The sequence below is a fragment of the Terrisporobacter petrolearius genome (assembly GCF_020748185.1).
Lineage (GTDB): Bacteria > Bacillota > Clostridia > Peptostreptococcales > Peptostreptococcaceae > Terrisporobacter > Terrisporobacter petrolearius.
This window is the reverse complement of sequence record NZ_JAHZMO010000001.1, coordinates 115,343-173,013: the sequence shown is the minus strand read 5'-3', so window position 1 is coordinate 173,013 and position 57,671 is coordinate 115,343. Positions and strand designations below refer to the sequence as shown.

Annotated in this window: 58 protein-coding genes and 1 riboswitch (2 of these 59 running past the window's edge); of the genes, 2 read left to right on the top strand and 56 right to left on the bottom strand. The window is 28.5% G+C overall.

Features of this window, described 5'->3' with window-relative positions; translation table 11 throughout:
• From fliQ to K0040_RS00625, 44 genes are all read right to left on the bottom strand, one after another.
• Positions 1-234, bottom strand: partial view of a flagellar biosynthesis protein FliQ gene (fliQ, locus tag K0040_RS00840; protein WP_018589231.1) — the 5' portion only. Its footprint begins 36 nt before the window's first position; the window shows 234 of its 270 coding nt (coding positions 1-234); the start codon lies at positions 232-234; its stop codon lies beyond the left edge, outside the window.
• 16 nt (positions 235-250) lie between these two features.
• A complete protein-coding gene (gene fliP, locus K0040_RS00835) occupies positions 251-919 on the bottom strand; it encodes a flagellar type III secretion system pore protein FliP (RefSeq protein ID WP_228107084.1) in 669 nt (222 codons plus the stop codon).
• Positions 888-1,280, bottom strand: coding sequence for a flagellar biosynthetic protein FliO (locus tag K0040_RS00830; protein WP_228107083.1), 393 nt, complete (start codon positions 1,278-1,280; stop codon positions 888-890). The genes fliP and K0040_RS00830 overlap by 32 nt, the downstream gene beginning before the upstream one ends.
• Before the next feature lies 1 nt (position 1,281).
• The gene (locus K0040_RS00825) at positions 1,282-1,986 is read right to left on the bottom strand and encodes a flagellar motor protein MotB (RefSeq protein WP_228107082.1); all 705 of its coding nucleotides are present in this window, start codon (positions 1,984-1,986) and stop codon (positions 1,282-1,284) included.
• On the bottom strand, positions 1,976-2,794 hold the full coding sequence (locus K0040_RS00820; protein ID WP_228107081.1) for a motility protein A: 819 nt from the start codon (positions 2,792-2,794) through the stop codon (positions 1,976-1,978). Before K0040_RS00820 ends, K0040_RS00825 begins: the two co-directional genes overlap by 11 nt.
• A 19-nt stretch (positions 2,795-2,813) precedes the next feature.
• On the bottom strand, positions 2,814-3,626 hold the full coding sequence (locus tag K0040_RS00815; protein ID WP_228107080.1) for a flagellar hook-basal body protein: 813 nt from the start codon (positions 3,624-3,626) through the stop codon (positions 2,814-2,816).
• Positions 3,627-3,631: 5 nt separating this feature from the next.
• On the bottom strand, positions 3,632-4,138 hold the full coding sequence (locus tag K0040_RS00810; protein WP_228107079.1) for a flagellar hook assembly protein FlgD: 507 nt from the start codon (positions 4,136-4,138) through the stop codon (positions 3,632-3,634).
• An 11-nt stretch (positions 4,139-4,149) separates the two neighbouring features.
• Entirely contained in the window at positions 4,150-5,373 is a 1,224-nt protein-coding gene (locus K0040_RS00805; protein WP_228107078.1) for a flagellar hook-length control protein FliK, read from the bottom strand.
• Positions 5,363-5,827 carry a flagellar export protein FliJ gene (gene fliJ / locus K0040_RS00800; protein ID WP_228107077.1) on the bottom strand — a complete coding sequence of 155 codons (465 nt, stop codon included), beginning with the start codon at positions 5,825-5,827 and terminating at the stop codon, positions 5,363-5,365. The genes K0040_RS00805 and fliJ overlap by 11 nt, the downstream gene beginning before the upstream one ends.
• Before the next feature lie 15 nt (positions 5,828-5,842).
• Positions 5,843-7,150, bottom strand: coding sequence for a flagellar protein export ATPase FliI (gene fliI / locus K0040_RS00795; RefSeq protein ID WP_228107076.1), 1,308 nt, complete (start codon positions 7,148-7,150; stop codon positions 5,843-5,845).
• Positions 7,147-7,929 carry a FliH/SctL family protein gene (locus K0040_RS00790; RefSeq protein ID WP_228107075.1) on the bottom strand — a complete coding sequence of 261 codons (783 nt, stop codon included), beginning with the start codon at positions 7,927-7,929 and terminating at the stop codon, positions 7,147-7,149. The genes fliI and K0040_RS00790 overlap by 4 nt, the downstream gene beginning before the upstream one ends.
• Positions 7,910-8,968, bottom strand: a complete 1,059-nt coding sequence (gene fliG, locus K0040_RS00785; protein ID WP_228107074.1) for a flagellar motor switch protein FliG — start codon at positions 8,966-8,968, stop codon at positions 7,910-7,912. The genes K0040_RS00790 and fliG overlap by 20 nt, the downstream gene beginning before the upstream one ends.
• Before the next feature lie 15 nt (positions 8,969-8,983).
• The gene (gene fliF / locus K0040_RS00780; protein ID WP_228107073.1) at positions 8,984-10,522 is read right to left on the bottom strand and encodes a flagellar basal-body MS-ring/collar protein FliF; all 1,539 of its coding nucleotides are present in this window, start codon (positions 10,520-10,522) and stop codon (positions 8,984-8,986) included.
• A gap of 22 nt (positions 10,523-10,544) precedes the next feature.
• Complete coding sequence (gene fliE, locus K0040_RS00775; protein ID WP_228107072.1) at positions 10,545-10,874, bottom strand: flagellar hook-basal body complex protein FliE; 330 nt, start codon at positions 10,872-10,874, stop codon at positions 10,545-10,547.
• Between the two features lie 11 nt (positions 10,875-10,885).
• Complete coding sequence (flgC, locus tag K0040_RS00770) at positions 10,886-11,290, bottom strand: flagellar basal body rod protein FlgC (protein WP_228107071.1); 405 nt, start codon at positions 11,288-11,290, stop codon at positions 10,886-10,888.
• A gap of 4 nt (positions 11,291-11,294) precedes the next feature.
• On the bottom strand, positions 11,295-11,618 hold the full coding sequence (locus K0040_RS00765) for a flagellar basal body protein (protein ID WP_228107070.1): 324 nt from the start codon (positions 11,616-11,618) through the stop codon (positions 11,295-11,297).
• A gap of 524 nt (positions 11,619-12,142) precedes the next feature.
• Positions 12,143-12,249, bottom strand: a riboswitch (cyclic di-GMP riboswitch).
• A gap of 143 nt (positions 12,250-12,392) precedes the next feature.
• The gene (locus K0040_RS00760; protein WP_228107069.1) at positions 12,393-13,073 is read right to left on the bottom strand and encodes a hypothetical protein; all 681 of its coding nucleotides are present in this window, start codon (positions 13,071-13,073) and stop codon (positions 12,393-12,395) included.
• Between the two features lie 209 nt (positions 13,074-13,282).
• On the bottom strand, positions 13,283-14,260 hold the full coding sequence (rfbB, locus tag K0040_RS00755) for a dTDP-glucose 4,6-dehydratase (protein WP_228107068.1): 978 nt from the start codon (positions 14,258-14,260) through the stop codon (positions 13,283-13,285).
• 127 nt (positions 14,261-14,387) lie between these two features.
• On the bottom strand, positions 14,388-15,251 hold the full coding sequence (rfbA, locus tag K0040_RS00750) for a glucose-1-phosphate thymidylyltransferase RfbA (protein ID WP_228107067.1): 864 nt from the start codon (positions 15,249-15,251) through the stop codon (positions 14,388-14,390).
• Positions 15,252-15,422: 171 nt separating this feature from the next.
• A complete protein-coding gene (locus tag K0040_RS00745) occupies positions 15,423-16,373 on the bottom strand; it encodes a radical SAM protein (protein WP_228107066.1) in 951 nt (316 codons plus the stop codon).
• Between the two features lies 1 nt (position 16,374).
• Positions 16,375-17,496, bottom strand: a complete 1,122-nt coding sequence (locus K0040_RS00740; RefSeq protein WP_228107065.1) for a DegT/DnrJ/EryC1/StrS family aminotransferase — start codon at positions 17,494-17,496, stop codon at positions 16,375-16,377.
• 11 nt (positions 17,497-17,507) lie between these two features.
• Positions 17,508-19,439 (bottom strand): ATP-grasp domain-containing protein, encoded by a 1,932-nt coding sequence (locus K0040_RS00735; RefSeq protein WP_228107064.1) that lies wholly within the window; start codon positions 19,437-19,439, stop codon positions 17,508-17,510.
• A gap of 30 nt (positions 19,440-19,469) precedes the next feature.
• Positions 19,470-20,420 carry a glycosyltransferase gene (locus tag K0040_RS00730; RefSeq protein ID WP_228107063.1) on the bottom strand — a complete coding sequence of 317 codons (951 nt, stop codon included), beginning with the start codon at positions 20,418-20,420 and terminating at the stop codon, positions 19,470-19,472.
• Between the two features lie 17 nt (positions 20,421-20,437).
• A complete protein-coding gene (locus K0040_RS00725) occupies positions 20,438-23,698 on the bottom strand; it encodes a CDP-glycerol glycerophosphotransferase family protein (protein WP_228107062.1) in 3,261 nt (1,086 codons plus the stop codon).
• Between the two features lie 34 nt (positions 23,699-23,732).
• The gene (locus tag K0040_RS00720) at positions 23,733-25,967 is read right to left on the bottom strand and encodes a glycosyltransferase (protein WP_228107061.1); all 2,235 of its coding nucleotides are present in this window, start codon (positions 25,965-25,967) and stop codon (positions 23,733-23,735) included.
• A gap of 90 nt (positions 25,968-26,057) precedes the next feature.
• Positions 26,058-26,849 carry a flagellin N-terminal helical domain-containing protein gene (locus K0040_RS00715; RefSeq protein ID WP_228107060.1) on the bottom strand — a complete coding sequence of 264 codons (792 nt, stop codon included), beginning with the start codon at positions 26,847-26,849 and terminating at the stop codon, positions 26,058-26,060.
• A gap of 107 nt (positions 26,850-26,956) precedes the next feature.
• Positions 26,957-27,277 (bottom strand): flagellar protein FliT, encoded by a 321-nt coding sequence (locus tag K0040_RS00710; protein ID WP_228107059.1) that lies wholly within the window; start codon positions 27,275-27,277, stop codon positions 26,957-26,959.
• A gap of 17 nt (positions 27,278-27,294) precedes the next feature.
• Complete coding sequence (gene fliD / locus K0040_RS00705; protein WP_228107058.1) at positions 27,295-28,932, bottom strand: flagellar filament capping protein FliD; 1,638 nt, start codon at positions 28,930-28,932, stop codon at positions 27,295-27,297.
• 11 nt (positions 28,933-28,943) lie between these two features.
• Entirely contained in the window at positions 28,944-29,327 is a 384-nt protein-coding gene (gene fliS / locus K0040_RS00700) for a flagellar export chaperone FliS (protein WP_074918626.1), read from the bottom strand.
• A 13-nt stretch (positions 29,328-29,340) separates the two neighbouring features.
• The gene (gene csrA, locus K0040_RS00695) at positions 29,341-29,553 is read right to left on the bottom strand and encodes a carbon storage regulator CsrA (RefSeq protein WP_074918628.1); all 213 of its coding nucleotides are present in this window, start codon (positions 29,551-29,553) and stop codon (positions 29,341-29,343) included.
• A gap of 11 nt (positions 29,554-29,564) precedes the next feature.
• Positions 29,565-29,936, bottom strand: a complete 372-nt coding sequence (gene fliW, locus K0040_RS00690; RefSeq protein WP_074918630.1) for a flagellar assembly protein FliW — start codon at positions 29,934-29,936, stop codon at positions 29,565-29,567.
• 16 nt (positions 29,937-29,952) lie between these two features.
• Positions 29,953-30,903, bottom strand: coding sequence for a flagellin N-terminal helical domain-containing protein (locus K0040_RS00685; protein WP_228107057.1), 951 nt, complete (start codon positions 30,901-30,903; stop codon positions 29,953-29,955).
• A 10-nt stretch (positions 30,904-30,913) separates the two neighbouring features.
• On the bottom strand, positions 30,914-32,221 hold the full coding sequence (gene flgK / locus K0040_RS00680) for a flagellar hook-associated protein FlgK (RefSeq protein ID WP_228107056.1): 1,308 nt from the start codon (positions 32,219-32,221) through the stop codon (positions 30,914-30,916).
• 15 nt (positions 32,222-32,236) lie between these two features.
• A complete protein-coding gene (locus K0040_RS00675; protein WP_228107055.1) occupies positions 32,237-32,650 on the bottom strand; it encodes a flagellar protein FlgN in 414 nt (137 codons plus the stop codon).
• Positions 32,647-32,922 (bottom strand): flagellar biosynthesis anti-sigma factor FlgM, encoded by a 276-nt coding sequence (gene flgM, locus K0040_RS00670; RefSeq protein ID WP_074918638.1) that lies wholly within the window; start codon positions 32,920-32,922, stop codon positions 32,647-32,649. The genes K0040_RS00675 and flgM overlap by 4 nt, the downstream gene beginning before the upstream one ends.
• A gap of 20 nt (positions 32,923-32,942) precedes the next feature.
• Positions 32,943-33,248: a FliM/FliN family flagellar motor switch protein gene (locus K0040_RS00665; RefSeq protein WP_018589200.1), complete on the bottom strand. Its 306-nt coding sequence runs from the start codon at positions 33,246-33,248 to the stop codon at positions 32,943-32,945.
• An 8-nt stretch (positions 33,249-33,256) separates the two neighbouring features.
• Positions 33,257-33,682, bottom strand: a complete 426-nt coding sequence (locus K0040_RS00660; protein WP_228107054.1) for a YaaR family protein — start codon at positions 33,680-33,682, stop codon at positions 33,257-33,259.
• Positions 33,683-33,711: 29 nt separating this feature from the next.
• Positions 33,712-34,365 (bottom strand): lytic transglycosylase domain-containing protein, encoded by a 654-nt coding sequence (locus K0040_RS00655; RefSeq protein ID WP_228107053.1) that lies wholly within the window; start codon positions 34,363-34,365, stop codon positions 33,712-33,714.
• A 161-nt stretch (positions 34,366-34,526) separates the two neighbouring features.
• Positions 34,527-36,518 carry a fructose-1,6-bisphosphatase gene (locus K0040_RS00650; RefSeq protein ID WP_228107052.1) on the bottom strand — a complete coding sequence of 664 codons (1,992 nt, stop codon included), beginning with the start codon at positions 36,516-36,518 and terminating at the stop codon, positions 34,527-34,529.
• 340 nt (positions 36,519-36,858) lie between these two features.
• The gene (locus K0040_RS00645) at positions 36,859-37,008 is read right to left on the bottom strand and encodes a FeoB-associated Cys-rich membrane protein (RefSeq protein ID WP_228107051.1); all 150 of its coding nucleotides are present in this window, start codon (positions 37,006-37,008) and stop codon (positions 36,859-36,861) included.
• Between the two features lie 16 nt (positions 37,009-37,024).
• On the bottom strand, positions 37,025-39,115 hold the full coding sequence (feoB, locus tag K0040_RS00640) for a ferrous iron transport protein B (RefSeq protein ID WP_228107050.1): 2,091 nt from the start codon (positions 39,113-39,115) through the stop codon (positions 37,025-37,027).
• A 17-nt stretch (positions 39,116-39,132) separates the two neighbouring features.
• Complete coding sequence (locus K0040_RS00635) at positions 39,133-39,360, bottom strand: FeoA family protein (protein WP_074918651.1); 228 nt, start codon at positions 39,358-39,360, stop codon at positions 39,133-39,135.
• Positions 39,361-39,375: 15 nt separating this feature from the next.
• Entirely contained in the window at positions 39,376-39,588 is a 213-nt protein-coding gene (locus tag K0040_RS00630) for a FeoA family protein (protein WP_074918653.1), read from the bottom strand.
• Between the two features lie 166 nt (positions 39,589-39,754).
• Positions 39,755-40,093: a DUF2325 domain-containing protein gene (locus K0040_RS00625; RefSeq protein WP_074918655.1), complete on the bottom strand. Its 339-nt coding sequence runs from the start codon at positions 40,091-40,093 to the stop codon at positions 39,755-39,757.
• Between the two features lie 187 nt (positions 40,094-40,280).
• On the opposite strand from K0040_RS00625, the gene K0040_RS00620 reads away from it, so the two are divergent.
• Complete coding sequence (locus K0040_RS00620; RefSeq protein ID WP_228107049.1) at positions 40,281-40,829, top strand: DUF3793 family protein; 549 nt, start codon at positions 40,281-40,283, stop codon at positions 40,827-40,829.
• Positions 40,830-40,987: 158 nt separating this feature from the next.
• The gene (locus K0040_RS00615) at positions 40,988-41,263 is read left to right on the top strand and encodes an HsmA family protein (protein WP_331476242.1); all 276 of its coding nucleotides are present in this window, start codon (positions 40,988-40,990) and stop codon (positions 41,261-41,263) included.
• An 11-nt stretch (positions 41,264-41,274) separates the two neighbouring features.
• Here the strand turns inward: K0040_RS00615 and K0040_RS00610 are convergent, their stop codons facing one another.
• From K0040_RS00610 to orr, 12 genes are all read right to left on the bottom strand, one after another.
• Positions 41,275-42,033, bottom strand: coding sequence for an AAA family ATPase (locus K0040_RS00610; RefSeq protein WP_228107048.1), 759 nt, complete (start codon positions 42,031-42,033; stop codon positions 41,275-41,277).
• Between the two features lie 22 nt (positions 42,034-42,055).
• On the bottom strand, positions 42,056-42,880 hold the full coding sequence (locus K0040_RS00605; protein WP_228107047.1) for a DUF975 family protein: 825 nt from the start codon (positions 42,878-42,880) through the stop codon (positions 42,056-42,058).
• Between the two features lie 177 nt (positions 42,881-43,057).
• Positions 43,058-46,591, bottom strand: a complete 3,534-nt coding sequence (nifJ, locus tag K0040_RS00600; protein ID WP_228107046.1) for a pyruvate:ferredoxin (flavodoxin) oxidoreductase — start codon at positions 46,589-46,591, stop codon at positions 43,058-43,060.
• Between the two features lie 371 nt (positions 46,592-46,962).
• Positions 46,963-47,637: a deoxyribose-phosphate aldolase gene (deoC, locus tag K0040_RS00595; RefSeq protein WP_265588768.1), complete on the bottom strand. Its 675-nt coding sequence runs from the start codon at positions 47,635-47,637 to the stop codon at positions 46,963-46,965.
• 445 nt (positions 47,638-48,082) lie between these two features.
• Complete coding sequence (locus K0040_RS00590; protein WP_228107045.1) at positions 48,083-48,646, bottom strand: phosphate propanoyltransferase; 564 nt, start codon at positions 48,644-48,646, stop codon at positions 48,083-48,085.
• A gap of 101 nt (positions 48,647-48,747) precedes the next feature.
• Positions 48,748-50,013: a 3-phosphoshikimate 1-carboxyvinyltransferase gene (gene aroA / locus K0040_RS00585; protein ID WP_228107044.1), complete on the bottom strand. Its 1,266-nt coding sequence runs from the start codon at positions 50,011-50,013 to the stop codon at positions 48,748-48,750.
• Entirely contained in the window at positions 50,006-51,112 is a 1,107-nt protein-coding gene (gene aroB, locus K0040_RS00580; protein ID WP_228107043.1) for a 3-dehydroquinate synthase, read from the bottom strand. Before aroB ends, aroA begins: the two co-directional genes overlap by 8 nt.
• The gene (aroC, locus tag K0040_RS00575) at positions 51,100-52,269 is read right to left on the bottom strand and encodes a chorismate synthase (protein ID WP_228107042.1); all 1,170 of its coding nucleotides are present in this window, start codon (positions 52,267-52,269) and stop codon (positions 51,100-51,102) included. Before aroC ends, aroB begins: the two co-directional genes overlap by 13 nt.
• A gap of 240 nt (positions 52,270-52,509) precedes the next feature.
• Positions 52,510-53,952 (bottom strand): Na+/H+ antiporter NhaC, encoded by a 1,443-nt coding sequence (gene nhaC / locus K0040_RS00570; RefSeq protein ID WP_228107041.1) that lies wholly within the window; start codon positions 53,950-53,952, stop codon positions 52,510-52,512.
• A gap of 150 nt (positions 53,953-54,102) precedes the next feature.
• Complete coding sequence (locus tag K0040_RS00565; RefSeq protein ID WP_228107040.1) at positions 54,103-55,635, bottom strand: M20/M25/M40 family metallo-hydrolase; 1,533 nt, start codon at positions 55,633-55,635, stop codon at positions 54,103-54,105.
• Between the two features lie 138 nt (positions 55,636-55,773).
• Complete coding sequence (locus K0040_RS00560) at positions 55,774-57,123, bottom strand: alanine/glycine:cation symporter family protein (protein WP_228107039.1); 1,350 nt, start codon at positions 57,121-57,123, stop codon at positions 55,774-55,776.
• 10 nt (positions 57,124-57,133) lie between these two features.
• Positions 57,134-57,671, bottom strand: the 3' portion of a protein-coding gene (orr, locus tag K0040_RS00555) for an ornithine racemase Orr (protein ID WP_228107038.1). The gene runs 524 nt beyond the window's last position; only the last 538 of its 1,062 coding nucleotides appear in the window; the start codon falls outside the window, past its right edge; it ends in the stop codon at positions 57,134-57,136.

The window sequence follows — 57,671 nt, the reverse complement described above, 5'->3', positions numbered from 1 at the left end:
AGTTGTAAATTTAATAATCTCATTTAACATCCAGTTTCCACCTAGTGCCAATGTTAATGCTATTACTATTACTTTTGGAACAAATGTTAGTGTTTGCTCCTGAATTTGTGTCGTTGCTTGAAATATACTTACAAGTAAACCAACTAGCAACGATAAAATTAAAATAGGTCCCCCAACTAACATGCTTGTATATAATGCTTCTTTTACTATACTCATTACCATATTTTCTGACATACTACTTTCCTCCTAACTATTTGAAACTTAATAACAAAGATTTAATCAATAAATTCCAACCATCTACCATAATAAATAACAATAATTTAAATGGCAAAGATATCATAGCTGGCGGAAGCATGAACATCCCCATTGACATTAGGGTACTTGAAACTACCAAGTCTATTAGTAAAAATGGTAAATAAACTAAAAACCCTATCTGAAAAGCAGTTTTTAATTCACTTATTGCAAATGCTGGTACTAATACACTAAGCGGTACATTCTCTCTATTTAAATTAGTTTTATCTATATCAGCACCTTCTATAAATAGCTTTAAATCATCTTCTCTTGTTTGATTTAGCAAGAATTTTTTAATAGGAATTTGTGCCTTTTCTACTGCCTCATCAAATTTTATTTCTTCATTCATATAGGGCTTAATCGCTTCATTATTTATGGAGTTTATTGTAGGAGCCATAATAAAAATTGTTAATGACAACGCTATTCCAATTAATATTTGATTTGGAATAGATTGTGTAGCACCTAAAGCCGACTTAATAAATGAAAATGTAATGATGATTCTTATAAAGCTCGTCATCATAAAAACCATTGTTGGCAAAAACATCATAAGGGTCATAACAATAAATAGTTCTATTAAAGGAGTGAGTTCTTGTTGATTATTTGAAATCATTTGTATTATTTCGTTCATTTTTTATCTCCTTTAATCTAAATTTTTTTATGTCTTTTAATTTTAAATTCATATTATTTCTATTATTAATTTTAACCTCTTCTTGTTTTCTTTCTATTTCTTCTATTTGATGACTTGTAAGCTCTTTTATTGTATCTGTCTTGGTAGGTGATGAAACTATAACACAACCTTCATCACCTACTTTTAAAACATATAATTCTGTATCTTTATTCAAATTTGTTCTTTCTAAAACTTTTATGTATTTGTTTTTTGCTATTCCATTAATGCTTGATTTACTAAGTCTTATAGTTATTATTATTAAAGCAATGGTAAAAGGTACAAATACTATTAAATTTATAATATATTTTAGTATATTGTCCATTTTATTTCTCCTTTTGCTGTTCCTTAACTATTAATATATCAACTCTTCTATTTATTGTTCGATTTTTTGTAGAGTTATTCTCTACTAAAGGCTTATACTCACCATATCCTTTAACCGAGAATCTTGTTGGGTCTAATTTTTTAACTGAAACAAAATACTTTACAACACTTACTGCTCTTGCAGTTGATAATTCCCAGTTAGATTGAAACTCTTTGTTAAACATAGGAATATCATCTGTATTTCCTTCAATCAGTACATCATTTGGTAGATCCTTAACAATTTTTGTAACCATATTTAATACATTTTGACTTTTCTTCATCAAATCTGCTTTACCAGGATCAAATAATATTGTTTCATCTAGTTGAAGTACTACCCCTCTATCTTCATCTCTAACTTTAATAACATCAGTAAAGGAATTTGCTTCAATTGTTTCATTTACCTTTTTTACTAAATCTTCTTGTATTTGCTCTGAGGTTTTTTCATTATTAGTAGCTATTTCTTTAATATCCGATAGTTCTTCTACTTTAACATCACCTTTTAAAGACCTTTGCAATGCATTTGATAATTCGTTTAGTTTTTTAGCATCAACAGATGACATTGAATATAAAAGTATAAAAAATGTAAGAAGGAGTGTTATTGTATCTGCATAGGTATCCAACCACGCATTAGGGTTAATATCATCACCTTTTTTTTTCTTACGCGACATCTCCATCTACCTCACTATCGTCAACATCTCTTTTAAAGTAATTTTTCTTTTCTGAATCACTTAAATATGTTAATAATTTTTCTTCGATAATTCTTGAACTTTCACCATTTTGAATACTTCCTATTCCACAAATTATCATTTCCATAAGCTGAATTTCTTTTTCACACTTAGTTTGTATATTATATCCTATTGGGTTAAGGATTGTATTTGCAAGTATTGTACCGTAAAAAGTTGTTATTAATGCCTTTGCCATTCCTGATGAAATAGAAGCTGCATCGTTAAGTCCTCCTGCAAGCATTTGTATAAGACCAATTAACGTACCAACCATTCCCATTGCTGGTGCAAAAGCTCCCCATAACTTATATATTTTAGAACTATTTTCATATTTACTTTCAAATATATTAATCTGGTTTTCTAGTATTTCTTCTATACTTTCCATATCAATACCATCAATTACAAGCTCTAATCCGTTTTTCATAAATTCATTTTCTATTTCTTCAACATTATCTTCGATTGATAGTAGTCCATCTTTTCTAACTTTTCTAGATAATTCCTTAAATTGACTAACTAAATCTACCTTATTAGTTCTGTTTATTTGCATAGCTACTTTCATTGACCCTGGAATCTGTTTTAGATCGTCTAACGAGAATGTAATTAATACTGCAGCAAATGAACCTCCTACTGTTATAACAAAGGATGGCATATCTATAAATGCCCCCACCCCTGCTTTATCTTGTGCTATTCCAAAGAATAGAACAGCTAATACAAATAAAAAACCAATAGGAGTTAATATGTCTGACTTTTTCATGTCTTACCTCCTCTGTTTTCTATCTTTTTAGATTAATAATTTCTTGTAATAACTCATCACTAGTAGTTATTACCTTACTGGCTGCCTGAAAGGCTCTTGTTGTTACTATCATTTCTGTAAATTCTTCTGATAAATCAACATTTGACATTTCTATAGCACCTTGTTTTATATTTCCGTAAGCTGCATTTACAATAGGGTCTCCAGAGTTAGCTGAAACTCCATAAAGATTACTACTTAATGCTTCAAGACCTTCCGGATTTTGAAATACTGCTATTCCTAGTTTCTGAGCACCAGTTCCTCCTTGTGGATATTTGCTACCATCTGCCAAAAGATATGATACTTCTCCCTCACTTGATATATTATAAGATAATACTTTTTGACCATTTTGTTCTTTAGGTATTTGAATAGGTTTTTTATCAGTTCCAACTACTTTATATCCATCAGCTGTAACTAAATTACCTTCTTTATCAATGTTAAAAGATCCATCTCTAGTATATGCATATTGATTTTGACCAATTTGAACAGTAAAATATCCATCTCCATCAATAGCTAAATCAGAACTTCTACCAGTTGTTTGTATATTTCCTTGCACAGTGTTTTTAAACATACCGCTTACTCTTGTTCCTATACCTACTTGCCCTGGACTTACTCCACCAACTATAGTTCCTGGAGAACTTGCATATATTGAAGTTTGATATAGTGCATCACTAAATCTAACATTACTTTTCTTAAATGCTGTAGTTCCTACGTTTGCAACATTATTACCAACCACATCCATTTTAGTTTGGTTTGCCTTCATACCACTTATTCCTGAATACATCGATCTTAACATTAAAATTATTCCCCCTTGTTATCTTCTTCTATATTTGTATCATTACCCTTCACTTTAGTAAGCGCTCCATATTCAACTTCTACCAATTTTCCACTTTCTGAATCTCTTATATTCATATATACAACTCCATCTTTTATATGAACACTTTCAACTTTTCCTGACATTGTCTTTGTAGTATCATATCCTTCTTCTTTAGGAACATATACTTCAACATCTTTTCCTATTAATGCTGATGCCGAACCCATTGCTGAATTTACCAAAAGACCATTTGTCATTCCTATTAAATACTCCATATTATCATTAAGAGCCATCGTTTGCTCTAGCATATTAAATTGTGCTAATTGTGTTACATATTGAGTTGGATCTTGAGTATTAAACGGATCTTGGTTTGTCATCTGAGCCACTAACAATTTTAGAAATAAATCTTTATCTGTGTTATCACCTGCGTCAAAAACCTTTGTTCCTTTTTCAGTTACTTCGCTATTTTTATTTATACCTGCTATATCACTCATTTACTGCTCCCTTAAATTAAAATATTTACATTATCCTCCATTGTCACTTCTTCAATTTCTTCAGTGGATTCATCTACAAAAACGATATTTTTTTTGCGCCCCTGTTGATTTCTTTGGTTATTTCTCTCAAATTCTTGATTTAAGTTTGAAGAGAAACTATTTTGAGTATTACCTTTCATTTCAACTGAAATTTGTTTTACATTAATATCTAAATCTTTTAGATGTTTTGCTATCTCACTTTGGTTTTCATTAATTAAATTAAAAACATCACTTTTGCTTATTACAATGGCAACACTAGCTTCCTCATGATTATTAATAAGTTTAATAGTCATATCACCTAGCTCTCTTGGACTTATTTTAATAGTTATTTCTTCTTGCCCACTAGCTTTTAAATATTTAACAGTTTTAATAATGTCTTCTCCAATATACTCTTGTCTAATTATTGGAGCTTCTTGTCGCGAAGTAGCGTTTATGGAATTTGCCTCTTTATTAATTACTTGATTATGATTTAAAATAAAATTGTTATCATTATCTCCATTTAAAATATTCTCTAAAGTGTTTAATTCTTTATCTTTATCCTTTTTTTCATATAACTCATTATTTCTAATCAAGTTAAGTTTATCTGTTGTATTACTAGTTTCTAGTTGACTAAACTTTTCACTATTAACTGTTTTGTCATTAATTCTATTTTCACTATTTTCTATTTCACCATCACTTAATTTGTTTATATCAGGCATTTCACTAGCATTTTCTATTTTATTATTAGACATAATACTATCTAATTTTTTTAATACTTCAATTTCTTTATCATTTAACTCAATTCCAATAGTTTCATTGTTTACTATTTCAAACTTATTCTTCAAATCCTTTAACACTTCTGCTTCTTCACTACTTAGTAAGTTCATGTTAGTCTTATTACTATTTGATATTATATTAAGTTCTGTTTCATTGACGTTACTACAAATATTATCTGAACTTTCCACCTTATCTAAGTCAATATTAACTTTATCCACATGTTGTAAGCTTTCTTCATTATTAAATAATTTTAGATTATTTAACAAATTCAGAATCAAGTTATAGTCTATATCCTCCGATTTATCACCATCTTCAAATATTCCTTCTAATACGTTATCAAATATTCCTTGTTCTGTTTCCCCTGAGACATTTTCTCCATTTCCTTGGAAATACTTAATAATATCTGCTACAGTTGTTGATAAACTCAAATTAAATTCCATATTTACCACCTTTTTGTGAAACATTTGCATTATTTCTTATATATGCATAGAGAGCAAACTCGTCATTTCTGATTTGTTCTATTCTTTCTTCTTCTTTTCTTACTCTCTCCATTTCTTTTTCTTTAAGAATTTCTAATGATTTTCTTTTTATCTGTTTTTGTATTAGGTCATTTTGAGCTTCAATGACTTTCTTTTCTTCCTCTTTAAGTTTTTCATCTGTCAACTTTATAGACTGTGTAAGAGTGGATAAATAGTTTATTGTAACCTTTTGTGAGATTACATCATTAGCCCTAGTAATATCTGAATATTTTTTATAATTTTCTTCAAGTCTTTCTAAATTTTTTTCTACTATTCTTTTTTCATTTTGAGCCTGCGTGTATTTTAACTTACTTTCATCTTCCTCTTTTATATTTATGTCTAGTAATTTTTCTAGTTTGAACTTAAATTTTTTCAACTACTTTACTCTCCTTTAGGAAAACATATTTATCAATGAATTTTTACTATCTTCAAATAATGTGTTTTCATTTACATTTTGTTTTAAAAAATCATTGACAGAATCAATATATTCAATTGCCATATCAATATTTTTATTAGACCCTTCTTTATATGCTCCAATATTAATTAAATCTTCTGCATCTTTATAAGTTGCAAGTATGTCTCTTGCATAAGATGCAGCCTGATTATGCTTATCATCCGATATTTCTTTCATAAGTCTGCTTACACTATTTAATATATCTATGGCTGGATAATGATTCTTATGGGCTAATGTTCTTGATAAAACTATATGTCCATCTAATATGCCTCTTACTGTATCCGCAATAGGTTCATTTAGATCATCACCATCTACCAAAACTGTGTAAAAGGCTGTTATGGATCCCTTCTCTGAAGTTCCTGTTCTCTCCATCAATTTTGGTAGCATAGCAAATACTGAAGGGGTATATCCCTTCTGAGCCGGTGGTTCTCCTATAGCTAGACCCACTTCTCTTTGTGCCATTGCAAACCTAGTAACAGAATCCATCATAAGTATTACTTTTTTCCCTTGATCTCTGAAATACTCTGCAATAGCAGTTGCAGTTAAAGCTCCTTTTAGTCTGACTAAAGGTGATTTATCAGAAGTAGCACAAACTACTACTGATTTCTTCATCCCTTCTTCTCCTAAATCTCTTTCTATAAAATCGAGAACTTCTCTCCCTCTTTCTCCAACAAGAGCAATTACATTTACATCCGCCTCTGCTGTTCTTGCTATCATTCCTAAAGTTGTACTTTTTCCTACTCCACTTCCAGCAAATATTCCTATACGTTGACCTTCCCCACAAGTTAAAAAACCATCAATAGCTCTTATTCCCGTTGGCATTATATTTGTTATTCTCGGTCGCTTCATAGGGTCTGGTGGTTCATTAAGCAAGCTGTACCTTTCGCCTGATATTATTGTCTCTTCATCTATAGGATTACCTAACCCATCTAGTACTTTCCCTAAAAGGTCATCACTACATCTTACACTTAACGGTATTCCTTGAGCTACAACCCTACACCCTGGACCTATTCCTGCTAACTCTCCAAGGGGCATTAATATTACATCCCCATCCTTAAATCCAACAACTTCACAGTTAATTGGCTCGTTCTTATTATTATAAACGTGGCACAATTCACCTACAAAGCATTTAACTCCTTCAACTTCTAGAGTAAGCCCTATGATTTTTTTTACTTTTCCCTCACATATTACTGAGGGAATATCTTTAATTTTTTTTATAAGTTTTTCAAACTCTATATTAATCATAGTAATTCCTCTTTTATTTTTTCTATTACTCCATCAATTCCAACTATTAAGCTGCCATTAACATTATCTATTATTGCATTTCCAACTTGGATTGACTCGTCTCCTAGAACAAATACATCTCCACTTAGCTTATAAGATTCTTTTAATTCTAGTACTTGTTTATCCAAACTTTCTTTATATGTAGGATTGACTTTTATAACAAAATTTTCTTTAAGTTCATATTCTTCTATAACATTTCCTATTAAATTATCCATTTCCGAAACATCTTCAAATTTTTCTCTTAACACTTGCTCTGCTATACTAATGCTCATATTTAAGATTTTATTTCTATTTTCTTTCATATAGTTTGATATTTCTTGATTAGATTGAATTAAAATGTTATTAGCATTATCAATTATTTTATTGGCTTCTTCTTTGGCTTTTTCAACATACTCTTCATATACTTCTTTATAGCCATCTTCATATCCATTTTTTAGTCCTTGTTTATGTCCTTCTTCATATGCTTTTTTTTCTATATTAGAAACTTCTTCTTTACTTTGTTCTATAATTATTTCTGCCTCTGATTGAGCATTTTTGATAATTTGCTCCCTTTGCTCTTTTGCTTCTTTTAATTTTAACTCAACTTCTTCTTTGATTTGTGTCATTTCATTTTCTCTTTTCATATCAAATTCATCACTTGCAATTTCAAAGTTAGATTTATTTGAGTTAACTTTTATTTTTCTTTTACCAAGTATTTCTACTTCTTCTGCTTTAATAATATTACACAATAAATTCATCATCTGAGCCTCTAGTTAAATTTATTTCTCCCATATCTTCAAGGCGTCTTATAGTATTAACTATATTTTGTTGCGCTTCTTCCACTTGAGATATTTTTACCTTTCCTAATAAATCAATTTCTTCTCTAAGAGCTTGTGATGCTCTATGGGATTGATTTTTGAATATAGTTTCTGAAACATCTTTAGATGCACCTTTAAGAGCAAAGGCAATATCTTTAACATTAATTTCTTTAAGAATTCTTTGAATTGCAATATTCTCAAGTCTAACGATATCTTCAAATATGAACATGTTAGATTTAATTTCTTCTGCTAATTCATCATTTCTATCTTCTATATACCTGATAATACTTTTTTCTGTTTTTCTATCAACATTTCCAAGTATATTCACAAGGCTATCTACTCCACCACTACTTTCTATCTCTCTTTGACCTAGATTAGCTAGTTTCTTTTCAACAGCTTTATCTATTGCTTTTATAACATTTGGAGAAATAGAAGATGCTGAACCTATCTTTAAAGATACTTCATTCTTAACTTTTTCAGGAAGCTCAGCTAGTATTACAGCTGCTTTATCAGGTTGAATATGTGTTAAAATCACAGCTATAGTTTGAGTACTTTCTCCTTGTATACAAGCTAAAATTTGTTCTGGTTCAGCTTTTCTTGCACCCATAAACAATTTTGTATATGCATCATATTTGATCCCTTCAAGCAGTTTTCCAGCTCTTTGGCTACCTAATGCTCCGTGAAGTAATGATGTAGCACTTTCTATACCACCTTCCATTACATATTCTTTTCCTTTGTTTAGCTCAATAAATTCTTGTAATATTTCTCTTCTTTCTCTTGCGTTGATGGTATTAATATTCGCTATTTCTACCCCTATTTTTTGTATCTTCTTATCTGATAAATTTTTCAATACTTCAGTTGAAGCTTCTGGACCTAAAGTCATCAATAATATTGCTGCTTTTCTTGCCCCTGTTACACGCCTTACTTTTGGTATATTACCTAAATCGAAGGCATTTTCTGATTTATTAATTTCTGTATTCAAAATATACTCACCCTTTTATACATTTAACCAACTATTTATTAAATCTGTAACCCTATCAGGATTTTCTGAAGCGTATTTTCTTACTTCTTCTTCTAATGTAATACTTTCCTCTTCGTCATCTTCATTTTCTGATTTTGAAGAACCTTCCATTTCTTCTATTTTTCTATTAATTAGTTCTATTTCATCTACATCATCATAATTTTCATATTCTTCTTCTTTTTTCTTTTTACTTCTGTTTATTACGATGAATGCAACTACGCCTGCTAAGGCTACTGCTAATAATACAAATCCTAATAATTTCATATTATCACTTATACCACTTTCTTCTGATGCTTCATCAGCATTAGCACCAAAGTCCATTGCTACGACCTTTACATCGTCTCCTCTTTTTTCATCCATACCTATGGTATTTGCTACCATATCATTAACATTTGTTATTTGTGCATCTGTTAATATTCCATCTATTGCAACAGATGCTGTTATTTTATTTAACTCACCTTGAGCTTTTGTAGTTTTTGTTTCTTTTTTACCTGTATCATACTCAATGCTTTCATCTTTACTTGATGTAGTTCCATCATTAGCACCTGACACGTTATTCATATTATTGTCTACTGAGCCGCCTGTATTTCCTTCTTCTGTAGTTTTATTTTCACTTCTACTTTCCTTCATAACTACTGTCTTAGGACTTATTGATGTCTCAGTTATCTCTTTGTTATCAAAGTTTAAGTCTGCATTTACTGTAGCCTTAACCTTTCCTGCTCCAAATATAGGCTCTAGTAAACTAACAATTGATTTTTCTAGATTTCTACTTAGTTCTTTTTCTGCTTTTAGTGCCACATCTATTCCATTTGAATTTGAAGCATTACCTTTATCATCAAATAAACCATCTGATAATAAATTCATTTTTTGATCCACTACTTCTACATTTTGTTTTGGAATATTCGTGCTACTTGCAGAAACTAATGACATAATGGATTTTATTTGAGATGGTTCTAGAGATTGACCTGCCTTTAAAGTTATTGCTACAGCTGCACTGCCAGGAGTTCCTTCATCTGAAAACACAGATTCTTGACCTTGGGTTATGTTAACTCTAGCATCCTCAACTTGTTGGAAAGTTTTTATAGTCTTCTCTATTTCTCCTTGAACCATTCTTTGCTTCTTAATACTAAATTCTTCATCTGTAAGACCAAATGAAGAGGTTTCATCCATCAATTCAAATCCTTTTGATCCATTTGAAATACTCCCTGATAACTCAAGCCTCAACTTATCTACCTGTTCCTTTGGTACATAAATACTATCGCCTTCAACCTTCATCTCTACCCCTTGATTTTCAAGTTCTTTAGTAATTGATATTGCATCTTCTGATGTTAGTCCTGAAAACAAGAGTTGATATTTACTATCTTTTACATACTTAGCTCCAAATGCTAAAGCCAATATAACAGCTATAACACCTACTACAATTGCTATTTTCTTTTCTTTTTTAAGTTCTTTAAATTGTTCCTTTTTCTTTTGAAAAGTATCTTTTACTTTACTTATAATTCCTTTAATTTCCATGTATTTGCTCCTTATTTATAGGCTACAGCTGCACTCCGTTTAATTCTTTGTAGGCCTCAAATAATTTATTTCTTGTTTCTAACATAAGTTGCATTGATATTTGGGATTCCTGCATTGATAACATCACATCATGCATAGAAACATCTTCTCCCTTTATAAGAGCTTCTACCATATTATTTGCTTCTACCTGAGTGCCATTAACTTTATTAATAGCTTGCGATATAACATCACCAAATTTAATTTTTGAGTCGTCAATTGATTGTTCCTTGTTTAAATTTTTATTCGTATAATTGTTATCTATTATATTCGAAAACATATCAGAATTTATATTTATACTCTCTATACCCTGCATCTAATCCCCCCTTATTTTCCAATTTCTAAAGCTTTTGAAATCATACTTTTTTGTGCATTTAATGTATCTATATTTGACTCATATGATCTTGATGCTGATATTAAATCAGTCATTTCTACTAGCAAATCAACATTTGGATATTCTACATACCCCTCTTCATCTGCGTCAGGATGACTTGGCTCATACACTCTATTCATAGGTGAATTATCATTTTGTATTGATGCTGTCTTTACTCCAAGCATTCCTAGTTTTTCATCGTAATTTTCTTCAAATGTAGCAATTTTACGTTTATAGGCATCCCCATCTTCAGTTCTTGTTGTCTTCACATTTGCTATATTAGAAGATATAACATCCATCCTCATACGCTCTGCGGATAAACCACTGGCACTGATTCTCATCCCACTAAAAATACTCATTTATTTACCTCCCCGAAATTATACTTTTGGTCATTGCAATTTTCGTATTAGTTAAACTTACTAAGGCATTATATTGTAGAGTCGAGGCAGCTTGATTTACTTTTTCATTTTCTAGGTCAACATTATTTCCATCTTCCCTCATAGATGCGTTTTTCTCTGTTTTTACTTCAATTTTGGCATCTTCTAATTTATCTGTTAACGTATCTTCAAAATTAACATATTTTCTTTCATAGCCTACAGTATTTATATTGGCAATGTTATTTGCGATTACCCTACTTCTCAACTCTGTCGCATCTAAGCCCATTTTCATCAAACTGTATATTTCCATATATACCTCCCTAATTTCATAATTTGAACAACTACCTTAATATCCTTTTCAACTTATCCACCTTAATATTTAACATACATTTTTAAATTTCAAATGTAAATTGAATTAAATTCATAATTATATTTATGCACCCCCGTGTAATTTTATTTTTACATAAATATGAATTTTTGACATTTTTTTCTATTGCCTCTTTTATTATACACTTTTTTTCGTTATTTGTTTTTAAAAAAATATATTTTTTCGACTTTTTCACAACTTTTATATCTACATTTTTTTTACATTTTTTATATTTAAATTATTTATTTAATTTCTTAAGTTTTATAAAAAAATATCTATTTTATTTAAGTTTTCGAAAAATAATCGGTATTCTGTATATTAGTTTAAATAATAAAAAAACTATCCCAAATAATAAGGATAGTCACCATCGAAAATATTATAAAATCTCCTTAAAGTATACAAAAAATTCATAAAAACACTTATATAAATAATTAAGGGATAATTATAATAACAAAGAATGTAAATTCTTAGGCAACTGGCTGGCATAGCAAATTATATTATTTAAATAATTAATTTTACCGTAGCCCCTTTAGCTTTGCGTCTTTGGATTTCTCCAAATTTGCCAATATATTACTTTTATGTATAAAGTATCATATTTTTCAACTTTTTTCAATAAAACCTACAAATAAAATAGTAATATATACTATTTTTTCAAAAATTAAAGTTAAATTATGACAATCAAAAATTTTTATAATTTATAATCAAATTATATTTATTTTATATTATAATATCTACAACAATCCCTGTATTTAAATCACCACTTATACTTATAAAATCTAGTGGATTTGATATTATATTTTCATTTAAATTTATTTCTATTTTTTTTTCTTCTAAATCCAATTTATTCTTGCTTTTTTCTACTAAGCATTCAAGATTTATTAATTTTGATTTATACTGTTCAAGCTTATTTTTAATATCATTTATTTTGTTTAAAGCTGCACCTATAGCATCTATTATATCTTGTGAGTCTTTTAGCTCTGTTACCTCAGTTATACATTCACTATTTAAATCATCTACTTCTTTTTTTATTTTATTTATTCTAACTTTAACTTTCTCTTTCTCTTCTTCTTGTTTCGCTTTTCTTATAGAGCTAAGGTAGTATGATTTTATTTGATTTAGTGACTCTTCCATATTTTCTACTTTTTGCTGCTTGATTTGAATTTCTGATACTTTATCTTGAATATTTCTTTTATCTCTATTTAATATACTAGCTTTATTTTTTAGGTTGTTATACATGTCATTATTGCTTGTTTTTGATTCTTTTCTTAGAACTTTAGTAGACTTTATTTCATCATTGTGTGCTTTTATAGTTTTATTGATTTTATTATCAATATCTAGCTCTTGAATTTCTCTTTTATCATGTGTTTTTAAATATGCCTTCTCCCCTATTATAATCATAGTTTTCCCTCACTTTTATAAACATTTATTAATTTATATACTTATTTTTCCATAATTTCCCTATCATTATAGTACGGTATATTTTTCATAAACTTTATGATTTATATACATTTTACAAATAGAGTAAATATTTAATAATTATTATTTATAACTTGTAACTATATACTTTTGTATAAATTTTATTAATTAAAGTCATATACTTATATTTACTATTTATTTGAATTCCACCAAATCTTATTTTGCAAATACCATTCTATTGTTTCTATTATTCCATTTTCAAAGGTATATCTAGGCTTCCATCCTAATTCATCTTTTAATTTGCTAGAATCTATTGCATATCTTAAGTCATGTCCAGCCCTATCTTTCACATAAGCAATAAGTTCTTCAGATTTACCTAATGTTTTTAATATACACTTTACAACTTCCAGATTTGTTTTTTCACTATTCCCACCAATATTGTATACTTCTCCTATTCTCCCTTTATGCAAAATTAAATCTATGGCTTCACAATGATCATTTACATGTAACCAATCTCTTATATTCATCCCACTTCCATATAAAGGTATTTTTTCATTATTTAAAGCTTTTGTAACACTTAAAGGTATAAGTTTTTCACAATTCTGGTATGGTCCATAATTATTAGAGCATCTAGAAATCGTTGTATGCATATTATACGTTTTATTATATGAATTCACTATAAAATCCGCTGATGCCTTAGATGCAGAATAAGGAGAGCTTGGATTTAGAGGTGTATTTTCTGTAAATAGCAATTCCTTTTTATCTAATGGCAGTTGACCGTAAACTTCGTCAGTAGATACTTGATGATATCTTTTTACCCCATGTATTCTGCATGCTTCTAATAAAATTTGAGTACCTACTATATTTGTTTGCATGAATACACTTGGATTGCTTATGGATTTATCTACGTGAGATTCTGCAGCAAAATTTATAACCATTTCAAAATTTTCTTTTTCAAATAATCTTAGTATAAATTCGCTGTCACTTATGTCTCCTTTTACAAATTTATAATTTTTTTTGTATTCTAAATCTTTTAAACTATTAAGATTACCCGCATATGTTAATAAATCTAAATTAACTATATTATAATCTTCATATTTATTTATCATATATCTAATAAAATTGCTACCTATAAAACCTGCTCCACCTGTTATCAAAATTTTTTTCATTTTAACTCCTTTTATACTTTTATAATTCTTTGTTGTTTAATATAAATCATAGTTTGATTTTTATTTCTATAACATGTTAGTCATAAAAATACTAAACTTATTATATAAAATAACAAGTTTAGTATTTTTAATATTTTATTAAGTCAACTAGATATTGACCATATTCAGTTTTCATTAGTGGCTTTGCTAAATCTAATAATTGTCTATTATCTATATATCCTTTTCTAAACGAAATCTCTTCTATACAAGATATGTATAGTCCCTGCCTAGTTTGTATTGCTTCTACAAAATTAGATGCTTCTAATAAGCCTCTATGTGTACCCGTATCAAACCATGCAGTTCCTCTGCCTAATATCATAACATTAAGTTTATTTCTTTTTAAATACTCTTCATTTATAGATGTTATTTCTAACTCTCCTCTTTGTGAAGGTAATATATTTTTTGCTATTTCTATTACATCATTGTCAAAAAAATACAGCCCCGGGACAGCATAATTAGACTTTGGTGATTCTGGCTTTTCTATTATAGATAATACATTGTAATTTTCATCAAATTCTACAACTCCAAAATCCTTAGGATTATTCACATGATAACCAAATATGGTCGCCCCTTTACTTTCTGCTGCTTTTTGTAACACTCCACTAAGCCCTGCTCCATAAAATATATTATCTCCTAATACTAATGCTACTTTGTCAAAACCTATAAATTCCTCTGCAATTATAAACGCCTCTGCAATTCCTTTTGGCTTTTGTTGAATTTTATATTTTATGCTTATTCCCAAATGACTTCCATCTCCAAATACACCTTTAAATAAATCTATATCATTTGGTGTTGAAATGATTAATATATCTTTTATTCCAGCTAACATTAATACTGATAATGGATAATATATCATTGGTTTATCATACACTGGCAATAGTTGTTTTGATATTGCCTTTGTCAAAGGATATAATCTAGTTCCTGACCCTCCAGCCAATATAATTTCCTTCATTTCCTTTTCTCCTATACTATATACAATACAAAAATTTAATAACTAACTTTTTCAAAGATGTAAATTTATTAACATTATTCAATATTGTCATTATACTGATGTTATATATCCTCTAAGAATTTTCTTTCTGCTTAGTCTTTACACATTATTTATATCTCCATTTGACTTAATTTACTTAATAAAGTTAGATTGAAATATATACCCACATGTACACCCTGGACACAGTCTTCTTAGCATTTTATCAATATTTTCTAAGTATTTTTCTCCATTTAAAATATTCATTATCTCATCTTTTCTTATATTACCTATAGGTTCTAATGCCCAACATCCACTATAAACATTTCCATTACTTCCAATATATAAATCCGTATACCCCAAAGGGCATTCACCTATTATTGGTTCTTTTTTCAGGTATTTATTTATATACTTTATTGAATTGTCAGTTAATAATACTGGTTTATTACCTAACTTCCACTCATTCAAATTATGCACAATTTCATCTATATTTTCATTAGATATTGCAAATTCATCTTTAGGTGTATTTTCAAAAATAGGAATAGAATCATCTGGTAATTCTATGTATAATTTTAATTTTAATTCTTCACAATATTTAATCATATCCTCTATAGCATTAACTGTTTCGTTTGTAAATAACATACCAACTTTAACATAAATATCCTTATAGTTCGATATATTACTCAATATACTTAAGGCTCTTCTAATATCCTTTTCACTATCTTTAACACCTGTAAATTGAGAGTGATTACCTATGCCATGGTATGATATGGTAAATCGATTTACACCATTTTCAATTAATTTCAATGCATCTTCTTCTTTTTTTATAAACGTTCCATTTGTTGTTATTGACACATTTTCACAATGCTTCTTAGCGAAAGATACAATCTCAAGTATATCCTTTCTTAATGTAGGTTCCCCTCCTGTAAAAGCTATATTACAAATTTTTCTTTCACTACATACATTTGATATAATATCAAAGATCTCCTGTGTCGTAAGCTCCTTTTCATCTTTAATATTATAACTATTACACATTTTACATCTTTGATTACACTTTTTAGTTAATTGTATATTTAACCTGCACATGCTTAATTCATTTAAGTTCATATTACTCCTCCATACTAATATCTTTGCTGTCTTTGATACTATGAATATTACTTTTCTTAATTATTTCTACTATCTTATCTATATCTATATTTCTCAAACTATCATATAATGGTAAACATAGTATTCTCTCTGATATATCTTCTGAATTATGCATTACTTCATCACAATGAATATAGTTTAATTTATTTAATGATGGATAAAAGTATCTTCTAGGAAATATTCCTTCCTTATTCATATTTTTCAGAGTTGTTACCATTGTTTCACTATCTTTAAATACTATAGGTAAATAAGAATAATTTATATCTGAGCTTTTATTTAATTCTTGAAAACTAATATAATCATTATTTTTTAATTTTCCTACATAGTATTCATATTTTTGTTTTCTTTTCTCTATAATATGATCTATATCTGATAACACGCATAATCCCATTGCTGCTTGGAATTCATTCATCTTAGCATTTATACCAATTTCTAGTATCTCTCCATTTTTAGAAAATCCAAAATTAATCATTTGTTTGGCTTTTTCATATAATTTGTCATCATTTATTACTAGAGCGCCACCTTCTATTGTATGGAATAATTTTGTACTATGAAAACTTATTGTTGATATATCTCCATAGTTTAATATACTTTTATTTTTATACTTTACTCCAAAACAATGGGATGCATCATATACAACTTTAAGATTGTATTTTTGGGATATGCTTTCTATCTTTTCGATATTACATGCATTTCCATACACATGAACTGGAGCTATTCCTGTTGTATGTTCATTTATTTTTTCCTCTATTTTATCAGCATCAATATTATAATTATTTTCATTTATATCTACAAAAACTGGTGTTAACCCCTCCCAAACTATAGAACTAGTTGTAGCTACAAAGGAAAAAGGTGTAGTTATTACCTCTTTTTCTAAACCTAGAAGCTTATACGCGATACTAAGTGCCATTGTTCCATTCGCTACCAATATCATATTTTTTACGCCCAAATATTCTTTTAATTCAATTTCTAATTTTTGAACTAAATCTCCGTTATTAGTGAGCCAGCCCGTTTCATAAATTTTATCTATATACTCTTTATATTTATTTATATCTGGTAAATAAGTTTTTGTAACAGGTATCATATATCTCTCTCCTAGATGTTTTTACATAATATAAATATTGGTCTTTTATAAAACTCACTATTATTACATATATCATATTTTTCTATATATTTATCTAGTAATTTTAGGTCGTAAGTATTAAGCTTATCAATACTTATACCATATTCCAATAAAGATTTATATTGTTTATCATTGTTAGCTGCATATGCTACATCTACAATGTTCCATCCTGTTTCCCTAATTAAATGAAGATGATAATCAAACATTTCTTTAATTTCATTTGGACTTACTATAGGATTTAACTTATTTCCACCATGGTTATATCCCATTTGAAAAATTAATACTCTACATTTATTCCTCAATTTTTCCAAATATTGTTTTGCATATTGTTTAAAGTTTATATTATTAACACCTAAATCTACATCAAAATCTACACCTGCATGATGTATTACGTTTAACAACATGTATATATCTAATTCTTTTAAATCATCTACTTTCTCTAAATTGACACCTTCATTAATAATTTGTATATTTTTTAAATCGAAATTTTCTTTAATCGTACTTATAAAGTCTACATGATTTTTATTTATTTCATAAGATATCACTTTTTTATTCTTCATTTCATTTGCCAAAGATAGTGAAAAATAACCCGTATTAGCCCCTATATCCCCTATTGAATTGTAGTTTATATTTTTTAAAAACTTCTCTATGTACTTTAATCTTGTTTCATCTCCTCTCCAGTTTTCATCTAACTGTACCTTATATCCAATTCTCTCAGATACAAATTGGGGTATATTTTGATATACACTGTGCTTTGATCCATCTTCATAAAGACTTCTTAATTCTTTTATATCCACCTTTTTCTCCTTATTCATTTCCATATTATATATTTCTTTCGTATCTGTTCTATTATATATGTCATATTTTCTATATTCAGTTTTATCATCTTGTTTGAACTCACCGTAATAAACTAAATTTCTATCTTCTTTTTCTAATTGGCTTATTCCACCTTCCCAAAAATATAGTGCATTATAATTAACATCTTTTTTATCTATATTCACGTTAAATCCTAACTCTTTTATAAACAATTCAAATAAATTCACATTTGAATCTATAAATAATTGTGAAGGTCCCCATAACCTAGGATTAGCTTCTATCATATAAAATTTATTATTATACTTTTTTAGTTCTACCATAACTAAACCTTTATATGATATATTCTCAAATAAATTTATAAACTTATTCCCTATATCTTCTAAGTGTATTTTTGATGTTCTTGCTGCAATTATAGATTTACCTCCATCTTGCTGAAGTATATTCTTTTGAGAAAAAGATACTACTTTTGCATTTTGAGAGAAATAATATAATAAATAATATGATTCTCCTTGCACAAACTCTTGAATATATATATCGGCTAAATCTATTTTATTTAGAGCTTCTTCAAGCTCTGATTTATCTTTTATTATTATAGGTGATATTATTTTTTTATTTCTACAAAAATACTTTTTAGGTTTAACGACAATAGGAAATTGTTCTACATCTTTACTATTAATTTCTCTAGGGATATTAATTCCATTCTTAATACATAATTCACCAAAACTATATTTATCAGAAATTAAATTATATAAGTTTTGTTCTACTAGTGGTATCTCAAAACCCATATTTTCTAATGTAGTTCTATTTTTTAATATAAATCTATTTATGTACTCAGAACTAGGTAATATAACAATTTCATTGTAATCATCAATTATCTCTCTTATATTTTTGAATAGTTCTAAATCAAAAGAACTATTTTTTCTTTTATATACAATATTTCTTTTGTATGTGGTATGTTGTATTGTATCATTAAATGCACTTACCATCTTATATGGTATATTATACTGATGACACACTCTACAAAAAGATATTACAGCTCTTTGATTATATCCAGAAAAAATAAGTATACACTTTCTATTCTCTCTCATATTCCATCCTTTTCATTACCTTCCTCGTATTTAAAATTTAATTTCTTTAGCTGCCACATATAGTGCTATTTTTTCTTCATCTCTTAGCATGTTATAAAATTTCTTAAATTTACCACTTGTCATCTTGTCAATTCTTCCATTTTCCATAAGTATGCTGCACCCATAAAATATCACATCTTTTAAATTATTTTCTTTTCTAGTTTCTATTTCTTTATTGTACTTATAATCTGTATATTCGTTTATTGCATCAAGCATTTTAGATATTTTTTTAAAATGATTTATTCTTTTGGGTGAAAAATATACTCTATTGCTCCAAGATCCAGGTACATTAACTCTATACACAGACATTACATCATCTATGTAGTAAACATCGCCTTTGCTTGCGAGAAAAATTTGTAAAGGATAATCTCCTACAGGAGCATCAAAATACCATTTAGGAGGATTATCCAGTGCTTCTTTACGATATACAATAGAATTAGTTCCTATAAACATCCCTCCCCCTAATATAAACTCTCTTGTATCTATATAGGAATTAGAATTACTAGGTCTAATTATATCTGTAATCTTTTCACTTTGGGTATCTATTCTAGCTACTGCGTGAGTACACAAAGTACAATTTGGATTAGACTCCATATAATCTATTTGCTTTTGTAATTTATACGGGTCTGACCAATAATCATCGCCTTCGCATATGGCTATATATTTTCCATTAGATCTTGTATGGTTAAATGAGTAGTTTATCTTTGTCACTCCCTTTGACCATTGATTTTCTTTCTGTAGTAGCGGTTTAACTATATTAGGATATTCTTTCTCATATTTTTTTATAATTTTTTGTGTAGAATCTGTTGATGCATCATCATGTATTAAAATTTCATATTTAAAATTTGTTTTTTGCATAAGAAAACTTTGTATAGCTTTTTCTATATACGTTTCATGATTATATGTTATACAATTAATACTTACCTTTATTTCCTGTTCCATTAGACGCCTTCCTTTGCTTATATGTTTTTGTCTTTGGTTATATAATCCTTTAAACACTCAAATATATTGTCAAATATATCACTATTATTCAAATCAAATGTAGTGTCTTCTTCTAAACACTTCATTGACTCCTCATAAGCACTGTAATATTTTTTATAATCCTTATTATTACTAGCATACATCAAATATGATATATTTCTATTAACTAAAGCTGATTTAGATAACTTAGTATTTTCCTTTAACATTTTAATATATTTATCAAAAGCTACAACATATCTATTTAATTCAAAATTATAAAAAGCTAATTTGTAATCTGCATTGTCATTAGACATTTGTTCTACAAATTTATAATTTTTAATAACCATATTAATTACAAATTCAATCAATTCATACTCTTCTATAGAGTTCAAATAAAGCAATTCACACTTATATACATCTTCATAATAATCACTTTGTATAGCTACAGATATTAAATTCATATAGTCCTTTATTCTACTTAGTAACGTTATATACAACTGATATATCTCTTCAGTATTATATTTTTTATATATATTTTTTATAATTTTTATGCAATTTTGTATATTTCCACTTTCTGATGCTATCAAATATAATGATCTTATATATTCGTCCTCTATATTTTCCAAACAATACTTAATATTATAATTTATTGACTCAAAATCAATTTTTTCATAATTCTTTAATATATAATCTAATGCACCTATTTCACCAATTCTACCGTCTGTTAAATATACATTTTCTCTTTCTTCTATTATCTTTTTTGAGTTATATATATTTATGTCCCTAGCTATTATCAAGTCTGCATTATTACAAGCTTCTTTTTCAACAAACATATCTATACCATGATTTGAATAGTTACTTTTATCTACGTAATAGTTTTTGCTTGGAAAATATAATATTTTAGCTTCATCTTTAACATTGTGTACTATGGATGATTTTCTTATATCACTATACAGTACTATAGGATTTTCATTTGTTTTTGTTAAGTAATTTAATGTCTGTTTAATTCTAATAGGGTTGACTTCATAAATCTTTATTCCATCTTTTTCATATATATTTTCAGATGTAATATCATCATTTTCAACTACTGTTACTACGCTATTTCCAAGATTACTTAGTTCTTTTAATATAGTTTTATCTTCATCTAGCATAATTATTGTTGATGTATTAGGGTTTAATTCTTTTCTCATAGAATTAACTACTTTATAAATTTCATTTTTTAGATTTTCATCATCCGTAGTTAATATACAATTCTCATAATAGTCTATAGCTTGTTTCTTATCTCCTAAAAGTGTATATAAATATCCCATATTATATAATAAGTCTACATTTGAACTATCTAATTCTAATCCTCGTTGAAAGTTTTTCAAAGCTTGATTTAAGTTATCATTTAAACTAATTATTCCTGCCATTGAATATATGCTAACGTCATATTTATAATAATATATATACATATCCAATAGTTTCTTAGCTTCAGGTATACAATTATTCTCTATTAAAGTTTGTATTTTTGCTTTCAAATATTTACTATAAAATTTTGTATCTAAGTAATTCCAAATTCTTTCACTTGCTTTTCCATCTAAATATTTATGATAAACTTTTCTTAATTCACATCTTCTTTCTAAGTAATAGTTTTTATCATCTAAACTAGTTTTTATTTCTTTGAGCAATTCTTCTTGATATTGAACTTTAGGCCCAGCAGTCCAAAAATCATATGGTTCTAAAGCAAGCCCTCTATTTTTAGAAAATTCATCTATATCTGTATTTATAAATACTGTAGGTTTATTCATAAATAAGAAATCCCCATATATAGAAGAGTAATCAGTCAATAGTAAATCTCCTGCATTCAATATTTCATATAAATCTAAATTAAATTTCCCTAAATCTTCATTTGAAACAGTATATATATTTTTAAATCTGTTGGATCTATTCTTGCATAAAGTTTTTTCTTCTCCATGGTGAACTTTTAGTATACAAATATAATTGTTTTCACCTAAAAACTCATCAAATTTATCATAATCAAATTCTTTAATTTTAATAAAGCTATTTAAATCTTTATCTCCATCAACTCTTCCACTATTTTCATGAACTGTAAATGTAGGCATATTAAATATTACTTTTTTATTATCAAGTTTTATATTTAATATTTTTTCTAGATTTTTTCTTCCTTTACTATTCAATAAAAAATCCGTTCTTGGAATACCCGATATGAAGAATTTGTCCTTTGCGACATGAGTAAATGATGCAAACAGAGTCATGTCTAATTGAGAACTAACACAATAAGTATCTACATTTTTATATTGTTCAGGCATAAAAGCAAACCCAGGCATATTATCCATTACTCCACAAGATTTAAAAGGAACTGCTCCATGACCAACTTCTATATTGTGCATTAATTCAGGACAAGGATAAGATAAGAATAATCCATGACCTGATACACTATATTTAGCCATAAGAGGTACTATTGCCATATTTTTTATATTAAGGTCATCACTACCTCTTAACAATAAAGTATTAAATTTACCTTTGATTTTTTCAGGTATATTTTTATATAGCGCATATACATTTGAATCACTTTCATTAAGATAATGAAATACTATAGTGGACTCTCTATCAACATTTTTTATTTCATCAAATGTTTTTTCTTCTATTTTTATTAAGTGCAATTCTCCTGAGTATTTAATAAGTACAGAAAAACTTGATATATCATATTCAATTAAAGTATTAATAGCTTTTATATAATTTTTATTCAAAGGTACTATAATACTACCATCTTCATTTGCTAAGGAGCATTCTTTAAAATATAGTAGATGAATGCATTCATTATTAGACATTACCATATCATCTACTATATAACATAAATTTTCTTTTTTATTTGATAAAACATCTTGTATATAATTTATATTCTCCCTACTTTGCAATAAATCTAAATCATTCAATATATTATTTATCATCATTGCAGAAAGAGATTCTTTAACTTCACAAAGCATTTCACAGTATTTATCATACAAGTCTTGATTTTGTAAATAATTAGATAGCGTTATAGCACTGGATATGGCATACGTGTTTTTACTATTTAAATTTATTGCTTTTTCACAACAAAGCAACGCTATATCATATTCTGATATAAGTATGCAAAGCTCTGCTCTTAATGTCCAGTATGTTGAATTATTTTTATATTCATTTTCACACTTGCTCATTAAGTTAAATGCATCTTCTATATTGTTCTTCTTTAAATATGTATGTATTTCTTTTAACATTTAAACTTCTCCTACCCATTCTTAAGCATATACTTTAACCTATTAAAGATTTAATTTTTTCATTAGCTTCTAAAAGCATACTCTCATCTTCACTAGTCTCTATTATTTTATTGTAAAACATAATAGCTTCTTTGTTTTCATGTTTTACTTCTTTCAAATAAGCTATATTAAAAATCGTATTTATATTTGTAAAATCTAAGATAAATGATTTTTTTAATAATCTTTCTGCCTCTTTATAATTATTATTTAATAAACATAATATAGATCTCATGTTTAATATATCAATATCTTCTGAATACATATTTTCATATTCATTTATCATAATTAATGCATTCTTTATATCTCCTGAATTTATGCTATTTTCTATAAGTAATTTATACTGTATCTTAAGTTTTTTAATTTCTTCACCTTCATTAATATTTTTGCTAAACTTATCAATAAGAATTTCTATTCCTTTTTTATACTTTTCATTATCTAAAATTAGCTTTCTTATTTCTTGTATATATTTTAATGGTTCTTTATCTTTTAGCTTTTGTGCTAAATTAATTTTAATTACAAACTCATCTTCTTTATCTTGTAATAACCTTATAAGCTCCTCATCTGATAAACTAGGATTATATATTTCTTTTATAAAATTATATCTATAGGTTATATACATATAAAATAATTTCTCATGCTTTTCATTATCAAAACTTCCATCTTCTAGTAACACCTTCAATAAACAACTATATACATTAAGTTTATTTAAACTTAATGTATTAGGTTCATCTAAAATCCAGTTATATAATTGTAGTAAACAATCTCTATTACTGTAAATTACATGATTAAAATAATTTTGCATATATAAATAACTTACATTTTGTAGTAATTCTAATATATCTAGGTTATTATTAAGAGCATAATAAATAACATCACCATAGTATGCTTGTTTTCCACTTGATAATAATTCATTTAATTCTTTTATTGTAAATTTCTCTCCTAGCCTTACTTTATTTAATAAACCATAGTCATTTTCTATATTTGATATAACTTGGTATATTTTAATTTTGTCTATTTCTTTAACTTTTAATATTGTTTTTTCTAAACTAGATTCTATATATTTCGTATCTACCATTGACGATATTTTCTTATTATAAATATTTAATATTTCCTTTATTTTATCTGTCTTATATAAACTTTCAAATAAAATATCATATATATCTTTCATTTCATCAAAATCTATATTTTTATATTTTTCAATCACTTGTTCATATTGTTCTAAATAGTAATAATTTTTAAGTATATTTTTTTGTGCATATTCTTTTAATCCAACTGTAATCCCATCAGCATATATACTATTTGCTTGTGTTGATATGTCATAATTATCTACTAAATATATATATCTTTCATAGCTATTTAAACTTTCTTCATATTTGTATAAAAAGCTTTGACTAATTGACAGGAAATAATATATATCAATATTTTTATCATCCTTTTTTTGTAAATATTCCATGCAAACTTTTTCACATTTACCAAATTGTTTTAATTCAACATAAAATTTTGCTAAATTAGAATAAGCATATAGTGGTATATTTTCCCACTCATTGTATAAACTCATAGATTTTTCCATATAAGACAATGCTTCTTCTTTTTTATTTATTGCCATAAAATTTTTACCTAATTGAAAATTTATATATGGATCATTAGGATTTTCTTCTAATTCTTTTAATAAAATTTTTTCATTTCTTTTAAGTTTTTTTTGTTTAAATTCTTCATCTACATATAAATATCCATAATGATTAAATACTGCTATGTTATTATATACAGGTTCTTTATACATAGGTTGTTCGTGTATTGCACCCTCATACCTAAAACCTTCTTTTTTAAATAGCCTTAGATTTGCTGATTTACTATAAGATTTTCCATCTTCCGAGTTTATATTTTTTAACTCTATTGCTGCTGAGTTATATTTTTCATGTAAATATGTTTTGAAAAAATCAATCATTTTTTCACATTCTATAAGCTCTTCATCTGCATCTAAAATAAGTACCCATTCACCATTAGCATAACTTATTGATTTATTCCTCATGTCACCAAAGTTATCATTCCACGATGCAAAATAAATTTTATCAGTGTATAATTTAGCTATTTCCACACTTTTATCTATAGATCCTGTATCAAGTATTATTAATTCACTTTCAACTTTTTCTCTTATTTTATTTAATGCATTTAATGTTTTATCTAAAAATTTTTCTTCATTTTTTATCATCAATACTATACTTAGTAACATATTATTCTTCCTTTCAAGCTAATTAACTTTAAAAATAAAGAGTAAAGCATATGCTTTACCCTCTTAGTTTTAAAGTTAATTCAAATTTAATTATCTTAATAATTGAGTTACTTGTTCTGGTTGTTGCTTAGCTTGAGCTACCATAGCTTGAGAAGCTTGAGTTAATATGTTGAACTTAGATAACTTAACCATTTCTTTAGCTACATCTACATCTCTTATTCTTGATTCTGCTGCAGATAAGTTTTCTGTTGATGTTGTTAAATTTGAAGAAGTATACTCTAATCTATTTTGTACTGCTCCTAATTTAGCTCTTGATTCATTTATTTTTGCTAAGTCTTTAGTTGCTTCATCAACTACTGTTGCTGCTGCTGCTGTTGTAGATACATCTGAAGTTACGTTAGTATTTAATGTTCCTACTGCAAACGTTCTTGTTTCAGTATTTGCTCCAGCTTGTATTGTTACTGTAGTATCTGTAAATACTTCAGTATTGTTAAACTTAGTATCTGAACCTATTTTACCTATTTCTTCTTTTAATTGACCTAATTCTACTGATATTTTATCTCTATCAGCTTTTTCTAATGTTGAGTTACCAGCTTGTACCCCTAACTCTCTCATTCTTTGAACTATATTTCCTGCTTCTTCTAATGCACCTTCTGCAGTTTGTACCATAGACACACCATCTTGTACGTTTCTATCAGCTTGTTCCATACCTCTTATTTGAGATCTCATTTTTTCTGATATAGCTAGTCCTGCAGCATCATCTCCAGCTTTAGTTATTCTTAAACCTGTAGATAATTTTTCCATAGAATTTCCTGCTAAAGCAGTGTTTTTTGCCATTTGATTTGTTGATATCATAGCATTTAAATTAGTGTTTATTCTCATTTTTATACTCTCCCTAGTTTTTACGACATCCTTGTCTTATTTTTTTATACAAATACTTGGCCAAGTATTGTTTACACTATATTTATCCGGCATACTTTTAAAATACTTTATACTTTTTTATTAAAAATATTTAAATTTTTGTTATTGTAATTCATATAGGAGTTATTAACTTGCTTTGACAGTCTATATTCTTTTATTTCTTGCTTTACTTTTGACATACTATCTTTTAAAAGTTCTTCTATCTTTCTATCTATGTCAATAATTCCTTCATTAATTAACTTAAACTTAAATTCATTATTATCAATTTGCTTGTCTAGTATTTCTTGCCTTTTATTTAATAATTCTTCTATTATATATATCTCTTCATTTTCTAATGATTCAACAATTTGTAATGATATTTCTTTATATAAACTAATTTTTTCTGCCATATTACATTCCCCCAAATTTACATTTGTGCGAAATAATTCATTTGAGAATTAAATTTATTCATATTTGACTCTAATAGTCCAAACTTCTTGTATAAATCATTTTCTTTATTATTCATTTTTCTTTGTAACTCTTTTATAGCATCTGCTTGTTTTTTTAATTGTTCTGAATAAAAATTATTCGTTGCTGATGCAGTTTTATCAAGACCAGCTTTTTTAGCAAAAATAGATGACGAGTTACCTACATACTTACCTATGGTACTTTTCATATTTTCCATAACACTAGAACTTCCTTTTGCAAGCATATCATATACTTTATCCGAATTATTTTCTAATGTTTTTATAAATTTAGTCTCATCTAAAGATATTTGGCCTCTTTTGTTATAGTTTTCGTGAGATTTCAATCCCATTTCATTAAGAATTTGCATATTATCTCCAAATATAGATTTTTGCATATCATCCATGAATTTTCTCATATCAGAATCATTTCTAAGCAAACCTTTTTTAGCCTTTTCTTCCCATTTTTTTATCTCATCTTCATCCATATCTTTTTTTTGAGATTCAGTCAACGGAGGGTATTCTCTATTAGGTTTTTGGATTAAAGTATCATATACCTTGTCCATTATTTTGTTATAGTCTTCTACAAAGGCTTTCATCTTATCCACTACAGGCTGCACATCTTGTTTTGAAGTAATCTCTACTGTCTCACCTGCTTGTGTAATGCCATGTAGATTATAAGTAATACCATCTATAGCAAATGAGTTTCCTGAATTTACTAATTCCTTACTGAATTTATCATCTAGAGAAGAAACTTTTACTTCAGAATCAGTTCCTAAAAATTTACCACTCTTTGCATCTTTCCCACTTAATTCCAAAAAATCTAGTGCATCGCTTGATGTTTTGCCATCTGACCCTACAATTGTAAATCCATTGTTTGAACCAGTTTTTGTAGACTCTATTGTAAATGCTCCTGTCATTTCACTATAAGATGCTTTTATGTTACCATCACTAGCGTTATTTATTTTTTTTATTAAAGTATCTATTGTATCAGCTGGTTCTTCAACTATTTTTATAGGTTGACCGCTTTCATCTAATTTGTTATTTCCATCTTTATCTTTTTCATATACAAAATTACCTTTTTCATCAACTTTATATTTATCTTCTGTTCTTATAGTTATTTTACTACTTACTTCATTATCCTTATCTCCATAACGTATAGAAAATTCAGTAGTTCCTACACCAAGGCCTAAATCTTTCAACTCACTATTTTTTTCAATTTTTCCACCTTTAGCAGTTGTTGAGCTTGCTTTTCCTGAGGTAGCAAGTTTACTTACTTCAAACTTATAATTTACTGTATTGGCTCCTGCACTCCCTGTTGCAGTTATCACATTTGAATTAGAACTATTTATATTTAATGTGTTCCAAGCGCTACTAATCAATATAGAGTCTTTAGATGTGAAGCTAAAATATTTATCATTAAAACCTTTTACGTCATTTATAACTTCTCTATAAATTTCTTGTTGCCACTTTAAAGTTTGCTCTTTTTGCTTAGCTTTGTCTATTTTATTTTGTTCTCCAGTAAGCATTTCTTTTACCATCGTTTCAGTATCCATACCTGTTGCTAAACCAGGTAATCTTATTCCACTTACACTTGACATAGAATCGCCTCCTATTTTCCTGTTTTTATCTTTTTATCCACTTCATACCACATATCACGCACGTCTTCTATTATAGGTAATAAACTATCGATTATTTTCACATCTTTTTTTATATTTGCTCTTCCCAGTTCATTTTTTATAAAATCATATAAATTATATAACTCTTCCATATACTTGCCAGAACTTTTATCCATTGTAACCATTAATTCCAGAAATATATCTTGAACACGAATCAATTCCTTATGAGCTCTAACTATGTCTTTTTCTTGTATTGCTGTTTTTGCTATTTTTGTATATTTAACAGCACCATCTAATAGCATCAATAGTAATTTTTCCTTTGATGCCATGTTTACTGAATTTTGCTTGTATGTATTATACGGGTTTGATGTATACATAAATATTCCTTCCTTACTTTAACAACTTTAATATTTCATCTGTATTTGCAACTGCTTTAGCATTTTCTTTTCTTACATTTTCATATACTTCTTTCCTAAGTATAATTTTATCCTTTGGGGCATCTATTGCAATTTTTACACTTCCGTCATCTATTTTGACTATTTTTATTTCAATATCATCACCAATCAATAAAGATTCTTCCTTTTTCCTAGTAATTACTAACATCATCCCACTCCTTATACTAAAGGTTCTTTTATGTTATATTTATCATCTTGCAATATTAATTGCTTACCTTTGTTATTTTTTATATTTATAATAACAGGAGCTTTTAAATTAACTGTACTTTTTTCTAAAGTTTTTCCTAGAGTTATTAAACTTAATACTAATACATCCTTTGGACTATCTATTTGTAATTCTTTTATTACATCGTCACTTAAGTTTAATTCATAATCCTTTTTGATTTCAAAAGGAGATATAGCTATAAATCCAATATTTGAATCTTCTATAGATATTATCTGCTTAAATTTTTCATTGCTTTCAACTTGATTTATTTCAAATTCTCTATATTTTTCAAGTCCTGGTATTCCCTTTTCAAAAAATATTTGCATAGATTCCTCCAACATTTTATAGATAATCTAATATAGTAGGTTGCATTAATGTAGTCCCTACTTTTATAGATGCTTGATATACTAATTCAGCTGATTTTAACTCTATAAATTTCTCAACTTGATTTACGTCTTGGTCTAGAGATAATACGCCCTTCATATTTAGTATGTTTTCTTCATTAAGTCCCTTTACTTTTTCAGCTGTATTTACTCTAACACCTAAAGAAGTTCTTTCATCTAGTGCATGATTATACAAATTATCTATATTATCCTTAGTCGTTCCTAATAATTCTTTTTTTGCTTTGCTTTTTTCATCATCAGTTCCGTTTGCTATTTTATCCATAAGTTTAGACACATTATTAATTTCTTCAAGAAAATCTATTGATGAACCATTATTATCTTTTCCATTAAAAATCTCACCAGCTGATATATTATAATCTATATTTATACCATCAGATATATCAGCTCTTAGATCACCCATATTTGAATTTGGATTGATTTTTAGAGTAATTACACCATTTTTATCTTCCATTATTAAAGGTGGCTCATCTACATTAGTCCCACCAAACATATATTTTCCACCATAAGTAGTATTCATTACATCGGCAATTTCTTTTATTTTTTCATTCACTTCAGCCTGAATAGCCTTAAACTCTTCATCAGAATACACACCATTTCCAACCTTTAATATATCCTCTTTTATATCTCCAAGCATATTCCCTAAATGCTCTAAAGATCCATCAGTTGTATTCATCCAACCTACAGTTTCATCTATATTATAGTTATATTTTTCTGTATATCTTATTTCATTATTTAAGTTCATTATCCTTATAGCTTTATGTGGATCATCAGAAACTCTATTTATCATTTTACTAGAATTTATCTGCTCATTTATTTTACTCATTCTAGTTAAATTTTCTTGAGTATCATACATGTGATTTTTTATCATTGAAGTATTTGTTATTCTCATATTTACCCCCCTACCTCTTTAGACCATTTATAACTACATCTAAAAGACTATCTATAGTAGATACCACCTTGGCACTAGCACTATATGCATGTTGAAATTGTATTAAATTTACCATTTCTTCATCCAGAGATACTCCTGATGTATTTAATCTTGTATTATCTATTTCTTTAATTATTTTACTTTGATTACGTTCTTGTCTTATTATTTCTTGTGATTCATTACCTAGTTTTTGTATCATTTGGTTGTAAAATTTATCTATAGTAGTTGTTTCCCCTCCTATAGTTATTTTTTCATCCTTTAATTTATACATTGCTAAGGCTGTTTCTGTTGAAATTTCAAAATCTCTAGGATTATCTGATAAATTTTTATTTACACTTAATATTGGATCTTTATCGGCGTCAAATATAAATAAGTCAGATGGTTTAGCACCTCCATCTGAAAGGACTTTATTAACACCTTCAGCTATGCCCTTTGCTAAGTCTTTTAAACTTGTCGTATATTCATTTATTTTTTCTATCATATCTAAAGAACCTTGTATTTCTCCTGAAACATCACCCAAAGCTTTTATATCATCTACAGTTAGCGGTGTAAAATTACCACTTGCATCATGTGTATTTTCCAAAAGCTGTTTAACATCATCATTATTTATATCTAGCTTCATACTTAAATCATCTAAAACCTTATCTCTTTCATCCATCAAGTCGTTAGGTGTTTTACCACTACCTTCAACTATTTTTATCTGTTTATCTAATTCTTTTAGTTGCTCAAGCATCTTGTTTACTTCTTCAACATCTTCGTTTAACTTCTTATCAGCTTGTTGTGCCAAACTATCTAGTTTTTTCTTTATGTTACTAATATTATCAGCAAGATACTTAGTATTTTGAACCATAATATCCTTAGAACCTACATCTGTAGGGTTCTTTGATAATTCTTGCCAACTAGAAAAAAAGTTGGCTATTGATGCTGAAATCGACGTATCTGAAGGCTCATTAAATATAGTTTCCATATTAGTATAATATTGATATTTAGTACTTACTTCTCCATAGTTATGAGATTCGCTTCTATACTGATAATCATAAAAAGTATTTCTTATCCTCATAATATTAGTAGCCTCTACACCTGTCCCTAATTGACCTGCTCCAAGACTACTATTAAATCCCGGGTTACTATAAGCACTTTTTGCGCTTTGTTCAACTCTTTGCCTAGTATACCCAGGTGTATTCATATTGTTAATATTGTGGGATGTAGTCTGTATAGATGCCTGACTTACATTCATTCCCGATTTAGCTGAGTATAAACTCCCTAATAATCCAGCCATATATATCCCCCTATCTTATTTACCTACTTGCCCATAAGCATTATATGTACCTATCCCTTTGTTAGGTTTAATGCAATTTATCATTTTTTGGGTAAAGAATAATCTTTGCTTTATAAGTATTTCATTTGCTTCTTTTTGGATTTCTATCATCTTTAAGGTAGCTTGTATTTCTTCATAAGCTTGCTTTATTTTTTCATCATCACTATCATCAACAACTTCTTTCATACTAGATTCACTACCCATAATATTTCTTCTTTTTATTTCTATTCTCGCTAAGTTTTTTGCTGATTCATCTAATTCTTTCGCAATTTTATCCATTTTTATAACATCTTTATCTATTATAAGGTTATACTGTTCATCTAAAAGAGTTAATAAATTTTTAATAATATTTTTTTCTTCAAATATTACTACTTTTAACTGTGAATTCAATTATTATCACCTTCCATCTTTTCTATTATTTTTTTTGCTAAAGCTTTTGAATCTACTGAATATGTTCCATTTTCAATTCGTTTTTTTATATCATTGACTTTTTCCATATTTACATCTTCTTTGCTTATATTTACTTCATTTAAATATTTTCCTAAATCTGATATTTGTACTGAATCTGATTTATTATTTTTATTATTTATGTTTTCAACTCCTAATTTTTTAGTTTTATAAACATTATCTATATTTGTAAACTTAATACTATTAATTTTCATAGTGCACCTCCTTGTATTAACTAAATATCTTGATTTACACTTTTAATCTGAGAAAGCCTAACTGCTAATTTATTTTCTATAATTATACTCTCTCCACTTGCTATCATTTTTCCGTTGACATTTATATCAAGTGTTTCTTCAACATGCTTATCAAGCACTATTATGTCTCCCACTTTATAGTTTGCAATTTTACCAATTTTTTCTTTAGCACTTCCCATAGATATGGTTATATCCATAAGTGCACCGAATATTTGGTTAGCACTATCGGTTGGTATTTTTTCACCTTCTACTAATTGTTCAAATTCTACTGAATAAATATTATTCATATGCCCTCCTATAAATACATATCGACTAAAAGCCCATTTATCTCGTCTATTTTTGTGGCCAAGTCTATATTATCTTTCTGATCGTACAATAATTCTTTAGTAATACTTTCTAATTTTTCATCTACTATTCTTACTGTTTTGAAATAATTTCCATCCCAAAAACTAGAATCTTGATTTAAACTATACATATAATCCACAACTGACTTTAAATATGACTTAATAGCCCTTTTATAATTCACCACATCGCTATAGTTTTGATTTGCTACCACTTTTTCGCCAATTGATTTTATTTCTTTCATATACAATTCAATTTCTTCTTTACTTTTAAATCTATTCTCCAGATTAAAACTATCATTAAAGCTACTTTTTTGTTTATTTCCTCTATTTTCTATAGTATTAATATTCCTATTTATACCTACCTGTTCTACTTTCATATTTATCCTCTATATTATAAATATTTTAATTATCCTTTATAGTACTTCATTACTTTTGGTACATAGTTTTGAGTTTCCCTTGGCATTTTATATAAATCATTGATGGATTTAACTCCTCTGCTAGCCATTCTTCCCGGTCCACCATTGTAAGCCATCAGCGCCATCTGTTCATCTCCACCATACATATCTAGATATTCTTTTATATGTCTTGTTCCACCGTCTATATTTTGTTCAATATTAAATGGATCTTTAACTCCTAAGTCAGTACAGTTAAATGGCATTAGCTGCATTAATCCTTTTGCACCAGCACCAGACACACAGTTAGGATTAAAATTAGATTCAACTTTTATTATTGATTTAATCAAATTCTCATTTACCCCGTACTTCTTAGCACATTTTTCCACTGCATTTTCTATTCTTTCATTTACACTTTTATCTTTGTTAGTTGCTTGTATTTTATTTGAATTTTGACTACTATTTAATGTTTCTAATCCTGATATATTGCCAAGATTTTTATTGTTTAGGTTTATATTTATATTTTGTGAATTAGTTGTAGAGATTGCTTTTAACAAACTTATCATTACCATGTCAAAAGAATTACTACTAGATTCACAACTACATTTATTTAAACCAGTCAAAGAACTACTTAGCTGGTATTTTAATAAGTCAATGCTATTAATCATATATTCTCCTCAACCTTTTTATTTTTATAATACGTCAATTTCTAAATTATCTTTATACAATAAATTATTTTTTTATTTAGGTTTAGTATTTTAATTATAAATAAAAATGAGCTATTTACTAATTTTTTAATAGCATAGCTCATTCATACTTTCTATTTGACCTAAACTTCTTTAATAAGACCTTTTTTGTAAGCAATTATTAACATCTTTAAATCATTTACTTCTTGCTGTATTTTCATTCCATCATAAGTATCTCTTACAAACATTCTATTTACTCTATTTTCCACAATTATTGACGTGGATAATATATCTTTTTCATTAAATATAGAGTCTTCTGCTGATGAGAATGGCTCATGTGATACTAATTGCATCATTTGTGAGTTATATATTAAAGTATATCCTGCTATTCCTGTTTTACCTTGGTAAGCTCTAGAAAAACCACCATCAATAGCTAAAATTCTTCCACCTGCTTTTAATGGACTTTCACCATTTTTACTCTTAACGGGCACATGGCCATTGATTATGTGACCGCTTTCAAAATCTAAATCAAACTCATCAAAGATCCTCTTTAATATTTCATCTTCTTCCCTTAAAGTATAATATGGATTTTTATTTTCTCTTTGAGCTTCTTTTTCCTCTATAAAATATCTTTCATACGTGGTCATATCATCTTTTCCAAATAATGATGAGCATTTGCCTGTCCATAAATACCACATCATATCTTTTCCATATTCTTTTTCTGGATGATTTTTATCAAAGAAATATCCTTTTCTAATATAAGATTCCATCTTGTCCATTAATGCTTTTCCTTTATATTCATGATTGTCAATTTTCATAGACATAAAGTCACCATCATTAGTTAAAGGTATACACCCGTGAACAAGTAAATTGCCATTAGTTTTTAAATAAATGCTGCCTTTTGAGAATAGAAATCCTACGTGTTTTTGAAGTTTGTCACTATTTTCAAAAGATGTAGCCAACTTCTCTATAACAATTTCTTCTCTTTGTGTTAGTTTATAAGGATCTTTTGGGTCTATTGTTGGGAAGTTTATGTCTTTTAATTTGTAAGTTTTACCCTTTAGTTCTATTGTTCCCTCTTTGTAATTTACCTTGTTTAATAATAACCTATGATCCATTTCAAACTCTGGTCTTCTTTTAATTATTTCTGCTTCTAATTTAAATTGAATTATACTAATTGCTTTGTGCATTTTTGCCATTAATGATTTTTCAGTTATAGAAGCCTCATCATCACTCATCTTAGGTATAAATTCTGTACATGGATCATCTTTGTATACTTCTAGGGCAAACGTTGCTAAAGGTAATATATTAATACCATAAATATCTTCTACTATATCTAAATTAGCATATCTTGCAGATATTCTTATGGCATTGGCTACACATAGTTTTTGTCCTGATGCAGCTCCCATCCATAATATATCATGGTTTCCCCACTGTATATCCACATTGTGGTAATTCATCAAAGTATCCATAATAATATCAGGTCTTGGTCCCCTATCATAAATATCTCCAACTATATGTAATCTATCTATAACAAGTTTTTGTATTGCCTTAGAAACTTCTATTATAAATACTCTTGCTCTGTCTATTTCAATAATATAATCTACTATACTTTTATAATATTCATCTTTATGAGGACTCGTTGAGTCTGGATGTAATAACTCCTCTATAATATATTTAAAATCTTCTGGAAGGAATTTTCTTACTTTTGATCTTGTATACTTGCTTGAAGCATATCTTAAAAGTTCAATTAATCTATGAATACTTATTCTATAAAAATCTTCTATTTCTTTTTGACTTTCTTGTTTTTCAATTAGATCTAGCTTTTGTTCCGGATAATATACAAGAGTGGCCAGTCTTCTTCGCTCGCTTTCTATCATAGAATTTCCAAATAGCTCTTCTATTTTTCTTTTTATTACTCCAGATGCATTTTTTAATACATGAACAAAAGGCTCATATTCCCCATGAATATCTGATAGAAAATGTTCTGTTCCCTTAGGAAGATTTAATATTGCTTTTAAATTTATAATTTCAGCACTCGCCTTAGATATGCTTGAGTATTGTTTAGATAATAATTTCAAATATTTAATCTGACTATTTAAATAATCATCTGAAACTTCATATATTTCTTTCATATAAAATTCCTCCCTATTAATTTTCTTACTCTAAATTATTATAACATATATTTTTATATTAATATTTCTTATAGCTACTCTTTATATTTTGTTCCAAATTACAATAATATATTTTTATGCAAATAAAAAATTCGCTTCGCTCATGTCGCCAACGAGATGCCTTCGCTATCGCTTCAGGCAACCCCGTTGCTCAAAAATACATTTTTTACATTCCCTAAATAACTTGATATAACTTGATTCCAGAGTTTATCAACAGCGTAAATTCAACTATAATTTCCTTAAATGTAAAAAAGAATGAGCTATCTCATTCTTTTTTAGGGAAGGTTAGATTTTTAAGAAATTATTGTTTATGGTTACACTGATTTGCAGATGAACACCCATTGCAACCACTAGAACATTTACATTCTCCACTTCTAGCATTCTTTATAAAGTTTTTGCACGTTAAAATCACTATCAATGCTGCTCCTATTCCGATTACGTAATTTATCATAATATCATTCCTTTATTTAAAAAATAAACCCACAGATTGTATATACTAAAAATGCAACTACCCAAGCCACTAGCATTTGAAATGCTACAGTATGAAGAGTATCTTTCCAAGATCCCATTTCTTTTTTCATAGCTCCAACAGCTGCAAAGCAAGGCATACAAAGTAAGTTAAATGTCATATATGAAAATGCTGCCGCCTTAGTAAATGCTGTTGCCACACCTGGAATTGCTGCACTTCCTTCCATAGCCGCCTCTGTGATTGCATCACTTGCACCAAATAATACTCCAAAAGTAGAAACTATATTTTCTTTAGCTATCCATCCTGTTACTACTCCTACTGATGCTTTCCAGTTACCAAATCCAAGTGGTGCAAATATCCACTGAATACTTCTACCTATTGATGCTAATATGCTATCTTCCATTTCACACATACCGCTAAGGTTAAAGTTTGATAATAACCAAATCAATATTGTAGATGCTAATATAACTGTTCCTGCTTTTATTGCAAATCCTTTAACTTTTTCGAAACCATGTATAAATACACTTCTTAAAGTTGGCACTCTATATTGAGGAAGTTCCATTATAAAGTTTGATGCTTCACCTTTTACTACAAATTTACTTAGTATAAGTGCTGATATTACTGCTACAACTAGACCTAACATGTAAATAGAATAGATAATTAAAGTTTGATTGCTATTTGCAAATAATGTTGCTGCAAACATTAGATAAATTGGTAGTTTAGCTCCGCAAGACATAAATGGAGTAATCATCATTGTTATTTTTCTATCTTTTTCATTTTCTAAAGTTCTACTAGCCATAAGAGCTGGTACTGAACACCCAAATCCCATAAGTAGTGGTATAAATGATTTTCCACTTAAACCAAATCTTCTAAAGATCTTATCCATGACAAAGGCAACCCTTGCCATATATCCACTGTCTTCTAAAATTGACATTAGTAAGAATAATACAAGGATTTGTGGTAAGAATGATACAACCCCCCCAAGACCTGCTAAAATACCGTCCCCCACTAAAGATAGTGCCCATTCACTAGCACCCATATTTTGTAATGACGTAAGTATTGTTTCAGTTAATGGTCCATCCCAAAAATCAACAACTATAGTTTGAAGCCATACACCTATACCTAAAGGTCCTTCACCAAAGGTTATAGAGAATAATCCATACATTATTGCTAAAAATGCAGGTATAGCTATTAACCTATTTGTTAGTATTTTATCTATTTTATCAGATGTAGTTTCTATTCTTTTACCATCTAATTTTTCTTTCTTTTTAACAGTTTTTCCTACTACACTAGAAATGAATTTGTATCTTTGATCTGCAATTTCGCCTTCTGCATCTCCATTTAATTTTTCATTAGCTCTACTTAAAATAGATTGAATTTCTTCTTTTTTATATTGTGGAAGTTTTTCACTTTCTATGGAATCTTCTTCTAATAATTTTATGCTTCTCCATCTAGAGTTTATCAAACGACTATCATTATCATCAATATGACGTAAAATTTCTTCTAAAAATTCCTCAACATCTTTAGAGTAAATTTTCAAATCTTTATTTTTTTCATTTGATGTTTTTTTAACTTCTTCCATTAACAAATCTATATTTTTGCCATTTCTCGCCACTATAGGTACAACCTTAACGCCTAAAAGTTTTGATATTTTATCGATATCTATTTGAGTACCACTATTTTCAACTTCATCCATCATGTTTAGGGCTACAATAGTTGGAATTTCTGTTTCTAGTATTTGAAGTGTTAAGTACATATTTCTTTCTATATTTGTAGCATCTATTATATTTATAAGTACATCTGGTTTTTCTTCTACTATATAATTTCTTGCCACTATTTCTTCTGCTGAATAGGGTGAAAGAGAGTAAATTCCTGGCAAATCCACTATATTCATAGCTTTATTTTTTTTATATTTTCCCTCTTTTTTTTCTACAGTAACTCCTGGCCAGTTCCCAACATGTTGTTTCGAACCAGTAATTTCATTAAAAAGAGTTGTTTTTCCACAGTTTGGATTTCCTGCTAATGCAATATTTAAACTCTTTGTTTTACAACAGTTTGGATCTTTTGCTAATGCAATATTTGAACTCATTTTATTCCCCTTCTTTACTATAATTGATTTACTATTATTTGATTTGCTTCGTCTTTTCTTAGACTTAATTCATATCCTCTTAAATTTACCTCTATAGGATCACCTAGTGGAGCTACTTTTACTATTTGTATTTCCACTCCTGGTGTAATTCCCATATCCATCAGCCTTCTTCTTGAAGGCCCTTTTTCTCCTAAACTAGTTACTTTTCCTTTTTGTCCAGGACTTAAATCTCTTAATGTTTTCATTAATCTTTCCTCCTGCTATTCTACTACTATTTTATTTGCCATTGCTTTATTTATAGCTATTTTTGTACTTTTAATTAATAATATAATTCCACTTGGATTGTCTGATATTACCTCAATTTTTTCACCTGGAAGAAATCCAAGACTCTGCAAATGTGTTTTTACTGAATCTTTGCCTCTTAATTCTTTTATTTTTTTAATTTCTCCTAAAGAAACCATAGACAATAACATATAACCATCCCCTTAAATTTATTCAAATGATATTCACTATTTATTGATAATTAATTTCATATACTATAATAATAACTTTCAATATTTCCCATGTCAACAGTTTTGTGAAAATAATTATCATTATTAAAAAATACCTGTAATAGCATTTATGTTTTTCTTATGTATTTTATATAATGTTCTTGGTTTTTTTAAAATTATATTTACATGATGAACATTCTCCATTACATTCATCTACTTTATCAAGACATTCTAAAAAAGATACTTTACTGTTGTTGTAATGTCTTATCACAGGTATATTTTTTTTCTTAGCTTGAGTTTCCACTACAGTTTTTAATTTATGAGATACCGTCGAAGTAAACATTACAACTGCATTTGGACTTCCAAAATCCTTAAGAGCTTTTGATGACATATTTAGTATTACTTTTGTTTTGTATCCTTTTTCTTTTCCTAAATTAATATAATCTCTCTTCATTCTTTCATTTCCACCTACTACCAATAAAGTCATTTATCTTCCATCCTCCCTAGATAATTGATAATGATTATCATTAATATTTATAATAAGAATACCATTTCATTTCCAATCTGTCAAGAAATACAGGTTATTTTTACAGATTTTACATAAAAAATACATTTATAGATTAACTATTTTATAAGAATAATAAAACTATATAACTTTTAAGGAATGATTTTAAATGATAGATAAATTATTAATAAAATATGCTTCACCAACTTTAGCCGGAGTAAAAATAGGTAGCTTATTTAAGGTTTACAAAGACAATAAATTTAATATAAATACTCAAATTATAAATTATAATCGGCTTTTAAATTCTTTAGACGTATACTTAGAGATTATTTATACTTGCGAAAAATATGATTTAATTTACATTTATAGATCAAAACTGCTTCTCAATGCTTTAAAAGATAAAAGCGTTACAGATTTTTTAAGTACTTATGGATATAAAGATATTAATATGGATAGCTACATTTACCACTTAAAATACAGATTTGAACTTTTTCATAAAACACCTCATGAAGTTGGCGTTTTTTTAGGCTATCCTTTAAATGATGTAAAAGATTTTATTAAATATAAAGGAAATAATTTTAAAATTTGTGGTTGTTGGAAAGTTTATAATGATGTTGAATTTTGTAGCAATAAATTTAAAATTTTTAAAAAATATACTCAACTATTTACTTATCTTTATGAGAATAATTATTCATTAGAAATGTTAATTCATAGTTAAAATAATCTAAATATAAGTTATTGACAAAAAACGTACTTAGCTAAAGGTACAATATCCAGGATAGTCAGGCGACTAAAAAGGGCTGATTACGTAAAAAGCTAAGAAAAACCATGTAATTATATTTTGGCTAGGTTTAATATATGATACAATTGTTAACTATGAGTAAAATAGCCAAATCAGGTGCTGATACGATGAGTGCTATGGGACTAACGTTACACGGAATTACTGAATTTCTAGCAATTGTCCTTATGTTGTTCCATGCTGTTTGGGCAACATGGGTATTACATAAAAACGATGAAAATAAAAAAGAAACATTCCATAAGTTTAGTATTGTAGTTTGGCTTATATGGTCAATCACTTACTTTATAGAAATGATCTTAGAAATAAAAATACCAACTATATCATCTTATATAGTTGGTATTTTTATTATATAGTAGTTTTTATTTTAGTCATTTAATAAAATATTTAAAAACTTTTCTTTACTATTTAAAAATGATTTTGTTATTTGAAAATGATCCGTTTCCTCTACATTTACTTCTCTAATTTTGTTATCTTTAATTTCATATATTGTAGAGTCAGGATAAGCCATAAGTATGGGTGAATGAGTACTTATAATAAATTGACAATTTTCTTTTACTAATTCATTTATCCTAGTAAGCATTGACATTTGTCTACATGGAGACAGAGCTGCTTCTGGCTCATCAAGAATATAGATACCATTTTTTGAAAATCTATTTAACATTACAGAGAAAAATGATTCTCCATGAGATTGATCATGAAGGGATTTGCCTCCATATGAATCAATCACCTTAGCACCTAGGCCACTAACACTATCTAGCTCATCTATATTTGTAGCCAAATTATACATCGACTCTGCTCTCAAGAAGAATCCATCTTTTGGGATTTTTATTCCTTTTACTAAGGTAATATATTCGTAAAGTATGGAGTGACTATTTTTTGTATAAAAATTAAAGTTTTTGGTACCACCTTCTGGATTAAACCCATATGCTACAGCTATAGCTTCCAATAAAGTTGATTTTCCACTACCGTTTTCTCCTACAATAAAAGTAACTTTTGGATTCATTTTTAATCTTTCTAAATGCTTTATTATAGGCAATGAGAAAGGATATTCATTAATATTTTCCATCTTTTCTTTATTAATTATCACTTCTCTTATAAAAGTATTATAATTTATTTCTTCCATTTCACATTTACCTTTCAATATATTAGAATCCTATTAATTCACTACTACTAACATATCCATTTTTAAGAGCATCTTCTCTAAGATAAGCATATAATTCCGCATTTGTACTTTGTACATAAGGATTAACATAAAAGATACCAAGTATACCTATAGTAATACCTGATAATATCTCCCATCCTAAGAAAGATAAATCCAATACAAAAGTATTCCACTTATTACCCTTCATCATTCTTTTACTTATTTCAAAAGCTCTTTGTCTGCTTATATCTGGATTTTCGCATAATATATATGGTATCATTCTATATTCATAGGCTTTTATTATTCCTGGAATTACAAATAACAATGACCATAAAAACTGGAATAAACCTTTCATAAACATTGTAAATATAGTATTTTTAAGTTGACCACTTTTATAAATAAAAATTAAGCTATCTAATGTTTTTTCTTCTTCTCTGATTCCCATAAAGAAATTATTTTTACCTATTTCTATTGGATAAACAATTAGTAGTTTAATAATAAATAGTACGATAAAAATAATTATAAATATTCCTATAAATAATAAAAAGAATCCACTAGCAAAGAATTCCTCTACTACATTAAAAGAATCTGATGCTTCTTGATCTAAATCTTCATCATAATAATATTTTTCATCGCCATAATAATCATCATCTGTATAATTATAATCATTATGCATAAATGAATCGTAAGTATCGCTTACTCGGCTGCCAGCTCCGCTTCCTAAACCTCCACTTAATAATAAACATATAAAGCATACTAGCACTGCTTTCCAATAAAATCTTTTAAAAGTAATTTTTCCTCGTTCTTTCAATTCACTTCTAATCCACATAATATTCCCTCCCTTTATCATAAATATATTATATGATAGTTTTTAATTGCATAATATTACAATATTGTATTATTTAAAATTCATAGATTTGCTCTTTAATAATTTTCAAATAAAAATGGTGGATTAAAATAATCCACCATTTCTTTTTATATAAATTAATTAAATTTTAAATTTATATTAGTCAGCTAATCTTTTGTAGCTATCTAATCTATCTTTAGCAGATTCTTCAGCCATTGTGAATAATTGTTCTGCTTCATCTGGGAATTGTTTAGCTATAGCAGAATATCTTACTTGTTTCATTAAGAAATCTCTGAAGCTTTCTGTTGGCTCTTTAGAGTCAAGTGAGAATGGATTCTTACCTTCAGCTCTAAGAGTTGGGTTATGTCTGTATAAATGCCAGTATCCAGCTTTAACAGCTTGTTCTTCGTTAGCTACACTTCTTCCCATACCTTCTTTTAATCCATGAGATATACATGGAGCATAGCATATGATTAGAGATGGTCCATCATAAGCTTCAGCTTCTACAACTGCTTTTACAAATTGGTTGTAATCAGCGCCTATAGCAACTTGAGCAACGTATACATTACCATAACTCATAGCCATCATACCAAGGTCTTTCTTTCTAGATCTCTTACCAGCAGCAGCGAATTTAGCCATAGCAGCAACTGGAGTAGATTTTGAAGATTGACCACCAGTGTTAGAGTAAATTTCTGTATCAAATACAAGAACATTTACATTTTCTCCTGATGCAAGAACATGATCAAGTCCACCATATCCTATATCATAAGCCCAACCATCTCCACCAAGTATCCATTGAGATCTCTTAGCCAAGTAATCTTGTCTTGATTTAACAGATTCAATTAATGCTTTAGTTTCTTCATCTTTTGGTTCAGCTTTATTTATTAATTCAACAACAGCTTTACTTGCTTTAACAGAAGCTTCACTGTTATCTTTAGTTTCTAACCAGTTATTGAATACTACTGCACCTTCTTCACAACAAGGATTTGCAGCAAGTTTTTGTATATCTTCAACTAATTTACCTCTTATTTGTTCAACAGCTAAATGTTGTCCTAATCCATACTCAGCATTATCTTCGAATAATGAGTTTGCCCAAGATGGACCTTTACCTTCGTGGTTGCAAGTATATGGAGTTGATGGAGCAGATCCTCCCCAAATAGAAGAACATCCCGTAGCATTAGCTATCATCATTCTATCTCCAAATAATTGAGTTACAAGTTTGATGTATGCAGTTTCTCCACATCCTGCACAAGCTCCTGAGAATTCCATTAATGGTTGTCTAAATTGAGAACCTTTAACAGAGTTTACGTTCATTACATCACCTTTTGGAGCAACTTTGTCAGTATCAACTGCATAAGCCCAGTTTTCAGCTTCTACTTCTTGAGTATCGAAAGGTTCCATAACTAAAGCTTTTTCTTTAGCTGGACATACGTCAGCACAGTTTCCACATCCTGTACAGTCCATTGGAGATACTTGTATTCTATATTGTAATCCTTCAAGTCCTTTACCTATAGCTTTTTTAGTTTTGAATGCCTCTGGAGCATTAGCTAATTCTTCTTCTGTTACAAGAACTGGTCTTATACAAGCATGAGGACATATGAATGAACATCTATTACATTGTATACAGTTTTCTGTAATCCATTCTGGAACATTTACAGCTATACCACGTTTTTCATAAGCTGCAGTACCACATGGGAATGTACCATCTTCATATCCTAAGAATGTACTTACTGGTAAATCATTACCTTTTTGTCCACTCATTGGTCTTAATATATCTTTTATGAATGCTGGTTCTTCACAAGTTGCTGCTGCTTCATCGTCAGTAGCATTTGCCCAAGAAGCTGGAACTTCTACTTTAACTAATGAGTTTATACCTGCATCAACAGCTTGGTAGTTCATGTTAACTATTTTTTCACCTTTTTTACCATAAGCCTTTACTATAGAATCCTTTAGATATTTAACAGCATCATCAACTGGTATTATATCAGCTAATTTGAAGAATGCAGATTGACATATCATGTTTATTCTATTTCCAAGACCTATTTCTTGACCTATTTTAACAGCATTTATTGTATAGAATTCTATTTCATTTTCTGCTATATATTTTTTCATTTCTGCAGGAAGATGAGCTTCTAATCCTTCTTGATCCCATATAGTGTTAAGTACGAATGTACCACCTTTTTTTAGTCCTTGTAATAAATCATATTTGTAAACATATGATTGGTTATGACAAGCTATATAATCAGATTCATCTAAAAGATATGTAGATCTGATTGGAGTATCACCAAATCTTAAGTGAGACATTGTTATACCACCAGATTTTTTAGAATCGTAGTCAAAGTATGCTTGAGCATATTTGTCAGTGTGGTCACCTATTATTTTTATTGCTTGTTTATTAGCACCAACAGTACCATCTGATCCTAATCCCCAGAATTTACATCTAACTGTTCCTGGAGCTTTTATTTTAATTGGTGTAGCTTTTGGTAAAGATGTATTTGTTACATCATCTACTATACCTATAGTAAATCCATTTCTAGGTTCTTCTATGTTTAAGTTTTCAAATACTGCATGTAAATCAGTTGGAGTTGTATCTTTTGATCCAAGTCCGTATCTTCCACCTACTACTAATGGAGATATATCAGATTTAGCAAGTACATTTACTACGTCTAAGTATAATGGTTCACCTGGAGCACCTGGCTCTTTAGTTCTATCAAGAACACATACTCTTTCAACAGTCTTAGGCATTGCTGCTAAGAAATGTTCAGTTGAGAATGGTCTGAATAAGTGAACTTTTATCATACCAAGTTTTTCACCTTTAGCATTTAAGTAGTCTATTGTTTCTTCTAAAGCTTCTGTAACAGAACCCATAGCAACAACTACATGTTTAGCATCTTCTGCTCCATAGTAATCAAATAAGCTATGTTTTCTTCCTGTTATTTCGCTCATTCTTGCCATATTTTTTTCAACTATTCCTACTATATCATTATAGTATTTATTAGAAACTTCTCTTGTTTGGAAGTATATATCAGGGTTTTGAGCTGTACCTCTAGTAACTGGATGGTTTGGAGATAAAGCCTTATCTCTAAATGCTTGAACAGCATCTTTGTCTAATAATTGCTCATAATCTTCATTTTCCATTAATTCAACTTTTTGAATTTCATGTGAAGTTCTGAATCCATCAAAGAAATGTATAAATGGTAATGATCCTTCTACTGCAGACATATGTGCAACTGGAGCTATATCAGCAACTTCTTGAACTGAACCAGAAGCAAGCATAACAACACCTGTTTGTCTTGCAGCCATAACGTCTTGATGGTCTCCAAATATTGATAATGCTTGAGCAGCTAGTGCACGAGCAGTAACATGGAATACACCTGGTAATAATTCTCCAGCGCATTTATACATATTTGGTACCATTAATAATAAACCTTGAGAAGCTGTAAATGTTGAAGTTAATGCTCCACCTTGTAATGAACCGTGGAATGCTCCTGCAGCTCCTGCTTCAGATTGCATTTCAACAACTTTTACTTTTTGTCCAAAGACGTTTTTTCTTCCTTGAGATGACCATTCATCAACTAATTCAGCCATAGTTGATGATGGTGTTATTGGATATATAGCAGCAACTTCTGTAAATGCATAAGCAACATGAGCAGCAGCTGTATTTCCATCAACTGTTTTCATAAATTTAGCCATTTTATGTTTCCTCCTTATTTTTACCCTAAATACTATACAATTTATATTTGCATGTTTATAAAACTATTAATTGTGTCATTACTATAAGCGTTAGTCTGTTTTACAAAACACTCTTTACATTTATTAACAATATTCTGCATAATAATTTAAAGTCCTTCATAATTCTGACAATTTTCAAAATTCGAACAAAAAAATAATTTTTAATACAAAATTATTATTTTAAAGTCACACTTAATACATTACCCATAAAATAATAAGTCAAATCACATTAGTTTCTATTGGTTAAAATTTCCTCATAACATATTTTTAGCTTTAATTATTGTCATATATTTTTAAATGTCTGCTAATTAGATAAATTCTAGCTAATAGTTTTAATACCCTATAATATCTGTTTTTTCACCAGTAGCTATAGATATAGAAGCACTAGCTCCTATTCTAGATGCACCAGCATCTATAACTTTTATAGCATCTTCTGTAGTTCTTACACCACCAGATGCTTTAACTCCAACATTTGGTCCAACTACATCTCTCATTAATTTTATATCTTCAGGAGTTGATCCGCCAGTTCCAAATCCAGTTGATGTTTTAACATAATCTGCTCCAGCTTTAACTGATAACTCACATGCTATTTTCTTTTCTTCATCAGTTAAATAGCAAGTTTCTATTATTACTTTTACTAATGCTTCTTTGTTAGCTGCATCTACGACTGCTTTTATATCTTTATAAACAAGGTCATAGTTTTTGTCTTTTAATGCACCTATATTTATAACCATATCTACTTCATGAGCACCTTTTGATATAGAATCTTTTGTTTCAAAAGCTTTTACTTCACTAGTGTTTGCACCTAAAGGGAAACCTATTACTGTACAAACTTTTACTTTGCTTCCTTCTAGTTCTTGTTTGGCAAGCTCTATATGTGTTGGGTTTATACAAACTGAAAAGAATCCATGTTCTTTAGCTTCTTTGCAAACTTTTATAACATCTTCTTTGCTTGAAAAAGCTTTAAGTACTGTGTGATCAATCATATTAGCAATATTTTGTTTCATTATTATATAACTCCTTTATATTATGTAATATTTCCTGTATACGTCATAAATATGTATTACTACATTTACAATGTATTTTGCTGTTAATAAATATACTTTCATTATTATGTTAGCACATATAATTCTTTTTTTAAAGAAGAGTTTCCTTTATTTTCACAATTATATTTACATATAATTATTTTTTTTCTTAAAAAAAGAAAGTATGTTTTTAACAATAAATGAAAAAAAAGTGTTTTTGAATAAAATAAAATTATTTGTTAAATTATTTAACCAATATTTTTATTTCACTGATTAAATATAAAAATAGCCAATTTTATTTTAAAAATTATTTATTTTACTTAGTTTAAACATTTTTATATGTAAATATTTTATAAAAATAAAATTTTATTTTTATTTCACAAAAAAAGATATGTATAAAAATACATATCTTTTTAATATTTGATAATTATTTAACTAATTCTACTAATTCTCCGTTTTTAACTCCTGCAGCATTTCCTTCTTCTAAGTCAACATGCATTTCTAATGCGAAAGCAGCATTAGCTCTAACTAATACATTGTTGAATAAAAGTGCTCTTTCTCCTTCAGTTTGAACTGAAACTATATCTTTATCTTTAACTCCGAATTTTTCAGCATCTTCTAAGCTCATATGTATATGTCTAGAAGCTACAATAACTCCTCTTCCTAATTCAACTTCACCTTTTGGTCCTACTAATTTACATCCTGGAGTTCCTTCAACATCTCCTGATTGTCTAACTGGAACAGCTAAACCTAGTCCTCTAGCATCTGCTAAAGATACTTCTACTTGAGATTCTGGTCTTGTTGGTCCTAAAACTCTCATTTTAGTTGATCCTTTAGGTCCTACTACTTCTACCATTTCTTCACATGCGTATTGTCCTGGTTGAGATAAATCCTTTTTATGAGTTAATTCATATCCTGCTCCGAATAAAGTTTCAACATCAGCTTGGCTTAAATGTATATGTTTATTTGATAATGCTATTGGTAATTTCATGAAATATAACCTCCCAAAAATTTTCTTGTATATAATTATTTCTAATTACTATCTGCAATTCAATTATACATAAATTTCTATGTAAAATCAAACCATAATGATTATTTTGATAATTTTTTCAGTAAATTAAAGTAACCTGGAAAAGAAATATCAATACATTTGTCACTATCTAAAATTACTTCATTATTACTAATTAAATTTGCAATGGAAAATGACATAGCTATTCTGTGGTCGTTAAACGTTTGTATTTTGCCACCTTGTAAAGGAGTTTTACCTTTTATTATCATTCCATCTTCTAGCTCAATAGCTTTAGCTCCTATTAAGTTTAGATTGTTCACTACAGATTTTATTCTATTACTTTCTTTCACCTTTAATTCTGATGCATCTTCTATAATAGTATCTCCTTCTGCTCTAGTTGCTAAAAGTGCAATTATTGGAATTTCATCAATTAACTTCGGAATTAAATCTTTATTTATAGTAGTTCCTATTAAATTCGGACTATATTTTACTAAAATATTTCCAACTTTTTCACCACAAACTTCTTTTTCATCGATTATTTCAATATTTCCATTCATTTTTTTTATCACTTCTATAATTCCAACTCTTGTATGGTTTAAACCTACATTTTTTATTAATACTTCTGAGTTTTCACTTATTAAAGCTCCTACCATTATAAATGCAGCTGAGGAAATATCTCCTGGTACATAAATATCTTTATTAAATAATTCATCCACTGGATTTACCTTTATGTCTAAACCATTTACTTCTATATCTGCTCCAAAAGATTTAAGCATTATTTCTGTGTGATTTCTACTTCTCACTTTTTCACGAATAAAGCTTGTATTATTTCCATATAAACTTGCTAAAATTAACGATGATTTTACTTGAGCAGATGATACAGGCATATGATAATTTATATTAGTTAAATTTCCGCCTTCTATAGTTATAGGTGTTAAATTTGCATCATCTTTTCCCCTTATAATAGCTCCCATTTCTCTTAGAGGATCTGTTACTCTTTTCATGGGCCTTTTTCCTATGGACTCATCTCCAACAATTGTACTCTTAAAATTTTGACCTGCAAGAATACCCATAATAAGTCTTATTGTTGTACCTGAATTACCCACATCTAAAAGTAAATTATCTTCCAGTGATTTCAATCCTCTTAGTCCTTTTCCAATTACATATACTTCATTATTATTTATTTCAATATCCACACCCATTTTTCTAAAGCAGTTTACTGTAGACAAACAATCTTCTCCCATAAGAAAATTGCTTATTTTATTTTTACCTTTTGAAATGGAAGAAAGCATAATTGCTCTGTGTGATATGGATTTATCTCCAATTAACTCAAAACTTCCCTTAAGCATTGTTGCACTCCTTTATAATTTTTAAAATAAATTCTTCTTCTATATTATCAAATACTTCAACTTTTCCTTGGCCTACTGGAAGAACAAGATTTATTTTAAAGAAACTATTTTTCTTATCATTTTTCATTATATTAAGCACTTCATCAACATTTTCATATTCAAAAGTAGTTGGTAAATTAAATTTTTCACATACATTCATAAATTTATTGTAATATTCTTTATTTATTAAACTTTTTTCAAGAGACAATTTAAATGCCATATTCATTCCAATAGAAACAGCTTTGCCATGGCTTATATGGCATAATTTTTCTATTCCATGTCCAAAAGTATGGCCAAGATTTAGTATTTTTCTAAGACTTCCTTCTTTTTCATCCTTATCCACCACATTTCCTTTAACCTGAGCACAAATTTTTACCATTTTTAATAAGGTTGTAGTTTTTCTATCTAAAATATCCTCGTGATTTTCTAATAAGAAATTTAAAAAGTCCATCTTTTCTTTACAAGCATTATTTTCTATAAAAGCATATTTTATTACTTCACCCATGCCACTTAAATATTCTTCTTCTGGCAAAGTTTTTAATGCTTCCACATTTATATATGTAATCTTTGGTTGATGAAAAGCTCCTATTATGTTTTTACTATTACCTAAATTTATTCCCGTCTTTCCTCCTATGGAAGAATCTACTTGAGAGAGTAAGCTAGTTGGTACTTGTACCACATCTATTCCTCTCATATATGTGGCTGCCACAAAACCTGCTAAATCTCCAACTACTCCTCCTCCTAAAGCTATTACTAAAGATTTTCTACTTAAATTTACTTTTGTACAGTAGTTCATTATTCTTTCGTAATCTTCTATGGATTTTGAGTCTTCACCAGGGTTTATTATATATTCATAAACATATTTCCCTTTTAAATGTTTCATCATTTTCTGTAGCTGGGTATTGTATGTATTGTAATCACACATTACAAAATAAGCATCATAAATTTTATTTAGTTCTTCCAATGAATCTACATTACAGGCTTCACATAGACTTTTTTGGAAATTCCTATATCCCTCATCAATGTATATTTTACAAGTATTATTGATTATTTTTTCCATCCTCTATCACCTAACCTTTTTATATAAGAATTATAATTGGTTTTTAGATCTTCTAAAGAGTCTCCCCCTATTTTATCTAAGAAAAATTTACAAATTACAAAAGCCACAACATTTTCACATACTATGGAACAAGCAGGCACTGCACATGAATCCGAGCGCTCAACACTGGCTTTGTATTTTGTCAATGTATTTATATTTATAGTATCTAGGGGTTTGTATAAAGTTGGTATAGGTTTCATTGCACATCTTATGATTATTTCATCCCCTGTTGTCATTCCACCTTCGATTCCACCCAAATTATTACTCTTTCTTTTTATGCCTTCTTCTTTATTATAAAATATTTCATCCATAACTTGAGAACCAGTAAGGGTAGCTGATTCAAATCCCAGCCCTATTTCAACGCCTTTTATTGCTTGTGTCCCCATCAAATGCATGGCTAAATGCGCATCTATTTTTTTATCAAAATGAGTGTATGAACCAAGACCCGGTATTAAATTTTTCACTCTAACTTCTATTATTCCACCTAAAGTATCTCCTTCTTTTTTACACTCATCTATTTTATTTTTTATTTTTTCTTCTAAATCTTTATTTACACATCTTATTTCACTATTATCCACATTATTTTTAATATAGCTAAAGTCATAAACTTTATCATCTTTTATTTGTCCAATTTGTACCACATGAGATACAAATTCTATATTAAAATTTTTAAGAACTTGTTTGCAAATTGCTCCTATTGCAACTCTTGATGCAGTTTCTCTTGCTGAAGACCTTTCTAATACATTTCTAGCATCATGAAAATCATATTTTAAACAACCTACTAAATCAGCATGTCCTGGCCTTACATTTTCCACTATTTTTTCTTTTTCATCTATTTCTTCCATGGGAGACATAGATTTTTCCCAGTTTTGAAAATCTTTATTTTTTATTTCAAAGGAAATAGGAGATCCCAAAGTTTTCTTTCCTCTTACTCCTCCTACTATATTAATTTTATCCTTTTCTATTTTCATTCTTCCGCCACGGCCATATCCACCTTGGCGTTTTCTTAATTCTTTATTTATTTCTTCTATATTAAGTTCTATATTTGATGGTATGCCATCTATAATAGTTATTAAACTTTGTCCGTGAGATTCTCCACTTGTTAAATATCTAAGCATATAGTTCTCCTTTTTTCTTTTTTACTTATTTTATTAGTTTATCAAAATAAATCAAAAAAAGACATATTAGTTTACATAAAATAGGATTGCTATTAGTCATACTTTTATGCTCCCTCTTTTCTATTCTTATTTTTTTTACAAATAAAAATAGTTATTACAACAAGATTAAATCAAATCTTGCTGCAATAACTATATATAATGATTTTACTAATATAAATTTACTTTTATTATAACAAATAATTAAACTAAGTTAACAGCCTCATCATCGTTAATATTTAAACAAGTTTCCGGTTCGTCTTCTATTTTAGCTATTTTAATTTTACATGCAATTAATACTAATGATACTATTGGGTTTATAATGTTTAATAATGCATATGGAGCATATACAAATGCTGATACTCCTAGTGTTCCTGCTATATAAGCACCACATGTATTCCATGGTACTAATGGAGAACTTAGAGTTCCACTATCTTCCAAAGCCCTTGATAGCATTTTAGGGTGTATACCTCTTTTTTTATATTCTTTACTATACATTCTTCCAGGTATAACAAGAGATAAGTATTGTTCACCTGCAATTACATTTGTAAAAACACAAGTTACCATTGTGCATAATACTGTTCCAAATATACCTTTCGCAAATCTTAATAAAGATGAAGCAATTACTTCAAGCATGCCTGTTTTTTCTAATATACCACCAAGAGATAAAGCACATATTGTCATAGATACTGTAGACATCATATTCATAAGTCCGCCTTTAGATAGTAACTCATCTACTAATGCTACTCCCGTTTGTGACACATATCCATTTTGAGCCGCATCTAATATGACACCCATTGATTGCCCTTGTAGAAATACTGCAAATAATATACCTGTTACAGCACCTACTATTAATCCTGGTATTGCTGGAACTTTAAATATAACAAGGCCAATTACTATTACTGGTGCTAATAATAATACTGGTGATAATGTGTTAAACGCAGAAGCTAATGTAGATCTAATCAACTCAATTTGGCTTACATCTAAAGCTTGCCCTGAGTATTTCATACCCATTATCCCATATATAATCAAACAAATTATTAGTGATGGTATAGTCGAGTAAAGCATATATTTGATATGTGTAAATAAGTCTGTACCTGCCATTGCAGGGGCTAAATTTGTTGTCTCAGATAATGGTGATAATTTATCTCCAAAATATGCACCAGATATTATAGAACCTACAACCAGTCCAATAGGAATACCTAGACTTTGGCCTATACCTAAAAGGGCCACACCAACTGTCCCCATCGTACTCCAGGATGAACCAGTAGCAAGAGATACAACACAACACACTAAAACTGCTGCTACTAAAAATATGTTTGGCGATAAAATTTTTAGGCCCCAATAAATCATACATGGAACCACTCCACTAACTATCCAAGTACCTATTAGTATACCTATTATCATAATAATCAATATTGCTTGCATAGCCATTTTAATGCTATCAAACATGCTTGTTTCAAGGTCTTTCCACTTAAATCCCAGCCTATAAACTGCTACTATTCCGGCTACTGCTGTAGCTCCTACTAATGGAACATGAGGTGATGCTCCATACATAAATATTCCCACACCTAAAAATAACATCAAAGCTGTAATTGGTATCATTGCCTCTAATAGAGTTGCTTTCCTTCCAATTTGTTCATTCATGAAATATTTTCCTCCTATTTTTAAATAACCTAACCTATATGCTTAATGTTTTTAATCCAACCTACTCAATATTCACTTATACACTTATTTGGATATAGTTTTATCAATTATTATTTTTATTTTTTTAACACAATAAAGCTAATATACAATCTAAAATTTATTTTTTAGTAAATTATTTATTGTTTTGTACACCAATATTGGTGCAACTTTAAAACTATACTCTTTTTCTATACGTTCAGTAAATTTATGAGCATCTTTACCAAAACTCCCTATATCTAATACAGGTAAATCAAGTTTTTGCATATCTTCTAATGGTAAATAATATTTACTTCCAAATCCCGGCATATTATTTTTCAATTCACTTATTATTTTAGAATCTTGTGGTGCTGACCCATAACTTAAATCACTAATATAAGGGAAGAATTTTTTATACACAATTTTATATTTTGTTTTTGTATCATCAACTGCTTTTTCAACGGCGTCTAATAAATTTTTTTCTTTTTCATTTTTTCCTTCTACATATATATGAGGGTAATATGGTGGTGTAAAGTACACAATTACTACAGGATCTTTGTCAGACCATAAACTATGAAGTTCCTCAACCATTTTCAAAGAAAAATTCCTTTGATCTATGGAACTGTCATTTAGCATTTTCTGTTCAAATATTTCCATATGTTTTTTTGCTTTTTCTCCCATTTCTTCTATTACTTGGTCATAAAGCTCTGTATAAGTAAGTACCCTTGATTTAAAAGGCAATTCCTTATATTCTCTTTTACTCATATGTGTAAATCTTTTATATTGATTATTTAAGTTATCTATAGCATTTTGAAAAGCCTCATCTGCTGCATTTTTCATTTTTAGGAGTACTTCGTCTGGTGTGCTACAATGAGTTGAATAATTGAAAAATAACGTAGCTGTTTTAGCTGTTTGTGCTGAGTACTCAGGTTTTAAATCTCTTTGTTTTAAGGATATAGGTGGAAGAGATACTTCTCCTTCTACTTTATCACAAAAATCAACATTCAAATTTATCTTTTTAAGTATTTCTGATGATATACTATTAGGATCTATTCCCTTAAAAGCTTCTCCTACATGTGTTTCTTTTCCTACTATATAAAAAGATGGCATTAATTTTCCTACTGTACCTATGTACACATATTTATTTTCATCACCTTCATATTCTGATGTCATATAGTCAGTGTCTAAAAGAGCTAAATATTCTAAACCTTCTTCTTCTTTTATTTTTACTAGTTCTGGTATACAAGAAAGCATTCCTCCTGAATTTCCTTCTTCATCACATACTGCACAGAATATTAAGTTCCCCTCAAATTCTTCAAGATTTTCTGATATTTTTTCCATAATTGTCATTATTATAGCATCACCTGTTTTCATGTCAAATAGCCCTCTACCAAATAAATATTCCCCTGAATCCAAATCTTTCTTTACTTCTTCAGAAATATTTACTTGTTTGAATAATTCAGTTAACTCATAAGGCTTATTGGCATATTCTTTTAAATTTCCATAATCCGATATCCCCACTGTATCCGTATGACCAATCATTATAACAGTTTTCTTACTATTTCCTTTTTTCCCTCTTAATATTGCCATTACTGATTTTCTATTCCATGGATCATTGGGTACTTCTACAAATTTCAAATCATTAGGATTTTCTTTATAGTAATCCATTTGGTTAAATATTTCATGTACTTTATTTGAAGAATCTATTTCCCCTCTCGTTTCAACAACACTTAATTGCTCCGTTAGAGATATCGCAATCTCTTCTATTCTTTTCCATATTTATCCTCCCAATATAATTCAATGTTATTATTTATTACCTATTAACTCTTCATTATTAAAGAAACTATCCGATTCTTCTTTCACTTCTTTTCTAAGAAGTAAAACACCAATCATATTTGTAGCTATTACTCCAGCTAATGTGAAATCTAATAGTACTATAATCTTACTTAAATCCATAGTTGCTCCAACTATTATAAATAATAAATAAATTACTCTCATTACTTTAGAAAACTTACTTCCAAATAAATATTCTGCTTGTTTTTCACCATAAAAAATTATAACTATTATAGTAGAAAATACAAACATAAGCATACAAAGAGTTATCATTCCTCCGCCAAAAGCATTGCCAAATACAGTTTGTATAGCTGCTGATGGCATCGCAGCTGCTTCACTAGCTCCAAATTTATGCCATACATCAGTAGTTAATACTAGTAAAGCAGATACACTACATATCATTAGAGTAGAAACTATTACTTCAAATATTCCCCATAGACCTTGTCTTGCTGGATGATCTGTTATTGCGGCACTATGTGCTATAGTAGAAGTACCCATCCCAGCTTCGTTTGAATATGCTCCTCTTGCAGCTCCTGCTTTTATAGTTTGAACTACTGCGGCTCCTGCAAATCCACCAAAGCCTGCTTGAGCTGTAAATGCTCCTCCAAATATTAGTGCAAATGCCTTAGGTAATTGATCAACATTTATTAGTATAACTACCAAGACTATTATCATATATATAGTTGCCATTATAGGAACCAGCTTTTCAGATATTTTTCCTATCCTTTTTATTCCACCGTATACAATAAATCCTACAAAGACTATTAAAAAGACTCCCGAAACAATAGGTGTTATATTTATAGTTGATGCACTTTGAACAAATGATGCCGTTTGTGTCGCTATAGAAGGAGCTATTTCTATCATTAAGAAAAATGCAAATAAAGTACCTAACCATGGCAATTTAGCTCCATCTCTTATATAGTACATAGGCCCACCTACATATTCTCCATCTTCATTTTTAATTCTATATTTTATTCCTAGTATTATTTCGGAATATTTAAGAGAACAGCCAAACAACGCAATTAACCACATCCAAAATACGGCTCCAGGTCCACCTGTTGCGATGGCTATAGGCACGCCAACAATATTAGAAGCTCCTATAGTTGAAGCTAGAGCTGATGTAGCTGCTTGGAATGGACTTATTGTTCCATCACCACTAGATTTACTCAGTATTTTTCCAAATGTTTGTTTTAATATAAAAGGGAACTTGGTAAACTGAAAAAATCTTAATGTAATCGTCATTATAATTCCCCCACCTACTAAAACTATTAAAACTGGATACGTCCATAACCAATTTGTTATACTTTCCAATAGGTTAAACATATAATCACTCCTAATAAATTATTTTCTCTACATATTCACTTGTACTAGTTGACATTAGACCACCGTATGTTAATAAAAACTCAACTTTATCCCCTACTTTATAGTCATTTTCTGATTTACTTATATCCAATATCATGTGATCTGAACTTGCTCCTAGTATTTCTATAGAAGCGTCTATTGGCATTAAAGAATCTGTATCTATATCTTGCTTACCAATTGCTACAATTGCTCTTTTTAAAATTCCTTTATCTTCGTAAACTGGCTTATTTCCAAAAGCATCAATACCCACTTCTCCTATGGGTACTGATGGCTTTTCTTTGCACTCAACTACTTGACATACGAGTTTGAACGCGTCTTGATATGTTCCTCTTATGATTTTCCCATATGCTGTTTCTCTTCCAAGAACTATGGATTCTCCTATTCTAAGATTGGTTACACCTTTAGGCATGTTGTCATTCATCATTAAATCTAGTGAACTTGAATTCCCTCCTGACACTATTTCCAACTTTAAGTTAAACTCTTTTTCAATTTTTCTTGCTATTTGAACT

What these genes read in the sequence shown, in the direction of transcription:
- fliP (WP_228107084.1), bottom strand. Translation starts at nt 919, where the DNA reads ATGAACGAAATAATACAAATGATTTCAAATAATCAACAAGAACTCACT.
- K0040_RS00830 (WP_228107083.1), bottom strand. Translation starts at nt 1,280, where the DNA reads ATGGACAATATACTAAAATATATTATAAATTTAATAGTATTTGTACCT.
- K0040_RS00825 (WP_228107082.1), bottom strand. Translation starts at nt 1,986, where the DNA reads ATGTCGCGTAAGAAAAAAAAAGGTGATGATATTAACCCTAATGCGTGG.
- K0040_RS00820 (WP_228107081.1), bottom strand. Translation starts at nt 2,794, where the DNA reads ATGAAAAAGTCAGACATATTAACTCCTATTGGTTTTTTATTTGTATTA.
- K0040_RS00815 (WP_228107080.1), bottom strand. Translation starts at nt 3,626, where the DNA reads ATGTTAAGATCGATGTATTCAGGAATAAGTGGTATGAAGGCAAACCAA.
- K0040_RS00810 (WP_228107079.1), bottom strand. Translation starts at nt 4,138, where the DNA reads ATGAGTGATATAGCAGGTATAAATAAAAATAGCGAAGTAACTGAAAAA.
- K0040_RS00805 (WP_228107078.1), bottom strand. Translation starts at nt 5,373, where the DNA reads ATGGAATTTAATTTGAGTTTATCAACAACTGTAGCAGATATTATTAAG.
- fliI (WP_228107076.1), bottom strand. Translation starts at nt 7,150, where the DNA reads ATGATTAATATAGAGTTTGAAAAACTTATAAAAAAAATTAAAGATATT.
- K0040_RS00790 (WP_228107075.1), bottom strand. Translation starts at nt 7,929, where the DNA reads ATGATGAATTTATTGTGTAATATTATTAAAGCAGAAGAAGTAGAAATA.
- fliF (WP_228107073.1), bottom strand. Translation starts at nt 10,522, where the DNA reads ATGGAAATTAAAGGAATTATAAGTAAAGTAAAAGATACTTTTCAAAAG.
- fliE (WP_228107072.1), bottom strand. Translation starts at nt 10,874, where the DNA reads ATGCAGGGTATAGAGAGTATAAATATAAATTCTGATATGTTTTCGAAT.
- flgC (WP_228107071.1), bottom strand. Translation starts at nt 11,290, where the DNA reads ATGAGTATTTTTAGTGGGATGAGAATCAGTGCCAGTGGTTTATCCGCA.
- K0040_RS00765 (WP_228107070.1), bottom strand. Translation starts at nt 11,618, where the DNA reads ATGGAAATATACAGTTTGATGAAAATGGGCTTAGATGCGACAGAGTTG.
- K0040_RS00760 (WP_228107069.1), bottom strand. Translation starts at nt 13,073, where the DNA reads ATGATTATAATAGGGGAGAAGGCATATTTAAAAACACATGATAAAAGA.
- rfbB (WP_228107068.1), bottom strand. Translation starts at nt 14,260, where the DNA reads ATGAAAAAAATTTTGATAACAGGTGGAGCAGGTTTTATAGGTAGCAAT.
- rfbA (WP_228107067.1), bottom strand. Translation starts at nt 15,251, where the DNA reads ATGAAGGAAATTATATTGGCTGGAGGGTCAGGAACTAGATTATATCCT.
- K0040_RS00745 (WP_228107066.1), bottom strand. Translation starts at nt 16,373, where the DNA reads ATGAACTTAAATGAATTAAGCATGTGCAGGTTAAATATACAATTAACT.
- K0040_RS00740 (WP_228107065.1), bottom strand. Translation starts at nt 17,496, where the DNA reads ATGATACCTGTTACAAAAACTTATTTACCAGATATAAATAAATATAAA.
- K0040_RS00735 (WP_228107064.1), bottom strand. Translation starts at nt 19,439, where the DNA reads ATGAGAGAGAATAGAAAGTGTATACTTATTTTTTCTGGATATAATCAA.
- K0040_RS00730 (WP_228107063.1), bottom strand. Translation starts at nt 20,420, where the DNA reads ATGGAACAGGAAATAAAGGTAAGTATTAATTGTATAACATATAATCAT.
- K0040_RS00725 (WP_228107062.1), bottom strand. Translation starts at nt 23,698, where the DNA reads ATGTTAAAAGAAATACATACATATTTAAAGAAGAACAATATAGAAGAT.
- K0040_RS00720 (WP_228107061.1), bottom strand. Translation starts at nt 25,967, where the DNA reads ATGTTACTAAGTATAGTATTGATGATAAAAAATGAAGAAAAATTTTTA.
- K0040_RS00715 (WP_228107060.1), bottom strand. Translation starts at nt 26,849, where the DNA reads ATGAGAATAAACACTAATTTAAATGCTATGATATCAACAAATCAAATG.
- K0040_RS00710 (WP_228107059.1), bottom strand. Translation starts at nt 27,277, where the DNA reads ATGGCAGAAAAAATTAGTTTATATAAAGAAATATCATTACAAATTGTT.
- fliD (WP_228107058.1), bottom strand. Translation starts at nt 28,932, where the DNA reads ATGTCAAGTGTAAGTGGAATAAGATTACCTGGTTTAGCAACAGGTATG.
- fliS (WP_074918626.1), bottom strand. Translation starts at nt 29,327, where the DNA reads ATGTATACATCAAACCCGTATAATACATACAAGCAAAATTCAGTAAAC.
- csrA (WP_074918628.1), bottom strand. Translation starts at nt 29,553, where the DNA reads ATGTTAGTAATTACTAGGAAAAAGGAAGAATCTTTATTGATTGGTGAT.
- fliW (WP_074918630.1), bottom strand. Translation starts at nt 29,936, where the DNA reads ATGCAAATATTTTTTGAAAAGGGAATACCAGGACTTGAAAAATATAGA.
- K0040_RS00685 (WP_228107057.1), bottom strand. Translation starts at nt 30,903, where the DNA reads ATGAGAATAACAAATACTTCAATGATAAAAAATCACATGTATGATACT.
- flgK (WP_228107056.1), bottom strand. Translation starts at nt 32,221, where the DNA reads ATGGCTGGATTATTAGGGAGTTTATACTCAGCTAAATCGGGAATGAAT.
- flgM (WP_074918638.1), bottom strand. Translation starts at nt 32,922, where the DNA reads ATGAAAATTAATAGTATTAAGTTTACAAATATAGATAATGTTTATAAA.
- K0040_RS00665 (WP_018589200.1), bottom strand. Translation starts at nt 33,248, where the DNA reads ATGAATAATATTTATTCAGTAGAATTTGAACAATTAGTAGAAGGTGAA.
- K0040_RS00660 (WP_228107054.1), bottom strand. Translation starts at nt 33,682, where the DNA reads ATGAAAGTAGAACAGGTAGGTATAAATAGGAATATTAATACTATAGAA.
- K0040_RS00655 (WP_228107053.1), bottom strand. Translation starts at nt 34,365, where the DNA reads ATGATTAATAGCATTGACTTATTAAAATACCAGCTAAGTAGTTCTTTG.
- K0040_RS00650 (WP_228107052.1), bottom strand. Translation starts at nt 36,518, where the DNA reads ATGAAAGAAATATATGAAGTTTCAGATGATTATTTAAATAGTCAGATT.
- K0040_RS00645 (WP_228107051.1), bottom strand. Translation starts at nt 37,008, where the DNA reads ATGATAAATTACGTAATCGGAATAGGAGCAGCATTGATAGTGATTTTA.
- feoB (WP_228107050.1), bottom strand. Translation starts at nt 39,115, where the DNA reads ATGAGTTCAAATATTGCATTAGCAAAAGATCCAAACTGTTGTAAAACA.
- K0040_RS00635 (WP_074918651.1), bottom strand. Translation starts at nt 39,360, where the DNA reads ATGAAAACATTAAGAGATTTAAGTCCTGGACAAAAAGGAAAAGTAACT.
- K0040_RS00630 (WP_074918653.1), bottom strand. Translation starts at nt 39,588, where the DNA reads ATGTTATTGTCTATGGTTTCTTTAGGAGAAATTAAAAAAATAAAAGAA.
- K0040_RS00625 (WP_074918655.1), bottom strand. Translation starts at nt 40,093, where the DNA reads ATGACTTTATTGGTAGTAGGTGGAAATGAAAGAATGAAGAGAGATTAT.
- K0040_RS00620 (WP_228107049.1), top strand. Translation starts at nt 40,281, where the DNA reads ATGATAGATAAATTATTAATAAAATATGCTTCACCAACTTTAGCCGGA.
- K0040_RS00615 (WP_331476242.1), top strand. Translation starts at nt 40,988, where the DNA reads ATGAGTAAAATAGCCAAATCAGGTGCTGATACGATGAGTGCTATGGGA.
- K0040_RS00610 (WP_228107048.1), bottom strand. Translation starts at nt 42,033, where the DNA reads ATGGAAGAAATAAATTATAATACTTTTATAAGAGAAGTGATAATTAAT.
- K0040_RS00605 (WP_228107047.1), bottom strand. Translation starts at nt 42,880, where the DNA reads ATGTGGATTAGAAGTGAATTGAAAGAACGAGGAAAAATTACTTTTAAA.
- nifJ (WP_228107046.1), bottom strand. Translation starts at nt 46,591, where the DNA reads ATGGCTAAATTTATGAAAACAGTTGATGGAAATACAGCTGCTGCTCAT.
- deoC (WP_265588768.1), bottom strand. Translation starts at nt 47,637, where the DNA reads ATGAAACAAAATATTGCTAATATGATTGATCACACAGTACTTAAAGCT.
- K0040_RS00590 (WP_228107045.1), bottom strand. Translation starts at nt 48,646, where the DNA reads ATGAAATTACCAATAGCATTATCAAATAAACATATACATTTAAGCCAA.
- aroA (WP_228107044.1), bottom strand. Translation starts at nt 50,013, where the DNA reads ATGCTTAAGGGAAGTTTTGAGTTAATTGGAGATAAATCCATATCACAC.
- aroB (WP_228107043.1), bottom strand. Translation starts at nt 51,112, where the DNA reads ATGGAAAAAATAATCAATAATACTTGTAAAATATACATTGATGAGGGA.
- aroC (WP_228107042.1), bottom strand. Translation starts at nt 52,269, where the DNA reads ATGCTTAGATATTTAACAAGTGGAGAATCTCACGGACAAAGTTTAATA.
- nhaC (WP_228107041.1), bottom strand. Translation starts at nt 53,952, where the DNA reads ATGAATGAACAAATTGGAAGGAAAGCAACTCTATTAGAGGCAATGATA.
- K0040_RS00565 (WP_228107040.1), bottom strand. Translation starts at nt 55,635, where the DNA reads ATGGATTACTATAAAGAAAATCCTAATGATTTGAAATTTGTAGAAGTA.
- K0040_RS00560 (WP_228107039.1), bottom strand. Translation starts at nt 57,123, where the DNA reads ATGTTTAACCTATTGGAAAGTATAACAAATTGGTTATGGACGTATCCA.